52 protein-coding genes are annotated in these 57671 nt (G+C 53.2%); 25 read left to right on the forward strand and 27 right to left on the reverse strand.

The annotated features are described in order from the left end of the window. Window positions 1–65: 65 nt before the first annotated feature. Genes B4N58_RS11785 through B4N58_RS11795 form a run of 3 tightly spaced genes read right to left on the reverse strand, consistent with a single transcriptional unit; the run spans window position 66 to window position 3484 of the window. Entirely contained in the window at window positions 66–1640 is a 1575-nt protein-coding gene (locus B4N58_RS11785) for a flavin-containing monooxygenase (protein WP_291749566.1), read from the reverse strand. Between the two features lie 17 nt (window positions 1641–1657). Next, window positions 1658–2584 (reverse strand): hypothetical protein, encoded by a 927-nt coding sequence (locus tag B4N58_RS11790; protein WP_291749569.1) that lies wholly within the window; start codon window positions 2582–2584, stop codon window positions 1658–1660. A gap of 12 nt (window positions 2585–2596) precedes the next feature. Next, window positions 2597–3484 carry an SDR family NAD(P)-dependent oxidoreductase gene (locus B4N58_RS11795; RefSeq protein WP_291749572.1) on the reverse strand — a complete coding sequence of 296 codons (888 nt, stop codon included), beginning with the start codon at window positions 3482–3484 and terminating at the stop codon, window positions 2597–2599. A gap of 93 nt (window positions 3485–3577) precedes the next feature. Here B4N58_RS11795 and B4N58_RS11800 point away from each other — a divergent pair, with 93 nt between their 5' ends. The 3 genes from B4N58_RS11800 to B4N58_RS11810 all read left to right on the forward strand — a co-directional run bounded on the left by B4N58_RS11800 (window position 3578) and on the right by B4N58_RS11810 (window position 9477). After that, window positions 3578–4183 carry a TetR/AcrR family transcriptional regulator gene (locus tag B4N58_RS11800; RefSeq protein WP_008251441.1) on the forward strand — a complete coding sequence of 202 codons (606 nt, stop codon included), beginning with the start codon at window positions 3578–3580 and terminating at the stop codon, window positions 4181–4183. An 80-nt stretch (window positions 4184–4263) separates the two neighbouring features. Then, the gene (locus B4N58_RS11805; RefSeq protein ID WP_291749576.1) at window positions 4264–8862 is read left to right on the forward strand and encodes an ATP-binding protein; all 4599 of its coding nucleotides are present in this window, start codon (window positions 4264–4266) and stop codon (window positions 8860–8862) included. A 75-nt stretch (window positions 8863–8937) separates the two neighbouring features. Next, the gene (locus B4N58_RS11810; protein ID WP_008251438.1) at window positions 8938–9477 is read left to right on the forward strand and encodes a hypothetical protein; all 540 of its coding nucleotides are present in this window, start codon (window positions 8938–8940) and stop codon (window positions 9475–9477) included. 4 nt (window positions 9478–9481) lie between these two features. Here B4N58_RS11810 and B4N58_RS11815 read toward each other — a convergent pair whose 3' ends face one another. The 6 genes from B4N58_RS11815 to B4N58_RS11840 form a co-directional block, all read right to left on the reverse strand. Next, window positions 9482–10195, reverse strand: coding sequence for a hypothetical protein (locus B4N58_RS11815; RefSeq protein WP_291749581.1), 714 nt, complete (start codon window positions 10193–10195; stop codon window positions 9482–9484). 3 nt (window positions 10196–10198) lie between these two features. Next, entirely contained in the window at window positions 10199–10714 is a 516-nt protein-coding gene (locus B4N58_RS11820; RefSeq protein ID WP_008251435.1) for a hypothetical protein, read from the reverse strand. Then, window positions 10711–11319 (reverse strand): hypothetical protein, encoded by a 609-nt coding sequence (locus B4N58_RS11825; RefSeq protein ID WP_291749584.1) that lies wholly within the window; start codon window positions 11317–11319, stop codon window positions 10711–10713. The genes B4N58_RS11820 and B4N58_RS11825 overlap by 4 nt, the downstream gene beginning before the upstream one ends. A 5-nt stretch (window positions 11320–11324) precedes the next feature. Beyond that, window positions 11325–11975 (reverse strand): MotA/TolQ/ExbB proton channel family protein, encoded by a 651-nt coding sequence (locus B4N58_RS11830; protein ID WP_291749587.1) that lies wholly within the window; start codon window positions 11973–11975, stop codon window positions 11325–11327. Between the two features lie 87 nt (window positions 11976–12062). Then, a complete protein-coding gene (locus B4N58_RS11835) occupies window positions 12063–13079 on the reverse strand; it encodes a hypothetical protein (protein WP_291749591.1) in 1017 nt (338 codons plus the stop codon). 66 nt (window positions 13080–13145) lie between these two features. Next, window positions 13146–15629: a TonB-dependent receptor gene (locus B4N58_RS11840; protein ID WP_291749594.1), complete on the reverse strand. Its 2484-nt coding sequence runs from the start codon at window positions 15627–15629 to the stop codon at window positions 13146–13148. A gap of 187 nt (window positions 15630–15816) precedes the next feature. Between B4N58_RS11840 and B4N58_RS11845 the strand changes: the two genes are divergently transcribed. The 5 genes from B4N58_RS11845 to B4N58_RS11865 all read left to right on the forward strand — a co-directional run bounded on the left by B4N58_RS11845 (window position 15817) and on the right by B4N58_RS11865 (window position 21393). Further along, complete coding sequence (locus B4N58_RS11845; protein ID WP_291749597.1) at window positions 15817–17004, forward strand: sensor histidine kinase; 1188 nt, start codon at window positions 15817–15819, stop codon at window positions 17002–17004. Beyond that, complete coding sequence (locus B4N58_RS11850; RefSeq protein WP_291749600.1) at window positions 16994–17704, forward strand: response regulator transcription factor; 711 nt, start codon at window positions 16994–16996, stop codon at window positions 17702–17704. The genes B4N58_RS11845 and B4N58_RS11850 overlap by 11 nt, the downstream gene beginning before the upstream one ends. Before the next feature lie 139 nt (window positions 17705–17843). Further along, window positions 17844–18800 carry a TAXI family TRAP transporter solute-binding subunit gene (locus tag B4N58_RS11855; RefSeq protein ID WP_008251426.1) on the forward strand — a complete coding sequence of 319 codons (957 nt, stop codon included), beginning with the start codon at window positions 17844–17846 and terminating at the stop codon, window positions 18798–18800. 98 nt (window positions 18801–18898) lie between these two features. Next, window positions 18899–21001, forward strand: coding sequence for a TRAP transporter permease (locus B4N58_RS11860; protein ID WP_291749604.1), 2103 nt, complete (start codon window positions 18899–18901; stop codon window positions 20999–21001). Beyond that, window positions 20998–21393 carry a DUF1850 domain-containing protein gene (locus B4N58_RS11865; protein WP_291749607.1) on the forward strand — a complete coding sequence of 132 codons (396 nt, stop codon included), beginning with the start codon at window positions 20998–21000 and terminating at the stop codon, window positions 21391–21393. Before B4N58_RS11860 ends, B4N58_RS11865 begins: the two co-directional genes overlap by 4 nt. Before the next feature lie 467 nt (window positions 21394–21860). Here the strand turns inward: B4N58_RS11865 and B4N58_RS11870 are convergent, their stop codons facing one another. The 7 genes from B4N58_RS11870 to pedF all read right to left on the reverse strand — a co-directional run bounded on the left by B4N58_RS11870 (window position 21861) and on the right by pedF (window position 27801). Continuing rightward, entirely contained in the window at window positions 21861–22163 is a 303-nt protein-coding gene (locus B4N58_RS11870) for a hypothetical protein (RefSeq protein ID WP_291749609.1), read from the reverse strand. Window positions 22164–22169: 6 nt separating this feature from the next. Continuing rightward, window positions 22170–22421 carry a MoaD/ThiS family protein gene (locus tag B4N58_RS11875; protein ID WP_008251422.1) on the reverse strand — a complete coding sequence of 84 codons (252 nt, stop codon included), beginning with the start codon at window positions 22419–22421 and terminating at the stop codon, window positions 22170–22172. Continuing rightward, entirely contained in the window at window positions 22388–23761 is a 1374-nt protein-coding gene (locus B4N58_RS11880) for an NAD(P)/FAD-dependent oxidoreductase (protein WP_291749614.1), read from the reverse strand. Before B4N58_RS11880 ends, B4N58_RS11875 begins: the two co-directional genes overlap by 34 nt. After that, window positions 23758–25605, reverse strand: a complete 1848-nt coding sequence (locus B4N58_RS11885; protein WP_291749617.1) for an aldehyde ferredoxin oxidoreductase family protein — start codon at window positions 25603–25605, stop codon at window positions 23758–23760. Before B4N58_RS11885 ends, B4N58_RS11880 begins: the two co-directional genes overlap by 4 nt. Window positions 25606–25635: 30 nt before the next feature. Next, complete coding sequence (locus B4N58_RS11890; RefSeq protein WP_008251418.1) at window positions 25636–26109, reverse strand: 4Fe-4S dicluster domain-containing protein; 474 nt, start codon at window positions 26107–26109, stop codon at window positions 25636–25638. Between the two features lie 245 nt (window positions 26110–26354). Then, window positions 26355–27227 (reverse strand): substrate-binding periplasmic protein, encoded by an 873-nt coding sequence (locus B4N58_RS11895; protein ID WP_008251416.1) that lies wholly within the window; start codon window positions 27225–27227, stop codon window positions 26355–26357. Window positions 27228–27345: 118 nt separating this feature from the next. After that, window positions 27346–27801, reverse strand: a complete 456-nt coding sequence (pedF, locus tag B4N58_RS11900; RefSeq protein WP_291749621.1) for a cytochrome c-550 PedF — start codon at window positions 27799–27801, stop codon at window positions 27346–27348. Window positions 27802–28122: 321 nt separating this feature from the next. Between pedF and B4N58_RS11905 the strand changes: the two genes are divergently transcribed. The 10 genes from B4N58_RS11905 (at window position 28123) to B4N58_RS11955 (ending at window position 38738) form a co-directional block, all read left to right on the forward strand. After that, window positions 28123–30546: a sigma-54-dependent Fis family transcriptional regulator gene (locus B4N58_RS11905; protein ID WP_348680741.1), complete on the forward strand. Its 2424-nt coding sequence runs from the start codon at window positions 28123–28125 to the stop codon at window positions 30544–30546. Window positions 30547–30893: 347 nt separating this feature from the next. Next, the gene (locus tag B4N58_RS11915; RefSeq protein ID WP_291749624.1) at window positions 30894–32180 is read left to right on the forward strand and encodes a hypothetical protein; all 1287 of its coding nucleotides are present in this window, start codon (window positions 30894–30896) and stop codon (window positions 32178–32180) included. A 272-nt stretch (window positions 32181–32452) separates the two neighbouring features. Beyond that, window positions 32453–32527 carry a pyrroloquinoline quinone precursor peptide PqqA gene (pqqA, locus tag B4N58_RS11920; RefSeq protein WP_083797182.1) on the forward strand — a complete coding sequence of 25 codons (75 nt, stop codon included), beginning with the start codon at window positions 32453–32455 and terminating at the stop codon, window positions 32525–32527. A gap of 73 nt (window positions 32528–32600) precedes the next feature. After that, window positions 32601–33533: a pyrroloquinoline quinone biosynthesis protein PqqB gene (pqqB, locus tag B4N58_RS11925; RefSeq protein WP_291749626.1), complete on the forward strand. Its 933-nt coding sequence runs from the start codon at window positions 32601–32603 to the stop codon at window positions 33531–33533. Then, complete coding sequence (gene pqqC / locus B4N58_RS11930) at window positions 33530–34237, forward strand: pyrroloquinoline-quinone synthase PqqC (protein ID WP_291749629.1); 708 nt, start codon at window positions 33530–33532, stop codon at window positions 34235–34237. The genes pqqB and pqqC overlap by 4 nt, the downstream gene beginning before the upstream one ends. After that, a complete protein-coding gene (gene pqqD, locus B4N58_RS11935; RefSeq protein ID WP_291749632.1) occupies window positions 34234–34515 on the forward strand; it encodes a pyrroloquinoline quinone biosynthesis peptide chaperone PqqD in 282 nt (93 codons plus the stop codon). The genes pqqC and pqqD overlap by 4 nt, the downstream gene beginning before the upstream one ends. After that, window positions 34512–35708 (forward strand): pyrroloquinoline quinone biosynthesis protein PqqE, encoded by a 1197-nt coding sequence (pqqE, locus tag B4N58_RS11940; RefSeq protein WP_291749634.1) that lies wholly within the window; start codon window positions 34512–34514, stop codon window positions 35706–35708. Before pqqD ends, pqqE begins: the two co-directional genes overlap by 4 nt. After that, complete coding sequence (locus B4N58_RS11945; protein WP_291749637.1) at window positions 35705–36484, forward strand: ABC transporter ATP-binding protein; 780 nt, start codon at window positions 35705–35707, stop codon at window positions 36482–36484. Before pqqE ends, B4N58_RS11945 begins: the two co-directional genes overlap by 4 nt. After that, window positions 36478–37293, forward strand: coding sequence for an ABC transporter permease (locus B4N58_RS11950; RefSeq protein WP_291749639.1), 816 nt, complete (start codon window positions 36478–36480; stop codon window positions 37291–37293). The genes B4N58_RS11945 and B4N58_RS11950 overlap by 7 nt, the downstream gene beginning before the upstream one ends. Before the next feature lie 125 nt (window positions 37294–37418). Further along, window positions 37419–38738, forward strand: coding sequence for an OmpP1/FadL family transporter (locus B4N58_RS11955; RefSeq protein WP_291749642.1), 1320 nt, complete (start codon window positions 37419–37421; stop codon window positions 38736–38738). 44 nt (window positions 38739–38782) lie between these two features. On the opposite strand, the gene B4N58_RS11960 is transcribed toward B4N58_RS11955, so the two are convergent. The 5 genes from B4N58_RS11960 to B4N58_RS11980 all read right to left on the reverse strand — a co-directional run bounded on the left by B4N58_RS11960 (window position 38783) and on the right by B4N58_RS11980 (window position 44223). Then, on the reverse strand, window positions 38783–39160 hold the full coding sequence (locus B4N58_RS11960) for a hypothetical protein (protein ID WP_291749645.1): 378 nt from the start codon (window positions 39158–39160) through the stop codon (window positions 38783–38785). Beyond that, on the reverse strand, window positions 39157–39759 hold the full coding sequence (locus B4N58_RS11965) for a hypothetical protein (protein ID WP_291749649.1): 603 nt from the start codon (window positions 39757–39759) through the stop codon (window positions 39157–39159). Before B4N58_RS11965 ends, B4N58_RS11960 begins: the two co-directional genes overlap by 4 nt. 578 nt (window positions 39760–40337) lie before the next feature. After that, complete coding sequence (locus B4N58_RS11970) at window positions 40338–42089, reverse strand: PQQ-dependent methanol/ethanol family dehydrogenase (RefSeq protein WP_291749652.1); 1752 nt, start codon at window positions 42087–42089, stop codon at window positions 40338–40340. 299 nt (window positions 42090–42388) lie between these two features. Beyond that, a complete protein-coding gene (locus tag B4N58_RS11975; RefSeq protein ID WP_291749655.1) occupies window positions 42389–43375 on the reverse strand; it encodes a quinoprotein relay system zinc metallohydrolase 1 in 987 nt (328 codons plus the stop codon). Further along, window positions 43372–44223 carry a quinoprotein dehydrogenase-associated SoxYZ-like carrier gene (locus B4N58_RS11980; protein WP_291749660.1) on the reverse strand — a complete coding sequence of 284 codons (852 nt, stop codon included), beginning with the start codon at window positions 44221–44223 and terminating at the stop codon, window positions 43372–43374. Before B4N58_RS11980 ends, B4N58_RS11975 begins: the two co-directional genes overlap by 4 nt. A gap of 66 nt (window positions 44224–44289) precedes the next feature. On the opposite strand from B4N58_RS11980, the gene B4N58_RS11985 reads away from it, so the two are divergent. The 3 genes from B4N58_RS11985 to B4N58_RS11995 all read left to right on the forward strand — a co-directional run bounded on the left by B4N58_RS11985 (window position 44290) and on the right by B4N58_RS11995 (window position 47575). Next, window positions 44290–45366 (forward strand): substrate-binding domain-containing protein, encoded by a 1077-nt coding sequence (locus tag B4N58_RS11985; RefSeq protein ID WP_291749664.1) that lies wholly within the window; start codon window positions 44290–44292, stop codon window positions 45364–45366. Between the two features lie 235 nt (window positions 45367–45601). After that, window positions 45602–47122, forward strand: a complete 1521-nt coding sequence (adh, locus tag B4N58_RS11990) for an aldehyde dehydrogenase (protein WP_291749667.1) — start codon at window positions 45602–45604, stop codon at window positions 47120–47122. An 81-nt stretch (window positions 47123–47203) separates the two neighbouring features. After that, on the forward strand, window positions 47204–47575 hold the full coding sequence (locus B4N58_RS11995; RefSeq protein ID WP_291749669.1) for a DUF779 domain-containing protein: 372 nt from the start codon (window positions 47204–47206) through the stop codon (window positions 47573–47575). Between the two features lie 5 nt (window positions 47576–47580). Here the strand turns inward: B4N58_RS11995 and B4N58_RS12000 are convergent, their stop codons facing one another. Further along, window positions 47581–48138, reverse strand: a complete 558-nt coding sequence (locus tag B4N58_RS12000) for a TMEM165/GDT1 family protein (protein WP_291749671.1) — start codon at window positions 48136–48138, stop codon at window positions 47581–47583. 118 nt (window positions 48139–48256) lie between these two features. On the opposite strand from B4N58_RS12000, the gene B4N58_RS12005 reads away from it, so the two are divergent. Together B4N58_RS12005 and B4N58_RS12010 are read left to right on the forward strand one after the other, a co-directional pair. After that, entirely contained in the window at window positions 48257–49201 is a 945-nt protein-coding gene (locus tag B4N58_RS12005; protein WP_008251387.1) for an AEC family transporter, read from the forward strand. 58 nt (window positions 49202–49259) lie between these two features. After that, window positions 49260–50480 carry an MFS transporter gene (locus B4N58_RS12010; protein ID WP_008251385.1) on the forward strand — a complete coding sequence of 407 codons (1221 nt, stop codon included), beginning with the start codon at window positions 49260–49262 and terminating at the stop codon, window positions 50478–50480. A 15-nt stretch (window positions 50481–50495) separates the two neighbouring features. Here the strand turns inward: B4N58_RS12010 and B4N58_RS12015 are convergent, their stop codons facing one another. Continuing rightward, complete coding sequence (locus B4N58_RS12015; protein WP_168426918.1) at window positions 50496–50651, reverse strand: hypothetical protein; 156 nt, start codon at window positions 50649–50651, stop codon at window positions 50496–50498. 158 nt (window positions 50652–50809) lie between these two features. Between B4N58_RS12015 and B4N58_RS12020 the strand changes: the two genes are divergently transcribed. Beyond that, window positions 50810–52582, forward strand: coding sequence for a pyrroloquinoline quinone-dependent dehydrogenase (locus B4N58_RS12020; RefSeq protein WP_291749677.1), 1773 nt, complete (start codon window positions 50810–50812; stop codon window positions 52580–52582). Here B4N58_RS12020 and B4N58_RS12025 read toward each other — a convergent pair. The 4 genes from B4N58_RS12025 to B4N58_RS12040 are packed head-to-tail and all read right to left on the reverse strand — an operon-like array spanning window position 52575 to window position 57310. After that, entirely contained in the window at window positions 52575–53639 is a 1065-nt protein-coding gene (locus B4N58_RS12025; protein WP_291749680.1) for a DUF1513 domain-containing protein, read from the reverse strand. The two genes, B4N58_RS12020 and B4N58_RS12025, sit on opposite strands and share 8 nt — an antisense overlap. Before the next feature lie 4 nt (window positions 53640–53643). Continuing rightward, complete coding sequence (locus B4N58_RS12030) at window positions 53644–54732, reverse strand: imelysin family protein (RefSeq protein ID WP_291749682.1); 1089 nt, start codon at window positions 54730–54732, stop codon at window positions 53644–53646. Further along, complete coding sequence (locus B4N58_RS12035) at window positions 54732–56141, reverse strand: di-heme oxidoredictase family protein (RefSeq protein WP_291749683.1); 1410 nt, start codon at window positions 56139–56141, stop codon at window positions 54732–54734. The genes B4N58_RS12030 and B4N58_RS12035 overlap by 1 nt, the downstream gene beginning before the upstream one ends. Next, window positions 56141–57310 (reverse strand): imelysin family protein, encoded by a 1170-nt coding sequence (locus tag B4N58_RS12040; protein ID WP_291749686.1) that lies wholly within the window; start codon window positions 57308–57310, stop codon window positions 56141–56143. Before B4N58_RS12040 ends, B4N58_RS12035 begins: the two co-directional genes overlap by 1 nt. Before the next feature lie 134 nt (window positions 57311–57444). Here B4N58_RS12040 and hemP point away from each other — a divergent pair, with 134 nt between their 5' ends. Then, window positions 57445–57630: a hemin uptake protein HemP gene (gene hemP, locus B4N58_RS12045; protein ID WP_291749689.1), complete on the forward strand. Its 186-nt coding sequence runs from the start codon at window positions 57445–57447 to the stop codon at window positions 57628–57630. The last annotated feature ends 41 nt before the right edge of the window (window positions 57631–57671 follow it).

Genomic DNA, 57671 nt, shown 5'->3' on the forward strand with positions numbered 1-57671 from the left:
AAAAAGCCCCCAGGACCGTCACGAGTCACCGGGGGCCGTACTACTCCCACTGCCTTAATCAAACTTCACGCCACTACGTCTGCCTTCACCTGGCGATAGGCCTTCACATCAAATGTGCCCATTTGCGCGGCATACTGCGTGGCAAAACCGGGGAACATGGTGGCATTGAAACCGTCTTCAGTCAGGTACCAGCTTTTGCAACCTGAATTCCAGTTGGTTTTCGCCAAACGCTTTTGTATGTTGGCATTGTGTTTGGCCTGCACATCGGGTTTCACATCCAGCATTTTCAGATTCGAATCCAGAATGGTTCGAATGCCTTTCACCGCATAGGCGATTTGCTGTTCCATGTACACCAGTGCCGAGTTGTGACCGGGCCCGCTGTTGGGTCCAAACATGATGTACAGGTTGGGATAGCCGCTCACATTGATGCTTTTGTAGGCTTGTGCGCCGCGCTGCCATTCCTTGGCCAATTCGCGCCCACCCACACCCAATACTGGGTACGGTGTACCGCTTTTCGGTACATCAAACCCGGTGGCAAACACAATGCAGTCCACGCGATGCTCAATGCCTTCCGAGGTGCGAATGCCCTGCTCTACGATGTTGGCGATTGGCCAAGTGATCAGTTCGCAGTTTTCTTTTTGCAAGGCCGGGTAGTAATCGTTGCTCACCAGAATACGCTTGCAACCCAGTTTGTAATCGGGTTTCAATTGCCTGCGCATCCAGGGGTCAGGTACTTGCGATTTCAAAAACGCCTGGCCCAAACGCTCACCAAGTCGCGTCACCGGTGAACTCCAGATCACAGCCAAAGCCATGCTCTCGTGGGTCCAGTACAGCGCTTCGCGAATGGCTTTCTGTGTGAAGGGCAATTTAGCGAACAGCTTTTTGCTCAACTCAGAAGTTGAGAAATCCGGGCGGGGCATAACCCACGCTGGCGTGCGCTGAAACACCTTGAGCTTGTCCACTTTTTTCACCAGCTCGGGAATGATTTGAATGGCGCTGGCGCCCGTGCCAATCACAGCCACCCGCTTGCCAGTGAAGTCGTATTCATGGTCCCACTGCGCGCTGTGAATTTTCTTGCCCTTGAAATTCTCGATGCCACGAATTTTAGGGAAACTGGCGTTGGCCAAAGGACCGCTGGCCATGATCACGGTTTTGCCTTTCCACACACGCCCACTGTCCGTGTGAATCATCCACAGGCCTTGGGCGTCGTCGAGCTCTACGCGCGTTACATTTTGCTGGTACTGAATCAGTTTTTCCAAACCGAAGTCATTCACCAAACTGTGCACATAGCCCAGAATTTCCTTGCTGCCCGAATAACTGCGAGACCAGTTGGGGTTGGGTGCAAAGGAAAAACTGTACAGGTTAGATGGAATGTCACACGCAGCACCAGGGTATTGGTTGTCGCGCCAAGTACCGCCAACTTCCGATGCACGCTCAAGAATGGCCACGTTGTGCACACCAGCTTCACGCAATTTGATGGCAGTGCCCAACCCGGCAAAACCGGCGCCAATAATCAGCGTGTCGTACACATGCTCACCGCTTTTTTCGGCACTGCTTTTGCTTGAACTGCGGCGCACCGTGGTTCGGGACGTTGGCGCAGCTTTCAGAGCTTGCGCGGGCTTTTGAGTTCTATTGTTCATTTCAAATTCCAGTTCAATCAGGCTGTGGTGTGCCAGGTTAGTTTGTTCACCCAGCTTGGCACTTCAGGCAACCAGCTTTTCGGGATGTAATTCGACGCCTTCACTGCTGCATCCACAGGTACATGGTAAAAACGGTTCTTGCGATCAATCACCCACTTGCCGTGCATGCGCATCACCTGGTACCAGGGATTGCGACGACCCTCCGGCGTTTCACCACCATACTTTTCGAATTTGGCCATGGCCTCATACAGTTTTTCTTCTTTCAAACCCATGGTCACAATGTTGTCACGCATGCGGTTCAACAAAGGGAAATACACTGCGACACCCAGCAATAGTTTGGGATTGATGGCCGTGGCAATCGACTCCAATGCCAGACGATACATTGGGCCGTGCCCCATCATTTCCAGCACGTGAAAATCCACGCCCAAATGGCGGGCTTCATCGGCATTAATCTTCTTGAAAACCTCGTGGCACACCGGGTCTTTCACTTCATCAAGCAGGAACTTGCACAATGCGCCGTCCAGCGTCACTTCCAGCATGGGAATGACGCTGCCCAGCACGCTCAAGGGCATGTCATCGCTGTACTTGTCCAGCCAATCAATGGTTAAACGCAGATTGATGTTGGGCTCAGGAATTTCACCGTCTTCCAGCATGCCCCAGCGTTGCATCAAAGCCAGTTCAGCATTCGCATGGCGCTGCTCTTCTGCATGAAACCAGGTGTAGATTTCTTTCAAAGTGTCATTCGGCGCTTTTTTGGCCATGGCGGCAAATCCGCGCGCACCAATGTGTTCAATCCAGGTCAGGTCAGCCATGAAGGCTTTCAATTTGGGCCACTGTTCTTCAGTGATCATCTCGCGGCCGGGGGCATCCCAATCAATGTCGGCCAAGGCCCACTGATTGTCCTTGATGCGGCGCAGTGTTTTTTCCAGATCGAGTTGAGGCATTTTGTGTACTCCTTAAAAAGCTTTTGCGGCCACACGGGCCAATAAACCAGCACCGCGCGTGTAGCTGCGCGGCATCAGGCGCTTCATGCGCCAAATCATGCGGGCATCCAACTGGGGCAGCACGTACAGCTGCCCCTTGTCCAATGCATTCAATGTTTCTTTCACCACACCGTCAGCCGATACACCGGTCCACTCCATCAGCTTGTTGGCAAGTTGATTGGATGCGGCGTCAATTCGGCCGTCTTTCGTAATATTGGTTTTCACAAAGGTGGGGCACAACGCAGTCACATTCACGCCAGTGCCAGCCATCTCGGAAGCAAGTGTTTCGGTCAACGCCAAAGCACCGGCCTTGGTCACGTTGTAAGCGCTCATCAAAGGGGCAGCGGCAAAGCTGGCTGTGGAAGCCACATTGACAATACCGCACTTCGCAGTAGCGCCCTTTTTGCGCAAGCGCGGGGCAAACACATGGCAACCGTGAATCACACCCCACAGGTTCACGCCGATGGTCCACTTCCAGTCCTCAATGGTGGTTTCACCGATCGGCTTGCCTCCAGCGCCCACACCGGCGTTGTTCACCACCAAATCAATGGCGGTGTCATTCTCGGTGCCACCAAAAATTTCCTCGGCTTTCAAGGCCAATGCTTCCACATCCTTGAGTTTGCTGACGTCGCACTTCACAGCCCAGGCCTGCGGCACAAACACCAGGTCAGCGTTCTTCAGCTTGCCCGCCACTTGGTCCATAATCAGATCCACGGTTTCCTGTGCGCGCTCCAAACTAATATCGGCACACACCACGCGACCGCCCCTGCGAACCAACTCAAGCGCGAAAGCCCGCCCTATACCGCTGCCCGCGCCAGTGACCACTGCATTGGCACCCTTGGTAATTTTTTTCCCGAACATGTGTAAATCCTATTGCGCTTGACAGCGCGACCGTGACATTGAACAATGTCATCTTAAAACGAACGTTTGTTCGGATTCAATTCGGATTTATTCATGACCAGAAAACCAAAACAAACCCGCTCCCAGAACACCGTGGAAACCATTGTTCAAGGTGCTTTCATTGCCCTGGCCAAACATGGTGCAGAAGGTGCAACCACGCGACAAATTGCAGAATATGCAGGTGTTGGCGTGGGCTCAATCTACGAGTATTTCGAGAACAAGGAAGCGATTTTCAGTGCCATGGGTGAGCGCTTTTCCAGGGAGCTGGTTGGCGTGATTCAGGGTGCCACACACAAGGTTGTTCGGCTTTCGCTACGCGATGGGGTGTATGAACTGATTGCACAAACCGCCGAATTCCTGAAAAAAGACGATGAGCTGTACCTGCGTTGTGCGCGTGAGTCAGCCTTGATGGAAAAACATGTTCCTTTTGGCCCCATTTACCGCGCACTGGCTGACCTGTTTATCCAGCATGCCATCAAGCACCCGGAAATTTTGCAGCTGAACAACCTGCAAACCATGACTTACATTTTCATCAACAGCGGCATCGCCACGATGATTCGCTATCTGAACCACCCCAACCCCGGCTTTTCGTTCGATGACCTGGCCAAGGGTTTGGCCGACATGGCGGGGCATTATGTGGAAAGGGAACTGCAAAGCTGAGGGGCTCCAAATTGACTATCGTTAAATATCGTTAAATTCGATACCATGCACTAGCTTGGAGAAATAGTGCAGGAGCCACCATGAACCTGTCGGCACGCCTGTATGTGGTTGACGATGAAACGCTACAACGAGAAGCCCTTAGTACCCTTCTGGAGGGAGAAGGGTACGCCGTCACGGGCTTTTCTAACGCCAGGGACGCATTGAACGCGCTGCGCGAGCAACCTTGCGACCTGCTGCTGACCGATTTACGCCTGCCCTGCTTAAGCGGCACCGAGCTGATTCGCGAAGCACTGAAAATTTCACCAGACCTGAGCGCCATTTTAATGACTGGCCACGGCAGCATGGAGACAGCGGTCGAGGCGATGCAAATGGGCGTACTCGACTACATTCTCAAGCCGTTCAAGTTCGCTGAAATTGCCCCGGTCATTCGACGCGCACTGGAAAACCGTCGACTGCGACTACAAAATGCAGCCCTGCTGGACAAGGTGACTGCGGCCAATCAGCGCCTGACTGAATTGAATACCGATCTTGACAGCTTTGCCGCGCGGGTTGCACACGACCTGAACTCGGTCATGCACTTGATCCAGGGGCATGCAACTGGCCTAAGCAGCCGTTCCAGCAACAGCTTTACGCCACAGGAGTGGCTCCACATTCAGCGCATTAAGGAAAGCAGCGACCGAGGTAGCAAACTGGTTTCCGACCTGCTCGCATTTGCACGCCTTGGTGACTCCGAACTGAACTTGAATCCGGTTAACTTGGCCGATTTGGTGTCGCGTGCCCGAATATTGTCGGAACTGGACAGCGATGGACCTCGACCCAACTGGCGGGTTCAACCACTGCCTGTGATTCAAGGCGATGAGGCCCTGCTGGAGCAGGTCTTTCTCAATCTATTTTCGAATGCACTGAAGTTCAGCAGCAAACAAACACATCCGGAAATTCATGTCGACGTTCACGAAACCGACGACAAAGTAACCATCACGGTAAGAGACAACGGCGTGGGGTTCGACCCAGAGCTTGCCGCCAATTTATTCAAACCGTTTCAACGCCTGCACAACCAACACGACTACCAGGGTCACGGGATGGGCCTGGCGAATGTTAAAAAAATCATTGAGCGGCACCACGGGGTTATTGAGGCTCACAGCGATGCGGGCCAAGGCGCTGCATTCGCAATCTGTTTGCCACGCCATGCGAACAGCACTGAAACAAACCTGACCGACACCAATACCGCCACCGCACGGGCACCCGATGAACTGCTGGAGCAACAGCACGCACTCGAGGCCTTGAAGTTCAACATGGCCCTTCAACGCCTGGGTGGGCAAATTGGCAAGCTGGGTGGATGGGCAATCGACATCATCAACAACGATGCGGTGTATTGGTCCGAAGAAACCTTTCAATTGCTTGACCAGGAGGCTGACCAGATACCCACCCTGGAACAGGGCATGAGCCTGTATGTAGGGCGCTATAAAAAAGTGATCGCCGAGGCCATTGAGAATGCCAAACAACAGGGTTTGCCGTTTGACATTGTGGTTCAAATGAACACTTTCAAGAACCGGCGTATCTGGGCGCGCATTGCCGGGGAAGTCATGAAAGACGCTGACGACAAACCCGTCAGAATTCACGGCTGTATTCAGGACATCACAGAGCAGCGAAAGAAAGACGTGATGATGGAAAGGATCAATGGTGCCTTGCTGGCGCAAAATCACATCAATCAACGAATTTCAACTTTTGACAGTGCTCAGGCCATGTACGAGGAAATTTGCGAAGCCGCGCCCCGCCTGGCGAAAATTCCGTTGGTGTGGGTGGTTGACTTCAAGCGGGAAACTCTTGAATTCAAGATCGCTGCGACGGGCGGACGAGACACGGATTTCGTTGCAACCATCATGTCCAAACTGGCGATCAGGCCTGATTCGCCTCTGCTGCAAAAATTACGGACAGGCCAGGTGTATGTGGTGGACGATTTGCGCAACGAACCCATGGCCAAACACTGGCTGGAAGAATCGCTTGCACGTGGCTTTGAATCCATGGCGATTATTCCCCTGCATCTGAACGGCCGTTTACATTCAGGCCTGGTGTACATGGGGGACGAAAGCTATTTCTTCAGCGATGAAATGGTCCACCTGCTCGACACCGTCGCCCGCAATCGCTCCATGGCGCTGGACAATCTGATCAATGGCATTGAAAAAGCAAAGGCCATGGAAAGTCTGCGCCTGTTGCAAACCTGCCTTGAACGCCTCAATGACATGGTGCTGGTCACCGATGCAGAGCCCTTCGAGTCGGGCGGCATGAAAATTCAGTATGTGAACAAGGCGTTTCTGGAACGTACAGGCTACACCCGAGAGGAAATTTACGGACAAACCCCTGCGGTGCTGGAGGGAGTGGACACACAGCCCGATGCAAAGACAAGAATTCGCGAAGCACTGTCCCGCCAGGAAGCTGTGCGCGAGGAACTGATCACCTACACCAAGAACGGCGAAAAAATGTGGGTAGATGTCGAGATTGTTCCCATGATCGACCCACTGGGCAAATGCACCCACTGGATCGGTATTCAACGCGATATCACCGAGCTGAAACTTCGCCAGGACGCCTTGCAAGAAAGCCTGTCCATGTTTCGCTCGCTCACGCGGGTCACCACAGATTGTGTGTGGGACTGGGATCTTGAAACAGACGAGCTTTGGTGGAATGAGGGTATGCAAAGCCTGTTTGGCCACCCCAGTGAATCGCTCGAGAAAAATTCCAAATCTTGGACGCGCCTTATTCACCCGGAAGACCTTGAACGTGTGCTGAGCAGTGTGCAAAAAGCCATCGACAGCGAAGGTGACATTTGGCAGGACGAATACCGCTTTCAGCACGTCGATGGTCGATGGCTGGACGTACTGGACAGGGGCCATGTGATCCGTGATCACACCGGAAAAGGCATTCGAATGGTCGGTGGCATGACGGACATGAGCAGGCTTGTGCAATCCAAGCGCGAGAGCGAAGCACAATTGGCCCGCATGCAATTGCTGAACCAGATTACACGGGCGATTAGCCACCGCCAAAGTCTGGAGTCGATTTACAACGTGGTTGTTAATCATGTGGAGGAACGCCTGCCCTCGGACTTCAGCCTGATGGCAACCTACAACAATGCAAAAAACATATTGACGGTGCGCTCAGTGGGCCAACGCAGCCAAGCCCTGGCCGACAAGCTGGGCCTGTTTGTAGGCGCACAGGTCAAAGGGCATGGTGTTCATCTTGAGGTAGCGTTGAAAGGCAAGCGTGTACACAACGCAAACATGGGTGCCACACGCGGACCAATCGGTGCAGCCATGAATAGCCTGGGTGGCCTGTACAGTCTGATCATCAACCCTTTGATGAAGGGCGACGAGGTGCTTGGAATTCTCGTGATTTCACGCACGGAAATTGATGCATTCTCCAGTGAAGAAATCGAGTTTGTCGACCAGTTGAGCGAACACGTTGCAGTGGCTTTGTCACAGGTAGAATTGTTGAATGAACTTCAGGAAGCTTATCGGGAGTTGCAATCGACACAAAACATGGTGCTGCAACAAGAAAGGCTGCACGCACTGGCGGGCATGGCCAGCGGTATTGCCCACGACATCAACAATGCCATTTCGCCTGCCACGCTTTATCTGGAGTCGCTGCTGGAGAACGAGAAAAACCTCAGCGAGAAAGGCTACAAACAGTTGCGCATTGTTCAAACCGCGATTGACGATGTCAGCAACACCGTGGACCGCATGGGGCGTTTCGCCCGATCGAGAAGTGAACTTGAACCAGCCAATATGTGCGATGCCAACGACATGTGCCTGGAAGCGATTGAACTGACCAGGCCACGCTGGGGCGATATGGCGCTTCGAAACGGCATCACCATCGGCATTACACATGAGTTGAGCAACCCTTTGCCCAAGCTGGCGGTTTCTGAAACTGAATTGCGCGAGATTCTGACCAATCTGATTTTGAATGCGGTCGACGCCCTGCCCCAAGGCGGCCACATTCAACTAAAAACCGAATTCAAAGAAAAAGACACCGAACCACTGGTGGTCATCTGCCTGCAAGACAACGGCATCGGCATGAGCAAAGAACAGCAGGCACGTTGCTTCGAACCATTTTTTACCACCAAAGGTGAACGCGGCACAGGACTGGGATTGTCTATGGTGTATGGCATCGTGCAGCGTGCAGACGGTTTCATGGAAATACACAGCGAGCCAGGGAAAGGCACCACCGTCAGTTTGTATTTCCCCGTACGAACCGCCAGCGAACCCGCTGCATTCCACACCAGCAGCGTAGAGTTCGACCCCAACACTGGGCGACCGCTTAACCTGCTGCTTGTCGATGACGACCCCAATGTGTTGGCTGCCATGTCAGCCATTCTTGAAATGAGCGGACATCAAATTCACACCGCGGGCAGTGGCGCACTGGCCGCGCAATTATTCAATGAAACAGCACGCAAAGGCAAAGCATTCGACGCAGTCATCACCGATTTGGGCATGCCGGAAATGGACGGAAAGGAGTTGGCAGAAATGATCAAGTCCCTGAGCCCGGCCACTCCGGTGTTGATGCTGACAGGCTGGGGCAAGCAAATGTCGCTCAGCCAGGAAGAAGTACCCCAGGTGGACATGATCATGGCCAAACCACCCAAACCGGCTGAACTGGAAATGGCCCTGCGCAAGCTTTGCCGGAGGTAAGCGCTTGGTGTAAGCCAGGTGACAACATTTACCCCCTATACTGCTGACACAACAACACCAAACCGGAGACCACGAATGCGCCTTATGTTGCGCCATCTTCAACAGGCCACCTTACTGGCCTGTGCAGCCCTGCTAGCGGCGTGTAGCCCGCCCCCGCCCGACTCCATGGAAAAAATGGCCAATGGCAATATTGTGGAGGTGCGCGGTTTGAATACGGAGCAGATCACCTTTGTAACGCGCAATCGAATCGTGACCCTGTTTGCAACCGACGCTTACAACATCATGCGTGAAATGAAGCGCCACTATCCCCAAGAGTTCAACAGTCACCCCATGCTGTCGGTGCAGGCCGTCACAGAGCTGCAAAACCAGAAGGGCGAAGTGTTTCAAAACCAGCCGCTGTTCACGGTGCACTGGCGCAGACCCGATTTGAACCAGATGGACCTGGATTCCAAATTCAGCCTGGACACGGAGGAAATTCTGCTTTATGCAGATCGTGTCGAATCACACAGCATTGTGGGCGATCAGGTTTTGATTGAGCATTGCACCGTCACCGGCAATGGAGAAAAACGTGAGCGCTTTTGCGACCAGGTGCTTGAAGGATTGTTCAACAAGTAATCACTCAGTCCAGAAAACTGCTGAGCATCATGGTTACCTTGCCCCCCTTCATGATGCTGGTGTCCAAAGGCTCATCGCGCTCCAGCTTCACCAACCCAACACCGGGTGCATACCATTCGGTGTGATTGATCAGAATTTCCTGATAACCCGCACTGGCATCGGCGTAAAACACCATCTTGCCAGTGGCATCCAACCGAATGCAGTTCTGAAAAATACCGGCAGGTGTCTCTACCGTGTCATCCAGTGACGCCACTTCGTACACCAAATCAAACGGTTTAATGCTGGCATTGGCCTCGACAAATGGTGGCATCCAGTGCATCACATACGGGCTTGTATCCATGGTCCAGGTGTAGCCCACCCGCAGGTTTCGCCCCTTGGGCAGTATCAAGCGTGGCGCCTGATCAGCCTGCGGCTTGGTCTGCACAATCACGCGTTTCCCCACACGGTAAAAACCGTCATCCCGCTCTTGAACAAAATAGTCCGTGCCATCCGACGTTCTACGTACCATGCCCTCAATCTCGCCCTCTTCAGTTTTGAAGCTGGAGTGCCCCACCGTGCGAATCATCAAATCTTTTTTGTTCTTGCCATCGGGCATGACGAAATCGAGTTTGTATTGCCATTGCAAACCTTCATTCAGCGGAAAGTACTCTCCACCGCCCACCTTGGAACAAGAAGCCAGACCAAGCGCCAGAACTGCCACACTCACAATTTTCAACATGGCTTACTTCTCCGGCAACTGAGGGTCAGGCAGATCCGTAAATTCCAGATCAATTTTCTTGTCTGCAATTCGCGTGTTGTCTCGGGTGGCCTGCGGATCGAATAATTCACCCCCCACTTCGCCGATTTGCAAATTGCCGTTGCGCATTTGGCGCTGCGCGGCGTCCAGCTTTACATGCAATTCTTTGTCGTAAGGCAACACATAAGCACGGGGTGTATCGGAAGGCCTGTCATTGGCCAGGTCGCTGGCCCATACGAACAGTCGCCCTTTGATGCCTTCTGTTTTGTCTGGCTCTTCTACCACCACGGCATAGAACAGAAATCGCTTGGGCAAATCAGCCTGACTGGGCCAACCCTGTGCGTTTTGCCAGTTGACATAGCTGAGCCAATAAAACCCCACCGACACCACAATCAGAACCAGCTTGACCGTCCAGTTCATGCGGCCATACACCAAGGCCAATAGCAACAGCGCTGCTAAAAAAATATAGGCGATGCCCAAACCCACCAACACTTCGTTCATTTTCCGTCTGCCTTCACCAAAGATTTTTCAAGTTGATTGATATTGCTCACCGTGCCGTTTGCATCAATCGTGAAACGAACGGCAGTGGCTTCATCACCTTCTTGCTGCAGGTTCACCGTGGAGTAATGCAACACTTTCAATTTCGGGTTCACCTCGGCCACATAAATATTCACAGGCACCGGGGCCTTGTTTTCAGTTTTGTAGTAGTGCAGGTTCACAATGTATTCACCGGGAGGCCGACCACGAATGGTCAACACCTCCTGGTTCAACGGATTTACAAACACCTGTCCTTCAATTTCCTGAGTGTCATTGGCCAAGCCACGGTCGTCACGGTCCAGGTGCAGCAGACCATCTTGAGGCCGCATGAACCACACCTGCGCACCTGCGGGCCCTGCAGCCCACACGTCAATGTCGTTGGGGTCGTTGTCGGGCCAGCTGACAGTCACCAAAAATTCGGCCTTAGGGTCGATAATTCCGCTTTTGGCGGGTGGATTCAACAACAACAAGGCCATCAAAAACAGAAAAGTGAAAATCAACAAGGCGTTGAAAATCAAATCGGTGAACGGGTCCAGCTCAAAGTCTGGCTTGTGATTGAAAAGCGGCATGCTACTTAGCTCGCTTTCACGTTTCGGTGTGCATAGTCCACAGTGGCTGCAATCAGCTTGTCGGCATGGCGATCCAGCATCAAAAACTGCAAGCCCAACAAAATGCTGCCGATCAAACCCACCAGGGTGGTGTTCATGGCCACGCCCATGCCCTGCGTCATTTGTTGCATCAGGGTTTTGATATCCGAGATATCAAGCTGCTCCAAACCTTCAAGGCTACTGAGCATCATGATGAAACCCACCACCGTGCCCAACAAACCCAGCTTGATCATCAGCCCGGTCACAAACCACCCCACCTGATGCGTACCGCGAGCGCGCTCTGCCATCACCTCGGCCATCAATTGACCTTCACTGGGGTGCGCCAAAGGGTGAGTCAGGTAATCGTGACAAATGGATTGCCCAAGTTTGAAACCGGTGAACCCGTTTCGAATTTGGTCAAAGTAACGTGACTGCCTGCTTAGATAAACACTTCGCCAGCCTGCAAGGCCACTGCCCACCATGAAAGCGAAAACAATGACCACGCAAATGCGCGTGTTGTCAGTCAGGATAATCCATTGAAAAAGGCCTTTGTGCCAGGTCATGTACAAGCCAAAACCCGTCAGGCTGATCAGCAACACCCACAGCAAAAACAGGGTGTGTGTTTTGTTGGTAGTCAATGCAAGTAGTCCCTTGGTTGTTATTCGCCCTGTCCCAGTTTGCAACAGTTCAAGAGACTACTAGCAAGCTACATTCCAGCAGGCGCTCTAAAAGGCAAACGGCTCTGTTTGACGGAAGATGCGCTGTATATTCAATTGGTGTGTTTCAAGCGCCTTGGCATTTACCTTGGGGTCGGTCTGTACGTACACCGCGTTTTTAAACTCGCCAATTTGCGCGCTGATCTGTTCGATCAATTCAACCTCGCTGACACCCTCTTCCAGCCCGTACAACACGGCCTGTTGAACACGCACAAAGTAGTTCAGGTTGCGCTCTATCCAGTCACGTCCTAACACGCCAAAGGAAGTCAGAACGGTGTCATCTGAACCCATTCTTGTCTTCAAGCGACCCAGAAAGTTAATACGCTCCACCACATTGCCGTCATACAAATCGGGGATATCCCTGTTCTGCACCGCCGAGCCAACCCACCACAATTTCAACTCCTGATTGCGCAAAACCAGCGCCTCTTCGGTTTCAAGATCGTTGTAAAAGCGAAATTTCCAGGGTACCCAATCGTTGTGCAGCAAACCCAGATGACCTGTCTTGGTTCGCAAAATACGGCCGGGAACCAGAGACTCTGTGCCTTTTACAGAATCACTTCCCATTCGTTCGGAAAAATTTTCAATGCAGGTGGGGCAGCGCTCGCGCATCAAATCAGCGGTGCGTTTGCCAGCCACAACACGGCTTGAAAAATTCTCGCCCGGGGCAAGTGTGCTTGCAAAGGCAGCCCGAAAACCGACATTGCCCAGCACGTGCTCAGGCTTGGGTTGCGTATTTAAAACCCACACAGGCTTGGTACCGAATTTGGAACGAATGGCTGCGGCTGCGCTTTCGCCCACAGCGGCAGTTGCGCCGGAATCAATCACCATCAAGGCTTTGGGCGAATCAACCACCACAATCGACAGTGCAAAATCCTGCCCCTCTGCGGGCAGGCTTTGGCCAGCACAAGTCCATTCATACACCGTGGCACGGTGTTGCTGCCAGCAATCACCCGCCTGGGCATGAACAAACGGTGCAAGCAACAACAAGACAGTTGCAAGGGTAAAATTTCGGACGATCAACGACATGAGAAAACAAAGCCTGAATCAACACAATCCCGAAAGAATAGCCGATTCAGGCCTTGCTTCAAAATGCTAGAACCTCAGACTGACTCCCACCCACGCATTTCGGGGGGTACCTGGCGCGAGAAATGATTCATAGGTGATGTCATCTTCATCGTCCACCAACGAACCATTGCGGTCGAAAATATTTCCTCCCAACAAAGCGCCATTGAAGTATTCACGATCAAACACATTGTTCAAACGCGCGATCAGGGTGACACTTTTGCTCAAGGCATGGTTCACACCCAGATTGAATACCGCAAAACCGGGAATACGACCATTGTCCTTGAACTCCACGGGCCCTTCGCCAGGAATATTCACAATGCCAGCCTGGTGCTGGTTGTTCTCGTTGCCTCGGGCGTATTGCTCGCTTTGCGCCTGCATGTCCACAAACACGGTGGTGGAGTTGCTGGCCTTGTATCCCAGTGACAACTTCACATTGTGTTCGGCCAAACCCGGAATTTTGTTGCCCGGTTGCACTTGAATGAAACCACCTTCCACTGCCGGGTCACCGTTCAAATCCACAGCGCTGCTGTTGCCCTCGCTGGCCAAACGTGCCGGGCTTTGAAACGATGCATCCAAGTATTGGTAGCTGGCACCGAAATTCCACACGGGTGTTTCCCAGTCAAAATCAAGTTCAACCCCCTGCCGACGGGTTTTTCCGTAGTTCTGGAAGAACCCGCCCGAACCTGCGCCATCCGTCACGAACAGAATGTCGTTTTTGTTATTGGCCCGGAACACGTTGAATGAAAAACCATACTGATTGCCACCACTGGTCCAGCGGGTGCGATAGCCACCCTCGACCGTGGTGGTGATCACTTGCTCAAGAAACGGGTCGGCAGCCATTGCATTCGGTAACAAGCATGGAAATTCCGGGTCAGAACAAGCCAGTTCAACCGGTGTGGGCACCCGGTTGCTGGTGCCCGCACTGGCATACCAGGTGCTGCGCGCAGCCGTTTGATAGGCAATCCCCACAGACGGATTAAAACGTTGGTAGGTGTAATCGTTGTTCAAGCCCGGGCTGGCCTCGCCTTCCTCATTGATCAACACCGGGCTTAAGCGGTCTGTGGTTTTCACCAAGGCGTGGTTGTAGCGGCCGCCCAGCAGCACAGTGGTTTTGTCATTCAAAGTCCAGACATCCTGTGCATACACCCCCAATTGCCGGTTATTCGCCTCCACATTGACCTGCTCAATCGGTGCGTACAATTCGCGCACTGTGCGATCGTTGTTGAACACGCCCAGGGCGTAGCTGCGCCTGAAATCCGACTGCCCGAACTCGAGCTGAGTTCCCAACAATACTTTGTGCGCGCCTATTGGTGCCAAGGCAAACTGCAAACCCACTCCCACCACATCCTGATTCAACACACCTCGGTTGTTGGCGCCGGGGCAATCGGCGCTGTCAGGTTCTATGGCAGCGGGGTCGTTTTCATCAAAAGTCACTGTACCTGGCGCGTAAGCGGTAGAGGCCGGTGCACTGCAAGTCACGTTGTAAGTGCCCGGGCCCAGGTCGCCTTCCACTTCTGCACGGTCAGGTTCGAACTCAGCCACGCCAAAGCGGTAGTCTTCATTTTCGTTACCATCGCCATTGAATGTGACCGACCTTGAACTTCGGTAATAGGCGTTTGCTGTCAGCTCGGCCCCGCTTTGCAAGTAGCGCGTGAAGTCCACCGCAAACTGCCCACCCGTGTTTTGAGTGTTGTCAAAATAGGTGTACGACTGGGCACGATTCTGTTCGTAAAAACTGCGAGGCACCACGCCATTGCCGTTCAAGTCAGACTCATACAACGCCAGGCTGAAATTGGTCTGAGTGTCACCGGAAACAATGCCCATTTTGCCGAACAACTGAATGACAGAACTCGGTGACAGCACTCGCCAACCATCTTCGTTAAATGAATTAAAGTTCACATAAAAATCGCGTTGAGTGGGTTCATCGACCCAACCTTTCTGAATGCCGAAACGGGTTCGCCCGAAATCGCCCAGTTCAGCATCCACTTGTGTGCCCTGAAAATCGCGACCACTTTTGGTTTGCATCACAATGGCTCCGCCCAGCGAATTCAAACCGAATTGGGGCATGGTGCCCGGTAGCACGGCCACTTCTTTCAAAGCCGACTGAGGTATGGCATCAAACCGCACCACATCGCCAAAGGTTTCATTCTGGCGCACGCCGTCCACATACACCGACAAGCCGGGCGGTGTCCCCAACAGGGGTGTTACCGAAAAACCGCGATAGGTCACGTCAGACTGATACGGATTGCCCTGGTTGTCGGTCACCTGAACACCGCTGATGCCGCGAAACAGACTGCGGCTGATCGACTCCCTGCTCGAATTTTGCTCCAGAGAGTCTATTTTTTTAACGCTGAAAGGTGCTTGATCAACAGATATCACAGCACCAGGCAGGGGCGTCGTAGAAATCACTTCGATTTCTTCCAGCTGCTGGGCGTACACCGGGACGAGGAATGATGAAACAGAAAGTGCAACAACACGGGTGCACCAATGCGAATACTGACGCGCAAACATACACAGTCCTTTGATTTGGATTTGTAATTGTGAAGTCCCGCGATTGGCCTGCTCTGCGCGCCATGGAGATTGGCCAGGCAACCGCGCGACTTGTCTTGTCTATATTTCATAATATTGCCAGATTTCGACAGGGAAGTTTTCCCGAAAAGGATTTCACCTCTTCTATGCAAGCCGTTTCTGGTGCACATTGTGGCTATTCAAACAAACAATTCAACCCATGCGTTTAAGCGAGTTGCTGGTTAGACGATTGCTCACCTGGCTTGGTCTTTGGGCTGCATGCTGCGTGTTGGTCGTGTTCACCATGGGCCGGCTGGACGTGCAAACCGAGTATGCGGCCGCCTCTGAGTTGGTGGATGACTTGCACCGCGGGCTTTCGAATGCCGAACCCCTGGGCAATCTGGAACTACAACGCCTGCGCCAACAGCTTGCCGAACGAAAAGCCGAGCAGGAACGCCGGGAAACCCGACGAGAACTTTATTTGATCAGCGCCATGTTGCTGCTGATGGCCGCGGGAAGTGGTGTGGTGGTTTGGTATTCCCTGAAACCCGCCTTGAACAAGCCCTTGCAACAACTGGTTCAGTGGCTGCGTGATTATGAAGAGTCCGAGCGTGACCCCACACGGCCAACACCCACGCTGGAGACCACCGGGGAATTCAAAATCGAGGAGTTCAAACGAATCCATGACAGCGTGTCCCAGTTGATCAAAACCCTGAACACAGAGCAAAAGAAGAGCAGAGAATTACTGAACCGGGTGGTTGACCTGCAAGAGCGGGAACGTCAGGCAATTGCGCAGGACTTACACGACTACTTCGGACAATCGTTGACCTCCATTTCCGTGAACTCTGCTTTTCTGGTGAAAAGCACCCAGGCCAACACCCAAGAAGCCGCCAAAGCAGTACACGACCAGGCGCAGGAAATGATGGGGTGGCTTCGCAGTTCACTGCGAGAACTGAAACCACACCTGCTGCTCGAGGTGTCACTTCGCGATGCTGCGCTGGACCTTCTGGACAACTGGGCAAAGCGCCACGGCTGGTACGTTGACTTTGCCTGGGCACCGAATACCCCGCCCCTGTCCAAAGAAGCACCGATCGCGTTGTACCGTACTTTACAAGAGGCGCTAACCAATGCGGCCCGCCATGCCAACACCAAAAAATTGAAAGTACTCGCAGGATTTGACGAGCAAGCCCGCGAATTCATCTTGATTGTTGAAAATGATGGTATTGCTTCATCTGGGCCCATCAACCCTTCTCTGGGGCTGACCGGTATTCGGGAACGAATGGCCAGCCTGCAAGGCAGTGTGGTCTGGACCATCGAGGAAGACAGATTCGTGCTGCGTTGCCATGTTCCGGTGATTGAGGTGAACCATGCCACTTGAGTCCAGAATCATTCTGGTTGACGACCATGCAGCGGTTCGTGCGGGCTACAAACGCTTCATTGACTCCGAAAGCGATCTGATCGTGGTGGGTGAGGCTGGCAATGCAGACCAGGCCTTTGCCTTGCTGAAAACCCAAGCCTGTGATGCTTTGGTACTGGACATCAGCATGCCGGGGCAAAGCGGGCTCGAACTGATTAAACGGGTGCGCATGAAATGGCCCAAACTGGCCTTGGTGGTGCTTTCCATGCACGACAGCCCAGTGGTGGCCACCAAAGCCCTGGAACAAGGCGCTCGGGCCTATGTCACCAAATCAAGTGAACCTGAGGAATTGATTCAGGGCATCCGGATGGCACTGGGCGAGCAAACCTTCGTGTCCAGCGATGTACAAAGCCAAGGCATGCTGACAGGTTCCTTGCAACAACAGGGTCAAGAAAATTTGCAACTACCTGCCTGTGAAACGCAAGATTCGGCAGCAACCACAGCGTGCGGATTGACACCAAGGGAAGTGGATGTGGTGCGTTTGCTGGTCGAAGGACACACCATAGAGCAAGTCGCAGTCAGCTTGGGGATCAGCGGCAAGACCGTGAGCAACAACCTGTCACAAATTCGTCAAAAGCTGGGTGTACAAACAGACTTTGAACTGGCCTTTTGGGCCTGGAGTCAAGGCTTTGGAAGAAAACCCCCCGGTTTTGGCGCTTAAAGATACTCACGTTTTCCTCATTCGTATTTTCCCGTATTTTGGCCAAAAACAGCCCGGTCCGCCTTGCAACCTGTTGCGTTCTCAGGGATATTCAACCCACAACCAAAATACGACAACACTTTCTCAGGAGGAATTACGCATGATGCTACGCAAAGCAAAAACAGCCATTCTGGCCGCGGCCATTACAGGCTTGGCACTCGCCGCTACACCCGCCAAAGCTGAATTCATCAACATTCTGACCGGCGGTACATCCGGTATCTATTACCCGATTGGCGTTGCATTGTCGAAAGTGTATGGCGACAACATCAAAGGTGCGCGCACTCAGGTGCAAGCCACCAAAGCATCCGTTGAAAACCTGAACCTGCTGCAACAAGGCCGCGGTGAATTGGGTATCTCGCTGGGTGATTCCGTGAAACTGGCTTGGGAAGGCGATGCAGATGCGGGCTTCAAGGCCCCGCTGAACAAGCTGCGTGGTATTGCCGCAATTTATCCCAACTATGTACAAATCGTCGCATCCAAATCTTCCGGCATTACCTCTCTGGATCAACTCAAGGGCAAAGGCCTGTCAGTGGGTGCCGCCAAATCGGGCACTGAATTGAATGCCCGCGCCATTTTGGGCGCAGCTGGCATGACTTATAAAGACCTGGGCAAAACCGAGTACCTGCCTTACGCGGAATCGGTTGAGTTGATGAAAAACCGACAACTGGACGCCACCCTGCAGTCGGCTGGCCTGGGTGTTGCCTCGCTGAAAGACCTGTCTGCCTCCATGGAAGTGAACATGGTTGCAGTGCCTCCTGAAGTGGTCAAAAAATTAGGTGCGCCTTACGTGCCTGGCACCATTCCGGCAGGCACCTATCAGGGTCAAACCAAAGATGTTCCCACTGCTGCAATCGTGAACTTCTTGATCACACACTCTGAAGTGTCGGACGAAACGGCCTATCAAATGACCAAGCTGTTGTGGGAAAACCTGGCCGCGCTGCGCTCAGCACACAAGGCAGCGGAAGCCATCAAATTTGAAAATGCCTTGCAAGGCATGCCGGTTCCATTGCACCCCGGTGCAGAAAAGTTTTACCGCGAAAAAGGTTTGATCAAGTAAATCTTCAAACCAAATAAGCAAGTAGCACCTGTCACACCCCGCCGGGGTGTGACTTTCAACCTCAGTTATCTTGTGGGCCCGTTCAGGGCTTTTCGTCCATGTCCAATACTCCCGATTCAGCTGTAACCACCGAAGCCAACTCTGGTTTTCACGATCCAACTTCTGCCGGGTTCACGCGTTCATTTGAAGGTCGCCTGCTCTTCTGGATTGCTGTTTTATTCTCGACATTCCAAATTGCAACGGCTGCACACTTATTCGACTTGCCCAGCCAAGTTCAACGGGCTTGCCACGTGGGCTTTCTGCTGCTGCTCACATTCCCCTTGATTGCCATGAAAAAGCATGTCGCATTGAAGGCAATTGCATGGGTGCTTGCACTGGCGGCGCTGGGCGTAGCGGGCTATCAGTGGGTCGAATACGAACCCCTGTTGATTCGTGCTGGCGACCCCACAGAACTGGATATTTACCTGGGTGTGATCGCAATTGCCACGGTGTTTGTAGCCACCTGGCTTTTGATGGGCCCGGCCCTGCCGATTATTTGCGGTACGTTTTTCGCCTATTGCCTGTTCGGCCAATATCTGCCCGCACCATTTGACCACCGCGGATACGACTTCCACCAGGTCATCGAACACATGGCCTATGGCACCGAAGGTATTTACGGCATCCCGACCTATGTGTCGGCATCGTATATTTTCCTGTTCATTTTGTTCGGTGCTTTTCTTGAAAAAGCGGGCATGATCAAATTGTTCACCGACTTCGCGCTGGGCCTGGTGGGTCATGCACAAGGCGGGGCCGCCAAAGTTGCAGTGGTATCCTCAGCACTCATGGGTACCATTTCAGGCTCAGGTGTGGCCAACGTGGTCACGACTGGTCAATTCACAATCCCGTTGATGAAGAAATTCGGCTATCGCGCGGCGTTTGCAGGCGGGGTTGAATCCACAGCTTCCATGGGTGGGCAGTTGATGCCACCCGTGATGGGTGCAGTGGCGTTTATCATGGCCGAAACACTGGGTGTGGCTTACTCCGAAATTGTGAAAGCCGCCATTATCCCGGCCATTCTATATTTCTTCGGTGCTTTCTGGATGGTGCACCTGGAAGCAGGCAAGCATGGCTTGAAAGGACTGGACAAAAAAGACCTGCCCAACCCCTGGAAAGCTGTGAAAGAACAATGGTACTTGGTGATCCCGCTGATCGCCCTGGTCTGGTTACTGGTGGGCGGGTACACGCCGCTTTTCGCCGGAACAGTGGGGCTGGCATTCACTGTAGTACTTATCCTTGGCGCATCCATCGCAATTGGTTTGCCCAATATGGTTATCCGTGTGCTGTTCTGGATCGGCTTGGGCGTGGTGTGTGCTGCCTTTCTGCAGTTTGGTATCTGGGTCATTGCAGGCGCGATCATTGCATTGATCGCTGTGAACGCTCTGAAAAAAGGTGGCCGCGAGACCCTGGCTGCTTGCCGCGACTCTCTGGCTGACGGTGCCAAATCCGCCTTGCCTGTTGGCGTGGCCTGCGCCATGGTGGGTATTATCATCGGCACCATGACACTGACCGGTGCAGCCAATACTTTCGGTCAGTTTGTGGTCAGCGTGGGCGAGAACAGTTTGTTCTTGTCGCTGGTATTGACCATGATCACCTGCATTGTGTTGGGCATGGGTATTCCGACCATTCCCAACTACATCATCACCTCCAGCATTGCCGGCCCCGCACTGGAACAACTGGGCGTGCCACTGATCGTCAGCCACATGTTCGTGTTCTATTTCGGTATTCTCGCCGACCTCACGCCGCCCGTGGCACTGGCCTGTTTTGCGGCAGCACCGATCGCCAAAGAACGCGGGCTGACCATATCCATGGAGGCTGTAAAAATTGCCGCGGCCGGTTTCGTGATTCCGTTCATGGCGGTTTACACCCCTTCTTTGATGTTGCAAGACGGTGGACCACTGGCTGAATCAATTGGCTACATTCCCGCAGTCATCTACATCGTGGTGAAAACTGTACTGGCCATCAGCCTGTGGGGTGCCGCAGTGATTGGCTACCTGGGTGCGAAGTTGCCGGTGTGGTTGCGAGTACTGGGCATGATCGGATCGTTCACGCTTATTGCAGCCTTGCCGATTACGGATGAAATCGGCTTTGCGATTGCCGTGGTGTTTGGCTACCTGGCCTGGCGCAATATGCGCACAGTGAAAGGCAAGCTGCAGCCTGCATGAGCCTGTGTGTATTCATCGCCGGGAAATCAGCGGCCTGCCTGGCAGGTTTGCTGTTTTCCCTGAGCTGGACTCACTCGGTGGAAAAAACCGAGTGGGTTGAACACTGGCAGCTGAAAGATGAACAACTGGTATTGAAAGAAACATTTGTCAAAGGCAGCGGTGCTGGAATTGACCCCGCACCCAATGCTGTTCTCGAGAACGGCTGGTATCGCTGGGCTCCAGAATCGCTGGTACATGTTCCTGCCATTTCACTGGCCAATTCAGAATTAACGCCCGACAACTGGATGCTTTGTGCGTTGGATTCAGTGACTCATGAAACAGGCGAGTGCATTGATTTTGCGAAGTTCGAAGATCGAGGCGTGGAGTCGTTTACCATCCAGGCGAGCAGATAGCCGATTGTTTGGCGTGCTCAGGTGCATACCCTCTATCGCCAGAAAACCTGAAGACCCCCTTGTTATTGATTAACCGCCCTAAGCGCACCCGCTAAACAGCGGGCGGGCTGCGCTTTCGGCCTTGCCGAACGGACGGTCAATTCAACACCAAGGGCAGGTTTTCATGATCGGCGCTGCGAGGGTATTGCCACCTGAGCGCGCGGGCAATGGCGCCGGAGACCTGCGGAGTGCGATGTACGGTACTGGTGAGGCTTGGGTGCAGACCCGGCTGGCCGGCTTTGCGAGGCTTCCCGGCGGCTTCGCAGCGCGGGGCGACCTGAAAGGTCGATGCGAAGACGCTTTGGCGTTTCGCATGCCCCAAGCCAGAAGCATCAAGCCGGAATCAGAAGCCTTGCTTAGGCCAGTCGGGTCTGCACCCAAGCCTCACCAAGTACCAAGTACCAAGCACCAAGCACCAGCCTCTCCCGTCAGCCTCCACCCCGCAGTGTATGCATCTGAAATTGTTTCGAAAAATGCGCCCTCGCATCCGAAGGCACACCTTCAGAAAAGGCCAGTGTCACTTCCATGCGTTTTAAACGCACCAAAGCAATCACGCGATCTGGCATTTCCTTCCAGGCAATTCGCGCTGTACCACCTTGCACTTCAAAATCCGCATGGTCAGCCTGTTCCGAAATCATCGGAAACAAAGCAGCAATCATGTGCACCCACCGGAGCAACTCGCGCTCGGTGCACGACATGTCCAGTGCTTTGTCGGTGTTGAAAATCGCCATGCGAAACTAACCGCCCGCGATGGGTGGCCAAATGGCCAACACATCATCGGGGGTCAATATTTTGGAGGCACGGTCGGCTGGGTCCACGTACACGCCATTGACCAACACCAGGTGGGTCAACTTTTCGGGCAGGTGAAACTGATCGATCACTTGCTGCACAGTGCTGCCGTCATTCACCTGCAAGCGAACCGCGTTGTCCGCACGGTTCGCCGGCAAATAGTCGGTCAGTGTTGCAAAGAGCTTGAAGGTAATTTCCATGTGCTTTGTGACTGAGCGCAAGCCAGATAGGCTTCCATTAATCGGGTCGGATCTTCGAGCAAATGGTCTTTCCATTCACCCAAATGGATTTTGCCCTGAATCAGACCTCGCATGACGCCAACATGGTTCGTTAGCCCCAAACTGGTTGCACCAATCAGCACATCGCCAAGAAACTCCAAACGCATATAGGAAAACTCATCCTTGTTTTGCAACTCAACGCTTTGCCCGCCTTCAGCACCCCACCACTGCCCAAACGAGGCTGCAATCAAACCCAGTGTGTCCAGCACATTCATCGCCAAACTACCCTGTGTTTGTGTGCCCTGCCCCATCATGTTTTGGGCGGCAATTCGGGCGTCATCGGCCGCGGCGGGTTGAATCATGTTCACGGTTTTCTCGCCAGTCGAGAAATCGCGAACCTGGGCCACATCGCCAGCAGCGTAAACGTCTTTGATGTTGGTCTGCATGTGATCATCCACCAGCAATCCCTGATCCACCTGCAAGCCACTGCCTTCCAGAAAATCAAGGTTGGGTTTTACGCCTGTGGCGGAAATGACCAAGTCTACTTCCAGCACTTCGCCGTTCGAAAGTTTTGCACGCAAGGGTGCACCATCTTTCGCGGCCACTGCGGTACCAAAACCAATGGCTGAACCGATCTTGCTGATCAGGCTTTGCTGCTCGGCCTGGCTTCCCAGTTCAATGGCCTCAACTTTCGTTGAACAGTGCACGTTCACGCCTTTTTTTATGCACCAGTCGCGAATCATGGAACCCGCACCTTCGGTCATCATGCGCGGCACCATGCGGTTGCCCATTTCGACCACAGTCAGCTTGACGCCACGCAAGGCCAGCGCTTCCATAATGATGCAACCAATGAAGCCCGCACCCATTTGCAACACGCGTGAACCTGGCTTGGCCAACTCAATAATTTGCCGTGCGTTTTCCAGTGTCCAGCACGGGTGTACGCCCGGCAAATTCACCCCGGGAATGGGTGGCGAAATTGGGCGTGCGCCAGTGGCAATCAACAGCTTGTCGTATTCAAGTACATCGCCGTTGTCCAACATCACTTTTTTAGCGGCAGTGTCCAGTCTGGTGGCGCGTGCGCGAATTTCCTGAATATTCTGCTTCTTGAAATGATCGGGGTCTTTGCGAAGGTAAGTACCCTGCTCGCCCACCTTGCCAATCAGCAGGTAAGGAATCGCCATGCGGGAGTATGGGGGTTCCGGTTCGGCACCCACCATCACGATTGAATCGCGTGGTCGCTGCTTGCGAATTTGCTCGGCAGCGACCACCCCCGCAGGCCCGTTACCCAGGATAACGTGCCGTGTTGGAGTGTTTCCAGTCATAGCCCCAAACGCTCCAGTGTTGCCGAGGTTGGGCGCCCTTCGGTGTCCCAGCCACGCAACTCAAAGTACTCAGGCAGCATTTTGTCGATGCCATTGACCAAACCTTTGGCGGGACCCACCTTCGCGGCGTCTTTCTTCAAACGTGCGGGCAGATCATCGTCGGCTTTGGTGAAACCGGCTTCCAGGTTGAACTGACGCTCCATGTTCCAGATGCGTTCACCCATGGTTTCCAGATTGGCCATGTCGAATTCATCGCCACAGGCTGCAGCCACCTGGGGCTGCACATCGGCCAGTGTCCAGGCAAAGCTGGTGAACACGCAAATGCCTGCGGAGTCGAACACAGCCGTTGCATCCTGGAATGCTTTCACCAAGGCGGGCTTTCCATCGGTCACCAGTGGATCGGTTTTCACCGGAATGCCCAGCACTTCAGAAGCAACCGTGTAACCACGCAAGTGGCAGGCACCACGGTTGGACGTCGCATAGGCCAGACCCATGCCCTGAATACCGCGAGAATCGTAAGCCGGGAATTCCTGGCCCTTCACGCTCATCGACAATTCAGGGTGGCCGTACTTGGCAGTCAAGCGCTTGGAGCCCTGACCAATTTCAATGCCAAAACCCTCGCCGTTGCAAGTGTCTTCGCTTAGCTTGACCAAGGCGGGTGCTGAACCAAACGGCGCTTTGCAACCCAATTGTTCTTCAGTCAACACGCCCATTTCATACAGTTCCATCACTGCGGAAATGGTGGCACCCAATGAAATCGGGTCAATGCCGTGTTCGTTGCACAGGAAGTTCACATAGGTCAGCGCTTCCAGATCGTTTACGCCGTTCGATGAACCCAAGGCCCAAGCGGCTTCGTATTCCAGACCACCGGAAGCACCGTGGTATTGGGGCTTGTTTTCCACGGTAAAGTGGGTTTCATCAATTTTTGAAATGCGACCGCAGGCAATCGTGCAGCCAAAGCAGGCCTGGTTGGTCACTAGGTTGGCCTTGCCATCGGTTTTGCGGGGTTCGTGCATTTTTTCGCCAGAGATGTCCTTTGCGCCATCAAAAATCACGTCACGGTGATTGTTGGTGGGCATGGCACCCATCTCGTTGATCACGTTCATCAAGACCTGCGTGCCATAGGTGGGCAAGCCTGTGCCAGTTACGGCGTTCTCAGCGAGAATTTTTTTCTTCTCGTAAGTCACCTTCATGAATTCCTTGGGGTTGGAAATGTTGCCAACGCCCTTGGTGCCACGCACCGCAATGGCTTTCACATTCTTGGAACCCATGACAGCGCCCACGCCTGAACGGCCGGCAGCACGGTGCAAATCGTTCACGATGGCGGCGTACAACACCTGGTTTTCACCGGCCTTGCCGATGGAACACACACGCATCAGCGGGTCCTGGTGCTTGGTCTTGATGGCAGGTTCTGTGTCCCACACGCTTTTGCCCCACAGGTCAGAGGCGTCCATCAACTTTGCACTTTCATTTTCAATCAACAGGTACACAGGCTTGGGCGATTTGCCTTCCATGATCACCATGTCCCAACCAGCACTCTTCAACTCATTGCCAAAGTAACCACCTGAATTTGAGCAGGCAATTGCGCCGGTCAGCGGGCCCTTGGTGATCACTGAGTAACGGCCACCTGTAGAAGCCATGGTGCCTGTCAGCGGGCCAGTTGCATAAATAATCTTGTTGTCGGGCGAAAGCGGATCCACTTTCGCACTCACTTCTTCCACAAAGTACTTGGTGGCCAAACCACGCTGGCCAAGGTAGCTTTTCGCCCAATCCATTCTCAAGTCTTCGCTGGTGCAGGTGCCTGCTGTCAGGTTCACGCGCAGTACTTTACCGGTCCATGCCATTTGTATTACTCCCTTCTCTGTTCTTCTGAATTACGCGTGAGCCTGGTTGCTCAGTTTCTCGGCCCACTGCTTCATCTTGTCCAAGCCTGTCCAGTTGGAATCCACGAAAGTGATTGCGCCGGTTGGGCAAGCTGTTGCACAAGCGGGGTCGCCACCACACAGGTCGCACTTTTGCACCTTGCCGGTTTCCTGAACGTAATTCACTGTGCCGAACGGGCAAGCAATCGTGCACACCTTGCAACCCACGCAGGTGTCTTCCGACACCACTTTCACCCCATTGGTTTTGTCCATGGTGATCGCTTCAACCGGGCAGGCGTGTAAACACCACGCCTCATCGCACTGAGTACAGGTGTAGGGCACTTTTTTGCCCGTGTGGTGGAAGTCGAACACCTTGATTCGAGACAATGAGGTGTTGAACACCTGATAGTTTTCATAGCTACACGCCATTTCACACTGAAGGCAGCCCGTGCATTTGTCAGGCGTGATATGAAGAGATTTTTGCATCCCGTTGTTCCTCGCTTCTTTGGTTATTTGTTTTGGGCACTACATACATGCGGTCTTATGCAATAAGCCTGCCAACTTGAAAAGAAATTTTCGATGGGTCCCGGCAACACTTTTCCGAGTTTTGACGCTTGGGGTTTTCCCGATGCAACACAACTGTTCCAAAGTGAAACAGTTGTTCCAACAAAAAGCCCCGCATGTTGTTGCGAGGCTTCCCATGGAAATGATCTGAAATGAGTTCAGCCGGATCAGGGCCTCATGTACTTCACGCCGTAGCTGGCAAAAATCTTCTCGATTTCGCCACTTGCCTTCAGTTCATTCATGGCCACAGTCAGTTTTTCCGCCAACTCTTTGTTGCTTTTCTTGGTAGCCATACCCACCGCCCAACCCTTGGGCGGCAGCGAATTGTGCGGAACCTTGGATACGTAATAATCAGCTTTTTTGTCCGGGTGCTGGTGCAAAGCCCATTCAAGCTCGGCCCGAGTAGCCATGACCGCCACCAACTCACCGTTCACCATCGCGTCGACCGCTTCTTTGGGAGTCTTGAAATTCACCAGATTGTCGGCATACGCTGCGCCATCGGCGCCCGCCAACATGATGCTGGGCAAAGCAGCCGCTTCGGCACCAATTTTATTGCCCGCCTCCGAGAACGGCTTCAGGCTGTCCAGCGTGGGCAACTTCTTCACATTACGCGCCACGAAAATATCGTCACGGGTGTAAGGAGAAAAGAACAACGCCTGGTCCTCTTTCTGCATGATGTACGCATCCACTGGCGCATGCATCAAAATATCCGCAGGCGCTCCAGCCAGGTAGTGGCCACGCGTCACCATGTTTCGAATGTCGTCAGAAAACTCCTCGTCTTCCGTAAACGCGCGCACCCGCAAACCCAAGCCCAATTTCGCTGCAAGGGCTTTGGCAATGTCCACATCAATGCCTTTGCCCTCGTGCGAGTAAGGCGCCAGATAATTGTAAACAGCCACGGTCAAAACGCCCGAGGCTTGCACCTTGGCCCAGTCCGACAGTTCTTGCGCCAAGGCACTGGCCTGAAAAGAAAAGGCCAGAAGGGTTGCGCCAATTGCTTTGATGATTGGAAATCGACACGCTTGAACAAACGCAGTCATATATTGTCTCCTGCTTGGGATATGTGCCTTGGATGCACTTTTATTGTTTGAAGAAGCTGGAACCGGCAAGCGCAATTACTTTACTTGCCGGGCTCCACATTGAATAACAACCCGGCCATTACTCGGCTGGACGAGTCTCAACATAAGCCTTGATGGCCCAAATGGCCTCCTGACTCAAAATACCGGCAAATGCAGGCATGTAGACCCGATCACCGCGCACCTTTCCGCCCAACACCGAATTGCGGAAATACACATCCATTTCAGCCTTGCACTCTTGCTTGGCTTTCTTGTTGGCGAACGATTCACACTCCGAATTCATCTTGCGCAAGTCGGGAGAAATACCGCCGCTGATGACTTCAAGGCCGTGACAACGCGCGCAGTTTTGGTTGTAGGCCGAGCTGCCCACGCGAATGGCTTCCTTGTCGCCAGTATATGGATTGCTTTCCAGCATCTCGTCGCCCAAAGGCTTCAGTGTGGACACATCAACGGCCTGCGGGGTCACGTCACCGTGAGCCAAAGCAACTGACGCCGCAAGGGAAAAAATGGTTGCCACCAGGGCTTTACGAACTAACATCACAACTCCTGTATTTCTAAGAATGATTCAACACCTTCGATACGTTGCAATCCCCATGCCAACCTATCCCCTTGAATTTGTGAATTAGTTTTACCAATTGTGACAAATCGCCAACTCAGTGGTCTTACCGAGTTTTCTGTGCTAATTTCAATCAAAGAGTGTTTCAATTTGAAACACACTGAATTGAGTTGGCACAGTGTTTGCATCTGGCAACGTAGCAGCCGGAACGCGATCAATGTTGAAACTGTTCAGCGCAACAACAAAAGCTGCACCCAAAACGATACCTATAAAACGCAGCACCACAAGAAGCAGGAGACATGAATGACATTCTTATCCGAGCGGGATGGCGGCAGCCTTGCGTCCAACGCACAAGTGATTGAACTGATCGACCCAGGCACGGAAGGACACCTCGAATTCATTCGTCGTGCCCATCAACGCTCCACCGCCGCAGGCCTGGACACCACATCGAAAGTAGACATCGCCCCCCCACCCACGAGCGCCCTGAAAGATCTGATCGAGAAAAACAACCGGCTAAAGTCGTGCGCCCTGCCCTTCATGGAAACCCTGTATGAACAGGTGGTGAACACGCACAGCATGGTGCTGCTGACCGATGCGAGCGGAACAATCATTGAATCGCTGGGTGATGACGATTTTCTGGTGAAGGCTCAAAAGGTTGCGCTGGCACCCGGCGTGACCTGGAGCGAAGAACACAAAGGCACCAATGCGATTGGCACGGCCCTGATTGAAGAGTTGCCCACCGTAGTACATGGGCAGGACCACTTTCTGGACGTGAACCGATTCCTGACCTGTTCAGCCGCCCCGATTTTTGATCCAAACGGCGTGGCCATTGGCGTGCTCGATGTAACGGGCGACTACCGCAGCTATCACCGCCACACCATGGGTTTGGTGCGCATGTCTGCGCAGATGATTGAAAACCATTTGTTCAACAGTTCGTTTCAAGACGCCATCATTGTGCAGTTTCACCAGCGCGGCGAGTTTTTGGGTTCGGTGGTTGAAGGCGCAGCAGCGTTCTCGCCATCCGGCAAATTCCTTGCGGCCAACCGGGCTGCAATGGTTCAGTTTGGCATGTCCGCCAATGCATTGAAAAGCCACACATTCAGTTCACTGTTTGGCATGCCCCTGTCGGCGCTGGTTGACCATTATCGCACTTGCAACCCGATTCCCTTGATACTCTGTTTGCACAATGGAAACCAGGTAACAGCCAAAGCCAGTCTGGGTAGTGTGGGACGTGGGCGAATTTTTGACTCGGTTGGCCTGGTAAAAAACAACGCCGATGCTGCTGTGGTTCAACACAGCACATCGCCCGCGCAAAAGACCAACACCACTTGCCAGAAAAATCACCACCTTTCCAGCCTGAAGTACCTGAACACGGGCGACCCGCAGGTTGCGAAAATCATCGACAAAGTCGGCAAGGTCATCGACAAAGACATCCCCATTCTGATTCTGGGCGAGACCGGCACCGGCAAGGAAATTCTTGCACAAGCCATACACAACGATTCACCGCGACACAACAAACCTTTTGTGGCAGTCAATTGCGCATCCATTCCAGAAACGCTGATTGAATCTGAATTGTTCGGTTATGAAGATGGCGCATTCACTGGCGCCAAGAAGAAGGGATCGCAAGGCCGCATTCTGCAAGCCAATGGCGGCACCCTGTTCCTCGACGAGATTGGTGACATGCCCATTTCACTGCAAGCAAGGTTGCTGCGCGTGTTGCAGGAACGCGTGGTTACACCATTGGGCAGCCAGAAAAGCATTCCGGTCAACTTGCAGGTTATTTGCGCCACGCACCGCAACCTGCGCGATCAAATCTCAGCGGGGCAATTCCGCGAGGACTTGTACTACAGACTTCATGGCCTGGTGGTGCGCATTCCTGCATTGCGCGAGCGTACCGACCTGCAAAAAATCATTCAGCGCATACTGGAAAATGAATCTCAGAACCCGCGCATTCGTGTGTCGCCCGAGGTGATGAAGGCTTTCACCACCCACGCTTGGCCCGGCAATATCCGGCAACTGACGAACATCTTGCGGACAGCCAGCGTGATGACCGATGACGCAGAAACCATTGAATGGGACCACCTGCCCGATGACTTTCTGGACGAATGGCATGCGTTGCGGCTTGACCAGAAACAGAGTCAGGCGATGCCTGTCGAAACGCTGCCAACCCGGCGTGCGCCCGAGCGTGAAGAACCACGTCAACTCGCATCCGAAGTGGCAACACCCAGCCGCCCACAATTCAATGTGAGAAGCAACTTTTCCATTCAAGCCAAGGGTGCCGGATTCGGTACACGCCCAAACCCGGCCCCTATTGGTGCGAGCAGCATGGTGAAGAACAAAACCAGTTTGTTTGATGTGCAGGTGCATCGAGGCGGCGGCAGCACCAAAGCAGGCGGACTGGACCAGACCTTCAGTAAATTCCGGGAAGGCCGGTTCGACACCTGGCCGCAATCTGCCAAACCGGCGGCCCGCGACGATGTGCAGGTCAATCGTTTCAAAGACGACGGTTTTGACACCCGGGCTTACGATGCGCGTGCACAAGGTTATCTGGGTGCACGACAGGCGGCCTCGATTCGAGCGTCTGTTGAAAACCCGATCAATCTGGATGACCTTGAATCTCGGGCCATCCAGGAAGCACTGGAGACCTGCCGGGGCAATGTCAGTGCGGCAGCCAGAATGTTGGGCATCTCCAGAAACACCATTTACAGGCGATTGAACGCAAAATAAGTCAAACTCAGGTTCCACCGATTGAAGTTCAAAAAATCACCCGCAATGCCGGGTGATTTTTTTTGGCACAAAAGTTTTGAACACCTGTCACAAAACTGTCATTCACCTGTTTCAGGCAACAACAAAGCTGCTCCAAACCGGCTCGCCTGACGCGCACTGTACTTGGCGCAACTGCATGTCGTCAAAACGCCTACATTTTAATTTATCTGTTTAAAAACAATAACTTGCGCACTGGCATGCCTTTTGCCCTAGTCCCCTTCAAGCCAGCATGACTCTGCGGTTCGCTGGCGAGCTTTAGAAGACAAACAAGCAACACCTTTAAAAACTAGAACTGGAGGGTTGATCTTATGATCAGCAAAAAATTAGTAGCAGCTTCCATCTTGGCGGCAATGGGGACTTCGGCACACGCGATCGGTTTCAAAGCCGGCGAGTGGGAAATGGACATTTCTGGTTCAATCAACGCTTATTACACATCGAGCTCATGCGATTCTTTTGGATCGGGAGGCGCTGGCTTAGTAACAGCCAACGGCACCGCACTAAACGTGTGCGGAACTACTGGAGCCGCTGGTCAGGACAGTAACAACATCCAGAATGGTCTGCTACCTGGCTTCATCGTGTTTACGGCGAAAACCAAGCAAGCTGGTTACGACATCAGCGGCACGATCTCTATTGATCCAGGTACATCGGTGGACGACGGTACTTTTTCTGGTGGACGAGGTCAGGCGGTGGGTGATAACCGCCGTGTATTCCTGACATTCGGCAATGAATCCATGGGTACATTCAAGTTCGGTCGAGACATCGGCCTGTTCGGTCAGAACGCAATCCTGAATGACATGTCACTGTTGGCAGTGGGCGGCGGCGCTGCCGTCAATGGAGCTATCAACACGACACTCGGCGGGATTGGTCAAGGCTACATTTACACCCAGTTTCAGCCGCAAATGACCTACACAGCACCAGCGATGGGTAACTTGAGCTTGAGCGCGGGTGTTTTTCAACCAATTCAAGGAACCGTGGCAAGCGGGTCAAACGGCTCACGTGACACAGGCTTTCAAGGCTTGGCTACCTACAGTCTCGGTGAAACTGGCAAGATCTGGGGCGCATTGATCAACCAGTCACGTGACACAGTCGCAGCCACTGCTGGAACACCGGCAACTGCCGATTTGACAACAGGAGTTGTTACACCTGGCACAGCCGCCACTGGCTCACAAAGCGATATCGCTGGCTACGAAATCGGTACCGCTTTGAACTTCGGTGCGCTTGGTTTGGTAGGTAACTATTTTTCGGGCGAAGGTCTGGGTACAGCTTTGATCGGTTTGGGTGGCGCAGATGCGCTGGGCCAAGAGCGTGACTCACAGGGCTACATGTTACAAGCCACCTACAAAGTGGGTAACACGAAGTTTGGCGTCAACTACGGTGTATCTTCGCTAGATGCAACATCAAATGATGCCAACTCAGCCAACGGTATTCTGGATGAAAACGAACAGCTTGTTCTGGGTGTGTATCACAGCCTGACACCGAGCCTGACAATCGCTGGTGAATACATCACCAACACGATGAAATTCCAGCGTACAACCGCTACACCAGTCGATGCCGAATCCGACACAATCGCAGTAGGCGCTATCCTGTTCTTTTAATCGTTAACTACCCTCCGTTAACGGTTGTCCTAAGGCGCGAACTCACAAGGTTCGCGCCTTTTTGCATTCTGTTTCAAACTGCAACAGTTTGAACACTCACAGACACTTCAAAACACCTGAAATTCCACATCGTAAAATCAGCTTTAAATTACACGCCAAGGCACAGGAATTGCTATTTAATCCCCTGAGGACGAACAAAACGGCGCGAGCCAAGTTCTTCACCCTAGCCATGAGCCAAGGTGCATTTCAATAAAGCAAAAGGAGGATTTTTCATGCAGTGGACTACACCATCATTCGTTGACATGCGTTTCGGTTTCGAAATCACCATGTACATCGCCAACCGTTAATTTGACGGTTCGCACAGCCCCGGATAGCCTTTTGGGCTAGCGGGGCTTTTTTTACCCCTGAAAAAAAGCAACTATGAAAATCAAAGTTCTGGGTTCCGCAGCAGGCGGAGGGTTTCCACAGTGGAACTGTAACTGCAACAACTGCCAGGCTGTTCGGGTCAAAGCGCCCGGATACACTGCGCGTACTCAGTCGTCGATTGCCATATCCGACGGGTCTGCGAACTGGATTTTGGTGAATGCATCGCCCGACATTCTCACGCAAATCAAAAGCACCCCCGAACTACAACCCAATCGCGGCCCGCGCGACACGGGTATTTCTGCTGTCATTTTGATGGACGCGCAAATTGACCACACCACCGGCTTGTTGATGATGCGCGAGGGCAAAACCCCCATGCGCCTGTTCACCACGCCGGCTGTGTGGGAAGATCTGACCAATGGTCTTCCACTCGTGCCCACCCTGGGGTTTTACTGCGGCGTGAAGTGGACCCCCTTGTGCACCGAGTGCGATGAGCCATTCTCAATCAGCCCGCTGGACAGCATCAAAATCAAGTCAATCCCGCTGATCAGCAAGGCACCCCCTTATTCCCCAAGCCGCTATGCACAGCGCCGTGGCGACAACATTGGCTTGTTGATTGAAGACACGAACACCGGCAAAAAGGTTTTTTACGCACCCGGGCTCGGGGAAATTACGCCTGACATCCTGCCTTTCATGCAGGCGGCCGATGTGTTGATGGTCGACGGCACCTTCTGGACCGAAGATGAAATGGTCACGCAAGGGTTTTCCCAGAAAATGGCAGCCGACATGGGGCACCTGCCGCAAACTGACAAGCCGGGCAAGCGCGGCTCGGGCATGATCAGCCAACTGCGCCAGTTTGAAACCCAACGCAAGATCCTGATTCACATCAACAACACCAACCCGATTTTGTACGAGCATGGCGACGAGCGCGCCATTCTGGCCGACAATGGAATTGAAGTGTCCTTTGACGGCATGGAGATTCTTGCATGAGCAGCAACAAAGCCTGGAGCAAGAAGGAGTTCGAAGAACGCTTGCGCGCCAAAGGCGACAAATACCACATTCACCACCCGTTCAATGTGGCGATGCGCGAGGGCAAACTAAGCCGCGAACAACTGCGTGGCTGGGTGGCCAACCGCTTTTATTATCAGGTGTGCATTCCACAGAAAGATGCAGCCGTGATGGCGAACTGCGACGACCGGGAAACCCGCCGCCGCTGGGTACAACGCATACTCGACCACGATGGCTGGGAAGGCAATGCGGGCGGGATTGAAGCCTGGAGCCGTTTGGGCGAAGCAGTCGGGATTGACAAAGACGTGCTCTGGAGCAAGCAGCTGGTGCTGCCAGGCGTACGCTTTGCGGTGGATGCGTATGTAAACTTTGCACGCCGTGCGCCCTGGCAAGAAGCGGTGTGCTCATCGTTGACTGAAATGTTTGCCCCGGAAATTCACAAACAACGCTTGAGCAATTGGCCCACAGACTACAAGTGGGTTGCACCCGAAGGTTTGAATTATTTCCGTTCGCGAATCAGCCTTGCACAACGTGATGTGGAGCACGGTCTGGAAGTAACCTTGAATTATTTCAAGACCCGTGCACAGCAGGAACGCGCACTGGAAATTCTTCAATTCAAACTGGATGTGCTGTGGAGCATGTCAGACGCGATTGCGCTGGCCTATCCCGACAAGAGAAAAAAATGAATGCTGAAACAAACCCGACATTGCCGGAACATCCCAAGCTGAACCGCCTGTTTCGCCTGCAATACGAAGAGGCCCAGAAAACCCATGTGCTGCTGTACCCTGAAGGCATGGTGAAACTGAACCAGTCTGCCAGTGAAATCCTGTTGCTGTGTGATGGCACCCGCACCGTAGAGGGCATTGTGTCGGCACTGGAAGCGAAGTTCAACGCGAGCGGCCTGGAAGCCGATGTGCGCAGCATGCTGCAAGAGGCCACACGCCGCAACTGGCTGGACGCATGACAGGCATTGCCGAAAACAACACCCGCCCCGCTGGCCCGCTTTGGTTGTTGGCCGAGCTGACCTACCGTTGCCCGCTGCATTGCGTGTTTTGCTATAACCCGGTGGATTACAAAACCAACACGAATGAACTGAGCACTGCAGAATGGAAAGACACCATGAAGCAGGCCCGCGCGCTCGGTGCGGTGCAGTTGGGCTTTTCCGGTGGTGAGCCGCTGCTGCGTGACGATCTGGAAGAACTGGTGGCATACGGCCATGAACTGGGTTATTACACCAACCTGATCACCTCGGGCATCGGCTTGAAACCTTCACGGCTGGATGCACTGAAGGCCGCTGGCCTTGACCACATTCAAGTGAGTTTTCAGGATGCTACACAGGCTGCAAACGACGCCCTGAGCGACACCAAAACTTTTCAGAAAAAACTCGACATTGCCACCGCCGTGAAAGCAGCTGGCTGGCCCATGGTGTTGAACGTGGTGCTGCACAGGCTGAACCTGGATCACATTGATTCAATCATCGAGCTGGCTGTGAAACTGGGCGTGGAATATCTTGAATTGGCCAACACGCAGTATTACGGCTGGGCTTTCAAAAACAAGGCTGCATTGATCCCGACGCATGAACAATTGAAACATGCAGAAGAACGTGTGGCGGCATGGCGCGAAAAACTGGGCAACAGCATGAAGCTGCTGTTCGTGGTGCCCGACTATTTCGAGAAAACGCCCAAGCCCTGCATGAGCGGCTGGGGCAATGTGTTCCTCAGCATCAGCCCCGATGGCACCGCCCTGCCCTGTCAGGCCGCGCGCATGTTGCCTGGTTTTGAATTTCCGAATGTGAAAACCAGCACGGTTGAGCACATTTGGACTGAAAGCGATGGCTTTACGCGCTACCGTGGCGACGCCTGGATGAAGGACCCCTGCCGCACCTGCCCCGACAAGGCCAAAGACTACGGCGGTTGCCGGTGCCAGGCCTACCTGATCACTGGCGATGCAACAAATGCCGACCCGGTGTGCCACAAGTCACCTGATCACGCCAAGGTGGTGGCCTTCGTGGATGCTGCGCAACGGCGCGATAATCCCAACGACTACCTGAAAGTTCAAAAGCAGGAACAACAAATCCTGGCCGATTCTGTAGAAGTGCCCGTGGTATGGTATCGCAGCGATCACAACAGCTTGCATCTGAGCAAAAACGGCACTTGAACTCCAACACCACTACACGGCTTCACGCACGGAATCTCCAGTTTTCCTGGGGCGATCACCTGGCCTTGAACAAGGTCAGTCTTGATCTGGAAGCAGGCGAAATGTTTGGTTTGCTGGGCCCCAACGGTGCAGGCAAAACGACCTTGATCAGCCTCATCGCCGGGTTGATTACGCCGGATGAAGGCGAGCTTTCCGTACTGGGCTACAGCACCCGCAGGGCCGCCGACCTGGCCCGAAAAAATCTTGGTTTTGTGTTTCAATCGGTGTCGCTGGACCGCTTCATGACCGTTGAAGAAAACCTGATGTTTGCCGCCGGCCTTCAAGGCTTGAACAAGGCCCAGGCCAAAGCCAATCTGGCGCACCTGTACACCATTTTCCCGATTCAAGGCTGGCTTTCAAGAACCGTGGGCAGCTTGTCGGGCGGGCAAAAAAGGCTCGTAGACATCGCGCGCGCAATGGTTCATCAGCCCGGTGTACTGATTCTTGATGAACCCACCACCGCGCTCGATGTGCCCTCAAAAAACACGGTGTGGGAAACCCTGAAAACACTTCAGGCCGTGGATGGATTGACGATTTTTGTGGCCACCCATTTGATGGACGAGGCCACCAGTTGCGACCGCGTCGGCTTTCTGAACAAAGGTGAATTGAACTGGCTGGGCACACCCGCGCAAGCGCTGGATGAACTGCCCGACCAAAGCGTGACCACTGTGCGCACGGCCACTTTGGCCGACTGGTTTGTGTGGAAGATGAACGGCGGAATGAATAAATCATGTTGAGACAATTCTATTGGGCCGTGATTCGCCGCGAAAGCCAAAAGCTGTTGAAGCAGCGCGACCGCCTGGCTGCAGCCATGGTGCGCCCGGTGCTGTGGCTGTGGATTATTGGTGGGGGCATGCAGGCACTGGCTGGTGGCGACTACACAGCTCGTTTATTGCCAGGCATTGTGGGGATGACCCTGCTGTTTGGTGGCATGGTGGGGGGCTTAAGCATTGCATTGGACAAAGACGCTGGCACCATGCGCCTGCTGGTGACCGCACCTGTTAAAACACACCACCTGTTGATTGCAAAAACACTTGGGGCGGCCATTGGTGCGCTGGTGCAAATGGGGCTTCTGGTGCTGCTGCTTCTGGCGCTTGAAGGCCTGTACACCTTGCTGTTTCCCATGGGCTTCGATTTGCAGGACGTACTGCCCTGGGTAGGCAGAACCCTGTGGCCGCAACTGCATGTGCTACTGCCGGGCGCTGCGCTGGCTGCACTTAGCTGCGCTGCACTGGGTGTGTTGTGCGGCACCTTTGCCAAGTCGATTGACGGCTTTGCGGTCATGATGAACTTTGTGATTTTTCCGGTGTTCTTCTTCAGCGGTGCGCTTTACCCCATCGACCCGATGCCCGCATTGGCCCGTTGGGTGTCCATGGTCAACCCGTTTTCATACTGTGTGGATTTACTTCGCCACGCGTTCAGCAGCCACGCTGAATTCAGCCTGCTGTTCAGTGCATCGGTATTGGCAACCGCCACAATCGCCATGCTGGCGGTGGCAACGTGGAAGTTTTCTCAAAGCGGTGCGGCCGTGCCCTTGAACCAGTAAAATACAAACCATATATAGTTTTTATAGGGATTTCCTCTATTTTTTATAAGCACGGTCGTTCGTATTTTTACTTACAATAGCTCTCATAAACATCCATTCTTACAAACGGACTAACCGAGGACGACATGACACACACCCCTTTTCAATTTCGAATCATCAGCTGTGCAATCGCGACGCTTGGGCTTGGCCTGGGCAACGCAGCCCACTCCGCCGGTTTTGCACTGCTTGAACAAAACGCCAGCGGTGCTGGTGTAGCCTACGCAGGCAAGGCAGCCATTGGCGAAGACGCCAGCGCCGCCTGGTTCAACCCCGCCAGCATGAGCCGCCTGAAAGAACGCCAGGTGGTGTTGGGCGGGCATTACATTGACCTGAATGGTGAAGTCAACAACGAAGGCAGCACCGCAGCACCGGGCCGACCCTTGGGCAGCAGCACTGGTGACTTTGGTGACGAAGGTTACATTCCCAACTTTCACCTTGTAGTGCCCTTCAATGACCGAATCAATCTGGGCTTGTCCGTGGCCACGCCATTTGGCTTGAGAACCGACTTTCAGCCCGACTGGTATGGCCGTTTTCAGGGTGTTACGTCCGATATCAAATCAGTGAACATCAACCCCTCAGCTTCCTTCAAGGTCAATGAGCAATGGTCGGTAGGCGCTGGTGTATCAGCTCAAAAGCTCGATGCGAAACTCAGCTCACAAATCAACTACGCGCCCTTTGGCGGCACCGAAGGATTAACCACCATTGCTGGTGACGGTTGGGGCTACGGGTTCAACCTTGGCGTGATGGGTCAGATCACGCCTGCGACACGCGTGGGTGTTGCATATCGCTCTGCGATTGAGCAAGACCTGGAAGGCAATGTGACCTTCGACAACAGACCCACAATTGGCCTAGGCGCCCCTGTGGCTGCTGCATTATTTGCAAATAGCGAACTCACCTCTAAAATCCGCCTGCCTGCATCACTGTCGATTTCGTCAGTCACAGAATTGAATCCGAAGTGGCAACTGCTGACCGACGCCACCTGGACTGAATGGAGCACGATTCAAAAGCTGGACTTTCAACGACAAAACGCGCCTGCTGGTGCAGCCCCATTAACCGTTCAGGATTACGAATGGAAAAACAGCTGGCGCTTTGCCGTGGGTGGCATTTACAAGTACAGCGACACCATCAATTTGAAAGCTGGTGTGGCATACGACATCACACCGGTACCAGACGAGCGCCGCAAGGTTCGCCTGCCTGATGAAAACCGAATCACGCTGGCTGTCGGTTCACAGTACAAATTCGACAAAGCCACCACATTCGATGTGGCGTTTCAGTACGTCATTCCTGATGAGGGCAAAATTGACAGCACCGAGGGCAACCCCGCAGCAGGTCAACAAACCCGCGTAGTGGGCACAGCCGAAGGCGATGCGTTCATTCTGTCAGGACAGGTGTCATACAAGTTCTAATTCAGCCTCGCTGATATAAAAAGCCCGGTAAATACCGGGCTTTTTTATAAATAACCTGACGGCCCGCCATATGGGCTAACGGCCGCCAAACGACCGCTTAGGCAATATGCTACCCACCAGAGAAACAGATTGACCACAACAACACCTAGAATCCAGGTGATTGGTCCGTTCAGCCAGAAATGAAAAAAACTAATCGGGAATAAAAGTAGAACTGCTTTCTGCGGCCAAGTTCTGCCATAGGTGTAGCACTGCCTAGCGCTGAGTACGGAATACAAACCACACATGAGCATGCCACCCATAAACCACTCATAAGGTAGATGACCAATTAATGCTTTTATTGCAGTGAAATTTAGTGTGACGGCTAGCATCGTGCTAACGATATAAAACGACCAAACATATGGAACAGGGAGCTGAAATTTCATGATGCCAACTCAACAATGTAGATGCTTATTTCTTTTATATTCCCATCAAGCGTGCTGGACAGAAACGAAAGTCCAGCTGCAATTGAATCTTTCAAGCTTTTAAGCGCACCAAGTGAAATCTCTTGCCTCGAATAGCGTTTGGGTTCTTTACCGCTTCGAATGAGTTTTTTCAATTCGCCGTTGGATACATTGGGCCTGCGGAGTTTGATCATTTCTTTGGTCAATAAAGCTGCCTGCTGCCTGTTGATATGGCCTGTCAAAGCCGCTGGAATGTTCACTCCAGCATTGCTTAATACTTTGATAGCGCGTCGAGCTGCGAATGCTGATGCACCCACACCCAAAAGCGACACACCATCAAGAACTTGCAAAGTGGTTTTGTAGGAGGGCATATTATCGAGTACTTGATTCTCCCCAGGAAAAAACAGGGCATTAATCGTCCTGACGGATGAGTTACCGCAGCTTAAAGCAGTAGCCAACGTCGCCGCACCAGCCACAGTCGACACGGCCAGACTTGCGCCACCTGAAAATGGAGCACCTGCGCCTCCCCCTAACGTCACAATTCCCGCAACCACCGCTGCAGTACAGTTAATTGCGGTCATGGCACCCTCGGCCAACACTTCCCTACCGGAAACTTCAGGCTTACCGGTTTTTACATCCACCACAATGTACTGATTTTGAACTGACGCTGTGTGTGGCTCTCGCAGTACCTCTGCACTGCCATCAATGGCAAGCACAACACCCAGCGGTCGAAGCTCGACAACAGAATTGGTGGACTGAAGAATTTTTTGGCGAATTTGGGGTGTGATTTCGGAATGCATGGTCGGGGGTAAATGAAGAAAATCCGACGATTATCAATGTGCGATTGGGAAATTTACAAAAACAGGATTTTTCATTCACCCGGAATGATGATGCTAGAAAAAATGCCCGGCACATGGCCGGGCAGAAAAGACGCATTCGTTTAGGAGACTCACAAACCGCCACAACTTTTTCCGACTCCCAATCAATGCCGGAAAAAGGTCCCAAGGAGCAATTTGTTTCAACCGTCTGCGTCATAAGTTCGCTGCGGAGCAGGCAGTAAACTTGGGGGTGAAATGACAACACTACAAACTACGCTCTACTACTTCACTACGCATCAAACCACCCCACACGGGGCAGCTTGATGTACTTCACAAACTGATCACTTACCGTCGAACAGTTTGAATACCCACACGGAACCACCTTGTTCAAGGTAGTTGACCTTGCTGGCCACGTCACCGCCCCACAGGGGAACAGCGCCGCCCCAACCAGACACAACAGCCACGTATTGGGCGCCGTCCTTGCCTTTCCAGGTTACGGGAGGAGCAACCACACCGGAACCAGTCTGGAACTTCCACGCTTCCTTGCCTGTTTTGGCATCAGCTGCCTTCAGGTAACCTTCTGGAGTACCCCAGAACACCAGGTTACCGCCAGTGGTCAACACACCGCCCCACAAAGGCGCATTGTTGGTGATTTCCCACTCGATCTTGCCGGTCTTGGGGTTCATCGCGCGCAGTGCGCCGATGTAGTCAAAGCCGGGCAATGTCTTGATGGTGAAACCAGCGCCCAGGTAAGCAGCACCTTTCTTGTAGGTGATTGGCTCGTTCCAGATTTCCATGCCCCATTCATTGGCGGGAACATAGAACAGACCCGTGTCAGGGCTGTAAGCCATTGGCTGCTGGTTCTTGCCACCCAGGAAAGAAGGTGCGGAGAACACAGTTTCGCCTTTCTTGCCGTCCATCTTGGTGGGATCACCAGGGCGGTTGGCGGGGTCGAAAATCGGACGACCTGTCTTCAGGTCAATGCCCTTGGCCCAGGTGATTTTCTTCACGAACGGGAATGCATTTTCCAGCTTGCCGGTTTTTGCATCATTCACATAGAAGAAGCCGTTTCGATCGGCTTTGCCGCCCATGCGCTTGCCATTCATGTCGAATGTCACGAACTCGTTGGCACCATCGTAATCCCATGCGTCATTGGGCGTATTCTGGTAGTGCCACTTGATCTGGCCAGTCTTCACGTCGAGCGCAACAGTGGATGTTGAATACAGGTTATCGCCAGGACGCAGGTGGCTGTTCCAGGGTGCCGGGTTACCAGTACCGAAATAGGCCAGACCTGTTTTGCTGTCATAGGTGCCGCCCAGCCAAGTGGCTGCGCCGCCGGTTTTCCACATGTCGCCTTTCCAGGTGGCATTGGTGGTACCGGAAATACCCGCTTCTTTCTTGTTGCCGTCTTTGTCGAAGGTGTAACCCATGTGCCCTTCAACAGTCGGACGCATCCACACCAGCTCACCGGTCTTGGCGTTGCGTGCTTCCACACGACCCACTACACCAAATTCACCGCCAGACACACCGGTCAAAACCAGGCCTTCTGCAATGATCGGAGCGGCCGTGTTGGAGTAACCCGCTGCGTAGTCGTCAATCTTGTCTTTCCAGACCACCTTGCCGGTGTCCTGATCCAGAGCGATCAGTTGGGCGTCCAGTGTCGCGAAAATTACCAGGTTGTCATACAGGGCGGCGCCACGGTTCACCACATCACAGCAAGGCATGATGCCTTCAGGCAAACGGTGCTCGTACTTCCACAGCTTTGCGCCTGTGGCCGCGTCCAGTGCATAAATGCGTGAATAGGAACCGGTCACGAACATTTTTCCGTTGTGAATGACAGGCTGACTTTCCTGACCGCGCTGCTTTTCACCACCAAACGAAAAAGACCAGGCTGGAACCAGCTTGCCCACGTTCGATACGTTGATGTCTTTCAATGGGCTGTAACGCTGACCCTCTGTACCCATACCCCAGGAAAGAATGTCGCCTGTTGTTTTGGCATCGTTTTGAATCATCGCGTCTGTCACAGCGGCAGAAGCCACTGCTGGAATCGCCAGTGCGGTTGCTACCATCGCGCTAAGCAGAGTTTTGCGCATTATTTGTTTCTCCTCTCTTCATCCGTTACTTTGAGGTTCTCGCCCCTCGTTTGCAGAGTCGGGGCTACCCGTAGAAACCTAGCGCAAGCTTCATGCCAAGTAGAATATTTCATCTAAATAAATTTTTTATTCAATAAAATCAGTGTGTTACAAAAACACCCTCATTAGAGTGATTTCATTGATCGCGATAAGCAAAAAAAGAGACAGTTTTGTGACATTGCAACAGCACATCTGTTCAGCAACACACAAACTGTCCCGTTTTGACACACTTGGTAAAGCGCTAACCCTGATTGCTACGCTCAGAATCCGCCCAAAGCCTGCTTTTCATACAAAGGATACAAATTGGTCACATTGCGATAAAACTCAGCTGGGTAAGCAGCAAAATTCTGGAATCGCTCGGGCGCACCTTTCTTCATGACGTCATTCATTTCCTCGCCCATATTGGCTGCGTCGGTTAGCCGTTTGTCCAGCCAGCTAAGGTAATCCAGCGTTTGGTCGATTGCCTCGCTACCCCAACTCACCGGGCCGTGGCTGGGCACCACCACCTTGGGCTTCAGCGCTTGAAGCTTTTTCAGGCTTTCAATCCAGGGCTTTAACTTCGCATGCGGCGTGGTCACTATGCGCTGGTAAAACACCAAGCCGCCTGCCCACATCACTTTGCTTTCCGGATCAAACACCACCAAATCCGAATCGGTGTGGCCTTTCAGTTCGAGTGTTTCAATGGGCTTATCACCCAAAGCTTTCAACTTGCCCGGCACGATCGTTTGCGCAGGAAACACACTTTCTGTGCCCTTCATCCAGTCGCCGCACAAACGGTACAGATTGGTTTCATACAACGCCGCTTCGGCTTTGATGCCTTGGATGGTCAACTTCGTGGCGGCAAGCGCCTCTTTCGGGTAAGCCTGATTGCCCAGAAAATAATCCGGGTGAAGGTTCAGTGCCACCACCTGCTTGACCGGTTTGCTCTTGCTGACTGAATCAATCAAGGCACGTTGCTGCTCGCCATAAATACGCGAGGTTCCGGTGTTGATGACGTACACCCCGGCCTCATCCACATAAAAGCCGGTGTTGATGATGTTGCAGCCATTGGCCTGAGAAAAGTCATCGTTCACACCTGCAATCACATACCAGCCACCCGCCAGTCTGGTGGCTTTCAAACCGTAATCAAGGGTCGATTTGTTGGGTGTTGGTTTGGCAACATTGGGCAGTTCGGCCAATACGGGGCCAGCAAGAACAGTGAACATGGACACGGCAACTATTGCGCACACCGCTTTGCACAAATTCATTGGGTCACCTTTGCATCAATCCGGTTGCCGTTGTTGTCGCGCCCTACCAGGCTGATGGGGCCCACTGGTTTCTTGTCAAAATCAAACGAGAACAAGGGGTTCTCTGACACGGGCTCAAAGGGGTAAAGCCTGGCCAGCACTTGTTTGTTCTTGTCTTGCAAAATCATTTCTTCAATGTAAAAGGCGGGCACACCAGCCACCAAACCGGTGTCCATGGGGTGCGACACTTGCACACGCAAGCGCGCATCGTCTCGCAACTGATTGGCATCAAACATTTTGCCGGCCACCTTGTTCAAAGTTTGTGGCCAACTGCCATCAGCCCGCGTTGCGCCGGGCACAGTGCAACCACCGCCAGCCGCTTCAATGAAGGCATAACCCACATGCCACACGCCATCCTCAGTCAATGCAGCGACTCGAATGGGACTGGCTTGCTCCAGCTTGAAACGAAAATTCAAAGCAGGCTTGGCCTTCTCGGGAATAAATTCCAACACCTTGCGAATCGGGTTTCTGTCCACGAGCACCACGATTTTCTTCACCTTGCCCAAAGCTGAGGCATCGAATGACACTGGTACATTCATGGCGTCTTCAGCAAACAAGGGCACTGTGACCTTGATTCTGGAGTCGAACACGGTTTTCGCATCCGCCTCAAAAAATTGCCCTTTCATGTCAGGCCACTGCATGGAACCCAGCGGGTCGCCACCCGTCAAATCGCCTTTCACTGCACCCAGTTCTATCGGTGCAGCAAAAACCGGGCTGGCGAAAAAATTGCTCACCACCACGACACCACTTACCAGAATCCCCACAGGGATTATTTGAAGAATCGATTGTTTTGTACTGCTGAACATCATGATTACCTGTCTCCTGCTTTTTGTAATCTGTCAGAATGCAAGCAATCGACATGCCTGTATTCGCAAATGCTCAATCTAAAAATATCCGCACGTTGGAAAAAAGACGACGGTCAGTTTGTTGAACTGGACCAACGCATGTTGAACACCTTGAAAACCATCGATACGGCTGGCTCCATTTCACTGGCCTGTAAAGCGCTGGGCGTTTCTTACCGTACCTTATGGTCACAAATTCAGCAATACAACCAACTGCTGGGCGAAGAACTGGTGGCCACTCACGGGCGTGCCGGCGCTTGCCTCACGCGGTTTGGGCACAAATTGATCTGGATGGTGGAACAAGGCAATGTGCGCGTGGCGCCCGACCTGGGTACCGTGGGTGAACAACTGAATGCCGAGTGGCTGGACATTGATCAAAACAAGCCCTGGATCAGCCTGGCACTGAGCGATGACCTGGTATTGCAAAACCTGTTTCAGAACACTGCACTGTATAAAAAGCTGCAACTGTCATTGCGCTGGTCGGGCAGCATTGCCGCACTGTCTGCATTGCATCGCGGTGAAGTGCGCGTGGCTGGCTGCCACTTGCCAGTGGGGCTTGAAGAACATTCTCATGTTCACCAAATTATGCGCCGCTGGTTGCGTGGCTCGAACCTCAGCGTCATTGAACTGTTCGAGCGCGATATCGGCTGGATGAGCCGCCCAGCGGCCACACCACCCACGCTTGAGGATGTGTCGCTGCGGCGCGCACTGTTGGTGAACAGGAACTCGGCGTCGTCTACCCACCATCAACTCAATGCGCTGATTACCAAAGCCTGCCTGAACCCCGAAAACCTGCCCGGCTTTTACCATGAAGAAAATTCACACCTGGCCGTGGCTTGCACGATCGCGGCGGGTCATGGCGATTTGGGCCTGGGCATCCGGGCAGCGGCTGATCACTATGGCTTGCAATTCAGACCCGTGTCCAGGGAACGCTATTTTCTGGTCACCCACAACAGCGATCTGCAGTACCCGGCGATGGACATTCTTTTGCCTTGGTTGCGCAGCCCCGAAGTACTGGAACAGGTGGAAAATGCTGCGGGTTACAACGCCATGAATTTGGGTCGCACACAGGCTCTGGAATTGTTTCTCAACGAGATTCAAGCGAATTAACACCCCTACAGGTGTGTCAAATGTGTGCAACGCAACAAAATTATGCAACCTTTTGCATAATTCAAACTTGAGCAATGTGCGCTGTCTTCTCAAAGTTCTGCACCAAACTTCCAGATAAAAATTCGATTGTTTGATTGATGCGGAAACAGGGTTCCGGAAATCGTCATTAAACAGCACTGGCATGCCCGTTGCGCAAAGCTCCTTACCTACATCAACAGAACAAGGAGTTAGGGACATGAACATGGTTGACGAATTAAAACTGGGCGTGGCGTTCCCCTTCAAAGCCAAATATGACAACTTCATCGGCGGCAAATGGGTCGCTCCAAAAGGCGGGCAGTACTTCGACAACGTAACACCAGTCACAGGCCAGGTGCTTTGCAAGATTGCTCGCTCTCAAGCTGAAGACATTGAACTGGCGCTGGATGCTGCGCATGCAGCGAAAGACGCTTGGGGCAAACGCTCACCCACCGAACGTTCCATGATTCTTAATCGCATTGCAGACCGCATGGAAGAAAACCTGCGCCTGATCGCGGTTGCTGAAACGCTGGACAACGGCAAACCGTTGCGCGAAACCATGGCTGCCGACATTCCGCTGGCCATCGATCATTTCCGTTACTTTGCCGCCTGTATTCGCAGCGAGGAAGGCAGTATTTGTGAAATTGATCACCAAACCTACGCCTACCATTTCAACGAGCCGCTGGGCGTGGTTGGGCAAATCATTCCCTGGAATTTTCCGATACTGATGGCTGCCTGGAAGCTGGCCCCAGCATTGGCAGCGGGCAATTGCGTGGTGTTAAAGCCTGCCGAGCAAACGCCTGCTTCATTGCTGGTGGTGATGGATTTGATTGCAGACCTGTTGCCGCCCGGCGTACTGAATATTGTGAACGGCTTCGGACTGGAAGCGGGCAAACCACTGGCCAGCAATCCGCGCATTGCAAAAATTGCCTTCACGGGTGAAACATCCACAGGTCGATTGATCATGCAGTACGCTGCGCAAAACCTGATCCCGGTCACGCTTGAATTGGGTGGCAAGTCACCGAATATTTTCTTCTCCGACATCATGGAGGCAGACGATGCCTTCTTCGACAAAACCCTGGAAGGCTTCGCCATGTTTGCCTTAAACCAAGGCGAAGTGTGCACATGCCCTTCCCGCGCACTGATTCAGGAGGACATCTACGACGCTTTCATTGAACGTGCCATTGAACGGGTAGGCAAAATCAAGCAGGGCAATCCGCTGGATGAAAGCACCATGATCGGCGCGCAAGCCTCTTCAGAACAGCTGGAAAAAATCCTGAGTTACATCGATCTGGGTAAACAGGAAGGCGCGAAGTGCCTGATCGGTGGCGAGCAAAACAAACAAGGTGGCGACCTGGCCGGTGGCTACTATGTGAAGCCCACTGTTTTTCAAGGGCACAACAAAATGCGTATTTTTCAGGAAGAAATTTTCGGCCCGGTGCTGTCAGTGACTACCTTTAAAGACGAAGCCGAAGCCTTGCAAATTGCCAATGACACCCTGTACGGTTTGGGCGCAGGTGTGTGGAGTCGTGACGGCGCACGCGCCTTCCGCATGGGTCGGGCCATTCAGGCTGGCCGCGTGTGGACCAACTGCTACCACCTGTACCCGGCACATGCTGCATTTGGCGGCTACAAGCAATCGGGTATTGGTCGCGAAAACCACAAAATGATGTTGCACCATTACCAGCAAACCAAAAACCTGCTGGTGAGTTACAACCCCAACGCACTGGGTTTTTTCTAAGTTCGTAAAGCGACGTAAGTAGTACGAACCGCTCGGCCCGACACGGGTTGGGCGGTGTTCTTGTTGAACCGGAGAAAATCAATGTCGAACCGAGTCAGTGCAACACCCGAGGCCTTGGAGTTGATTACTGCTTTAAAAAACCAGCATGGCGATGTCATTTTTCATCAAAGCGGCGGCTGTTGCGACGGCAGCGCACCCATGCTGTTTCCGCGCAGCGAGTTTCCCTTGGGTGGATCAGATGTCAAGCTGGGCGACATTGGTGGCGTGCCCTTTTACATGAGCAAATCCCAGTTTGCCTATTGGGAACACACGCATTTGACAATTGATGTCGTGAAAGGAAATGGCGGAATGTTCAGCCTGGAACGCCCCAGTGGCATGCGATTTCTGACCCGGTCGCGTTTGTACTCCGATGAAGAATTTGCGGCGCTTCCACCGGTGCAATCAGCGGACTAGGCGCATCAAGAAAAAAGCGCGATCCAGGCCCCGAACAGCAAAAACAAACCACTGGCCATCGCACGCAGCACTTTCAGTGGCAACACCCGCGTCAGCTTTTCACCCAGAAAAACCACGGGTGCATTGGCGATCATCATGCCCAAGGTTGTACCAATCACGACCGGCAGGAAATCACTGTATTGGGCCGCTATGGCCACTGTGGCCAACTGGGTTTTGTCGCCCATTTCGGCCAGAAAAAATACGACAATCGTGGTCAGTAACACACCCCATTTCCCGGTCTCTGGCGTGGTGTCGTCTTCCTTGTCGGGAAACAGGGTCCAGATACCCATGCCCACAAAACTGGCCACCAGAATCCACTTCAGGGTTTCAGCGCTGATCAATGTAGTGACCCAAGTGCCCACAGCACCTGCCAAAGCATGATTCAACAAAGTAGCAATCAGAATGCCCCACACAATCGGCCATGGCTTTTTGAATCGGGTCGCCAGAATAATGGCCAACAGTTGGGTTTTGTCGCCCATTTCGGCCAAGGCCACCAGGCCGGTTGCAGTCAGAAACGCTTCCATCACATCATCACTTTCAAAGTTGGCGCAAGTTTACCACCGCCCCAACAAGGGTCATCCACAATTGACCCAAAGTTCAGTAATGAAATAATGAGCGTCACTTCAAACGTCACCTGTCAACATGGCCCAAGTCAATGTGCTCTCGGAAATTCTGGGGGTCACCGCCCCAGTATTCGCGATGGTCTTCATGGGCTTGCTGTTGCGCAAGGTCAATCTCATCAACGACTCCTTCATTCAAACCGCCTCCACCCTCACCTACAAGGCGACCATGCCTACGCTGTTCTTCCTGTCCATTTGGCAGGCCGATCTGCAAAGCGCATTCAACGCCAAGTTGGTCCTTTTTCTGTGTGCTGCCACGGTGCTGGGTTTTCTGGCCAGTTGGTGGTGGGCCACTCGAGCCATTCCTTATGGTCAACGCGGGGTGTTTGTTCAGGGGGCGTTCAGGGGCAATTGTGGCGTGGTCAGTTTTGCCTTGGTGGCCAGTTACTACGGCGACTACGGGCTATCCGTGGGTGGTGTTTTAGTCGGCTTTACCATTTTGCTGTTCAACGTACTGTCCGTGTTGATTCTCTCCATTTACAGTCCCACCCTGAAATTCAGCCCAACTGCAGTGGGCAAGGAACTGATTAAAAACCCCCTGATTATTGCGGTAGTACTGGGCATGTTGGCCAGCGCAATCCAGCTTTACATACCGCAGTGGTTGCTAAAGTCGGGCGAATACTTTGCCGGGCTTACCTTGCCCCTTGCCCTTATTTGTGTGGGTGGCACACTGTCCTTGGCGGGCGTGAAGGCCTCGGGCTTGTCAGCCATGCAATCAAGCGCCATTAAAATTGCAATATTGCCTGTGTTGGCCTGCGCTGCGGCATGGGCCATTGGAATTGAAGGACGAGACCTCATCATTCTCTGGATGTTCTTCTCAAGTCCCACTGCAGCTGCCAGCTTTGCCATGGCTGTAGCCGCCGGGGGCGATGGCAAACTAGCCGCCAACATCATCGCACTCACCACGCTGGTGTCCATACTGTCCATGACAATCGGCATTTATGCACTCACCGCGCTGGGGCACTAAAGTGGCGCGTTAAACTCAAGGTCAAACTCCAAAAAAACCAATCCACAGGTAGCAGTACATGAACAGCCCAGCCGCATGCCAAGTGAACATGACTCCCCAGCGCGAGTGGGCCTTGCTTCTTATTCTTGCGGGCATACAGTTCACCCACATTCTCGACTTCATGATCATGATGCCGCTGGGCCCGCAGCTTACGCTGGCATTTGCGATTTCGGATGCCCAGTTTGGCTTGCTGGTGTCGGCTTACACCTTTGCCGCGGGTGCCTCCGGGTTGTTGGCGTCGCTGTACATTGACCGGTTCGAGCGTCGCCGGCTGTTGTTGATTCTGTATTGTCTTTTTGCAGTGGCCACGCTGGCCTGTGGCCTCGCACCCACCTATGAAACACTCATGGGAGCGCGCATTGCAGCGGGGCTTTTTGGCGGTATTTTGTCAGCCATGATCCAAACCATCGTGGCCGATGTGGTGCCCTTTGCGCGCCGGGGCAAGGCCATGGGCGTCATCATGACCTCCTTCTCTGTTTCGACCGTCATGGGCGTGCCTTTGGGTCTTTACGTGGCGGCCAATTCAAATTGGCATACCCCGTTTTTCGGCATTGCAGGCATCAGCTTTGTGCTGGTTGTTGCGGGTTGGTATGTCATACCCACGTTGCAGGGTCACTTGCATGCCCGCGGCGAAACTGGCCCACTGCATGGCATTGCCCAAGTACTTCGCGATTCGAACCACTTGCGGGCATTCTGCTTTTCGTTCTGCATGATTTTCGCGGGCTTTTCGATCATCCCGTACATCACGATCTACATGCAGATCAATGCCGGGCTGACCCCCTCCGACATTCCGCTGATTTACCTTGCTGGCGGCGCAGCCACGCTGTTTAGCGCGCAAATCATCGGCAAACTCAGCGATCGCATCGGCAAACTAAAGATGCTTCAGATCATTGCCAGTGTTGCTGTGGTGCCCATGGCCCTGATCACCCTGACTGAAGGCATGAGCATGGCAGTCATTCTGGTGATCACCACATTCTTCTTTGTGTTTGTCAGCGGACGAATGATTCCTGGGATGGCATTGGTCAGTGCGGCGGGCAACCCCAGAAACAGGGGTACTTTCATGACATTGAATTCATCCATGCAGTCGGCCGCAATGGGAGTGGCCGCACTGGTGGGCGGCATGGTGATTTCACGCAGCGCCGAAGGCTTGATTGAAAACTTCTGGATTTGCAGTGTGATCGCGATCGCATTCAACCTGACCGCATTGTGGATTGCAAAAGGGGTGCGAGTGTATCAGTAGGCGTTCGACAATTAATTAGCTGGCCATGCGGCGAATGATTGACGACACCACCAAACGCAGACCCTTGATCTCTTTGACTTCCAGCGGGCGCTTTTCTTTCAGGTCTTTGTCTTTGCTCAATTCTTCAAGCTTGTGCTCAATCTCTTTCAACAGCTCAAGTTGTTGTTTCATGATCATTTACCAATGAATTCGGGTACGCGAAATATACACGCAAGCGGCTGCGCATTGGATGACGTTTTTGTGACAAATCATCTGCGTCACATTGCAACAGTTGCTGTGGATTGATCCTTGCTTGCCTCTTCAGGCAATTCCAATCCAAAACGACAACCATGACGCTGCATCAAGCCTACGCCGCCGCTTTTTCCCTACTTGTTTGCACCGCCACGTTTGCCAGCTCAGACACAGAATGGCCGGTATTCGGCGGCAACTGGGACCATCAGCGGCACACGCTGTCCACGCAAATTACGCCTCGCAATGTCGGGCAGCTTGACTTGGCCTGGGAATTCGACACGGGTGTGTCATCCAGCTTTCAAGCCACACCCATCGTGGTCAACGGCGTCATGTTTGTATCGCTGCCTTTTAACCATGTGGTGGCCTTGAAAGCCGACACTGGAAAATTGGTGTGGCGTTACACACACGACAGGATCAAAAATCGCCCCATGTGCTGCGGCCCCGCCAACCGGGGCGTTGCTGTAAGTGATGGCAAGGTGTTCATGGGCACAGTCGATTCACGCCTGCTGGCACTGGATGCACGCACCGGCCAAAAGCTTTGGGACATTGATGTCACCAAAGGCGAACAAGGTGTGCAGGAGGATGCCGCCACACTGGGGTCGCAACTCGACACGCAGGGCGGAAAACTGGAAGTGTCGGGTGCATCGGGTGCAGGCATCAACATGGCGCCCATGGTGTTCGATGGCAAGGTCATTGTGGGCATTACCGGTGTGGGCTATGGCTTGCACCTGGACTCGCCCGATCCCGATGCGCCACTCGGTGCAGTGGTGGGTATTGCGGGTAACTACGGACGCCGTGGTTTCATGGCTGCTTATGACGCCAACACCGGCACCCTGGCGTGGAAATTCGACACAGTACCCGAGCAAGGCTGGGAGGGAGAATTCAGGCAAACAACTCCCGACGGCGTGACACTGCCCCGAAACATTGAACAGGAAAAAGCAGCCGCAGCCCAATACCCGGATGCCTGGAAATACGGCGGCGGATCAGCCTGGAGTACCCCCGCCATTGATCGCAAAAATGGCATTCTGTATTTCGGCACGGGCAACCCTTCACCACAAATGGAAGGCTCGTCACGCCCTGGCGACAACTTGTACACCGCCTCCCTGGTGGCGCTGGATGTGCGCACCGGCAAGCTGAAATGGCACTACCAGCAAGTGCCGCATGACATGTGGGGATACGACGTTGCAAGCCCACCCGTGTTGTTCACCAGTCAACACCAAGGCCAAGCGATTGAAGCCGTTGGGCAAGCCGGTAAAACTGGTTGGTTTTATGTGCACAATCGAATCACGGGTGAATTGTTGTTCAAGAGCGAGGCCTTTGTACCGCAGCACAATATGTTTACCCTGCCCACTGAACAGGGCAATGTGATTTACCCCGGTGTAATTGGCGGCTCCAACTGGTCCCCGGTGTCGGTCGACGAACAACGCCGCATGGTTTTTATCGCTGGCATTCACTGGCCGGTGAAATATCAATTGCACGCGCTGAAAGCGAAAGGCAACAAACCTGCGCTGAAATACTCTTCAATGTCACCCATTGAAGACGGAGAAAAATACGGTTTGTTGTCAGCCATTCATTTGGACACTGGCAAACTTGTATGGCAACACAAAGTGAATGCACCCTTGATTGGCGGTGTACTCAGTACACAAACAGGTTTGGTTTTTTCAGGTGAAGGCAGTGGTGAGTTTTTTGCACTTGATTCAAACACGGGCAAACGTGTGTGGCAACACAACAATTCAGCGGGCGTGAATGCACCACCCGTTGCCTACGAAGTAAGTGGAAAACAGTTTTTGGCAGTGGCTGTGGGTGGCAACAAACTGTTTGGTTTCAAGCAGGGACAAACCATCAAGGCTTGGGCACTGCGGGCTAAATAAGCAGCCAGTGATTGTCCAGCTCCAATGGCTTGCTGAACTCAACAGCTGAGCTACCCAGCCACACCTGCTCGCCTTCGGCAGCCAGGGCACATGCGGCGTTTGCAGCCTGTGAATACAACAAGTTGCCTTGCACATCAAATTGCCCGGCAGAATTATTCTTGGTACAACTGATCACAAAGCCCTGGGGGGTGGCCACAATGTCGCCGGCATAACCCTTCACACCCGCCGATTCATTCACCGTGCGCAGTCCGTTTTCATCAAGCAACGCCAGTACCGGCGCAGCATCCCGAAGTGCAGCGGTGCTGTGGTGTGTCTGCATGGCAACGCCCACCACACCACTGGCGTGTACCGCCATGTGTCGCAAACTGAGTCGGGAATCGCTCAAGGTCCATTGATTGAGCACCCTGCCTGTTCTGGGGCTCATGGCCACGATGGAAGAATCCATGGGCAGTTGATTCAGCGGGGTTCTGCCCATGTCCGCATGCGTAGGTATTCCGCCGTTGGCCACCAACAAAAAAGGTTCATCAATGCCCAACCCACCCCTGGGCAGGACCAGCATTTCATGGGGATCTTTGCCCAGTGTGGACCACACATCCTGCAACTCCAAGGTATGGCGGTCTCGAACCGCCAAGGCACCCGTACCGTTGAGCACATCCGTTTCTGTGGTGTAAAGCCAATCGCCATACACGGCGCTGTGGCCGTTCAAATGCCGGTCTTCGTCTTGCCAAACTCGCGAGGTTTCGCCGCTGCGAATATTCAAGCGCAACAACCAGTCGCCAGGGCGGCGAGCAATGAGCAAATACTCATCACCGTGCAGGTGCATTAAACCGTGCGGACGTGTGGGCAAATCGAATGCCATGGTTACATCATAAGAAAGCGCTGCACCTTGCCCGGCTGCGTTGAGCACACCCACCTGATAGAGCCCATTGGGAAGTTGCCAGGCCGCCAATAAACGGGCCTGACGAGTGTGGGTTGCAAGTTCAGCAGGCAAGGGCAAAGCCATGCTCAAGGCCAACGCGCTGCTTTGAACCAAAAATTGCCGACGCGAATTGAACACTGAATCAATCACCATCGGAAGATGAAAACTGAATGGACACCTTCAAACCCTTGGCCACCTCGCTTTCCAAAAACCCCTTGAGCACCTTGAGTGCTTTAACGGACTGCTCAACACTGGCTGGCTTTGTGATGTCGTTGGACCGCATGGCCACAGCCACAGCACTGCTGTACGTAACCAAGGTGTCGGCCAGTTCAATTTTCCCCAAGCCGCGCAAATAAGCCTCCAGCGGGATCACTTGCGTATTGGCCTGCGGAACAGTTTGGCTGTTGACCAGCAGCAAGTGTTCTATGCCTTGCCACTGCGCAGCCCATGCTTTCTGGGTAATTTGCAGTTCCATGAATGGCCAATGGGCAACACCTGCCTCGTCTTTGTTTTTCAAAAGCGGCTTTTCCATTCGCTCCCACGCCAGGGTGTGCGTCGCCCCAATCAACTGGTTGAAATACAACTGCATATTTGCGCCCAAGGCTTGTGCCTCGTCCCATTTCAAATCAGCCACAGTGCGGGCAATGTCAAGCACTACTTCATGTGCGTAGTTGCACTGCGGTGTTACCGCTTTAAAATCATCCTGAGTCAATAAATACTCAAACGCCGGAAAACCCTTTGCCGGACTTCCGATCAGGGCCATGGCTTGCGCGCCTTGTGGCTGTTTTTTAATTGCACGTTCCAACAAATTAAGGCGCAGAGGGCGAAAGTCGATTTGGCGCACCGTGTTGCCGTCCAGCATGGGGCCCATCACCACGGCCGACAGTTCCAGCCAAGCGAGGTAGGCTTTGGCGTATTGCGCCTGAAGCTGCTGCTTGTCGATGGACTTCGCCTTTGTATCAATCTTGCAATAGTGTGCTGTGGCTGCACTCAACTGTTCAAGTTGAATGCGCAACTGAGCAGTGTCACTGGCATAGTGGTGCGTTGCTACGCTGCTCAGCACATCGGATACTTCATAGTACGGAAACAGCATAGTGCTTCGGTCCACAGGTTTCGCAGCAACAGCTGAATTGGCCAGGTTCAGCACCAACAGCAACACCAAGGCGAGCGCTATCCAAACCAGTCCACGTAACAGGCCAGTTTTCAATTCATGCTGGTGTTGAGGATTCATCACAAGGACTCCACAAAACGAATCAGTGCTGCACGGTCTTGCGCAGAAAAATTCATGAACCGGTTTTTACTTGGCTCGGCCTCGCCACCGTGCCAAAGAATGGCCTCCTCAACACCATCGGCGCGACCATCGTGCAACAAACGCATGTGGTTGTTGACATCAGGAATCAAACCGATTCCCCACAAGGGCGGTGTCTTCCACTGTCGGCCATTGGCTTTGAAATCGGGGCGGTTGTCAGCAAGACCTTCGCCCATGTCATGCAACAACAAATCGGTGTAGGGCCAAATTTCCTGTCCTTCCAACGCTTTGCTGCTCAAGGCCGGAAAAGGCACTTTCCCAGTAGTGTAGGAAGGGCGATGGCACACCGCGCATTGCGCTTGCTCAAACAACTTTTGACCTTTCAGCACTTGTGCATCATTCACATTGCGGCGGGCAGGCGGTGCCAACACGGCTTGATAAAACACAATTTCATTGAACAATTTATCGCCAAGTTCAGGCGCACCGTTCTCTGATCCGTTGGGTGCCTGCAAACAGTCTTTCTGGGCCGATGTGCAATTCTCGGAGGGAAACACACTGCTGGTAATGCCGATATCGCCAAGAAATGCACCACCGGTTTGATGCGCCAGCGTGGCGACATTGGCCTTCCAGCCGAATCGACCCAACATTTCCTTTTGTGCATAGGCATCCCAAACCCGATTGGGCACACCCTTGATGGGACCGGGCAGTGCCGCTTGCTGTGCCGAATTGTTCAAAATTTCCTTGTCCTCAATGGCTTCAAGCAAACCCAGGCCCACCACCTGCGGAGCGATTCGCGGACTGACCATCACCTCGGGGTGCAGTGGGCCATAACCCAAATCGGAAAAAGAATAAGCAGGCTTTTTCAATACATAAGGCGTGCCATCCGGGTACTTGCCCTGTACTTCGGTAATCTGGATATGTACCTTGCCTTCAGGCTTCACGCCAGCAACGGCCGCATTGTTGAACTGATCACCATACACAGGGTCGGGCACCACACCATGCCGGGAATCAGTGCCTGGAATGGACAAACGGAACAAGAGATCAACTGGTTGTTCAGTGCTTAAGCGATCCAGAATTTCGGGCGGCTGTCCTCGGCCGTCCTGCACATGGCAACCACCGCAGGAACGTGCAATGAAATGCGGGCCCAGTCCGTCACGCGCAGTGGTCGATGCCGGGGCCTGCACCCAGTTGCGCTTGAAAAACGAATTGCCAATTGCAAACCGGGTTCGTTCTTCATCGGGCAAATTGGCAGCAGGAAATGAAAACGCGTTTCGACCATCGGCGAACACGGTGACATCGCCTGCAGTGCGAGGCGTCATTCCTTCCACTGCGGCCCAGGCCGCCCCGGCAAGTAACAGGGTTCCCCCTGCCAAACAAACAGCAACTTTCATCAGGGCAAGGTCAGGGTAAGTTGGGTAATGCCAATTGCATTGGCCGATTCAACCAGCAAGGTGCTTTGCTCAACCAGGCTATCCACCGTGGCTTTAACACGTTGAGGGCCAGGTGCATTTGCACCGCCAATAATTTCACGGTCAAATGGTGCTTGAATTGCACTTGCAGCCTTCACCGAGTTCTGGATTTGCTGCGTGGTTTTCTTCGCAACTTCCGGTGCACGCGCACCCACCAACTCGGCCAGTGAGGGCACTTTCAACACGGCACCATCGGCCTGTTTGTAAGTACCGGTCCACACATTCAAAATGCCTTGGGCATTGGTCACCGCGTCGCGGTGCGTGTTGTCTGAAAAACAGGAATGCTCATCTTCCTGATCCTGGCTGAACAGGGCCACTTCAAGGCGCTCGCCAGCCAACTCACCACGCGAGAGGGAACCCAAACCCACCAGGATTTTGCGAATGGATTCCTTGCCGCCCTTCTCAAAACTCGCGCGGAAATTGTCAGTTCTCTTGGGGGCCCAGGCCGATTGCACTGTTTCAAGATCATGGATCAACAAGGCGGTTATTTCGCGCAAATAAGCAGCGCGACGTTCTGCATTCTGGCCTTTGCCTTTCACGTAATCGGTGTAAGGCCGATTGCCGGGGCCATTCTCATTCAAATCCTGCCCCCACAGCAAAAACTCAATGGCGTGCCAACCGGTGGCAATGTTTTCTTCACCGCCCCGCTCATTTTCTTCGATCAAGGCATCGCGGGTAATCTTGAATTTTGGATTGTTGATAAAGCCGCTGCGTGCGTTGCCTTGCACATAGTCCACATACGATTCATCCATGGGCCAGGCATTGATTTGCCCTTCAGGCCCGTTTTCATCATCAATCGGGCCACCGTAAAAACGGAAAGCTTCTGTTTGCCCGTAAAACTCGCGCGCATTGAGCCATGCTTTTTTCGCAGCTTCCAGGCCAGCCTCGGAAGGTGCTTTCAAAAATGCATCAATGGACGACTGCAGTTTTTGGGCTGCAATTACGGAGTCGGTGTAATTGGCATACACCAATTGCCCATAACCCTTTACCACATCTTGATCGGTAGGCGCCGCCACGGCCGCATTGCAAAGTGCCAAAGCTAAACCGACAACCATCGCCTTGTGTTTGGCGTTGAACCACGAGTACGTCATAAGGACCTGAAACCTTTGAATCAATCGAAAACAGCGTATATGTTAATCTTAATGAGAATGATTTGCAATTAATAAGAACATCCATTACACTTCGCCTCATTCGATGCAGGCAATCCACTTTATTCCGGGCCACCATGAATTCCCAATCTACGCTGAAAACCGGCACTGCCCCTGAAAGCCACACTGAACCAGCGGCAGCAGCGCCTTTGAATACAAAAACCCTGTTTCCTCAAGGCAGCCGCGAACGAACCATTGTTCATGACAACACAGAGTATCGATTGCGAATTACCGCCCAAGGCAAACTGATTTTGACCAAATAAATTTCTCTCACCCTCAAACCGCAAGCCAGCAAAACCGAGTA

This window comes from Limnobacter sp. UBA3528, assembly GCF_002377005.1.
Taxonomy (GTDB): domain Bacteria; phylum Pseudomonadota; class Gammaproteobacteria; order Burkholderiales; family Burkholderiaceae_B; genus Limnobacter.

Excerpts from the sequence above, each read along its gene's own strand:
- B4N58_RS11860 (WP_291749604.1), top strand. The coding sequence starts at position 18,899 with ATGTCCAATACTCCCGATTCAGCTGTAACCACCGAAGCCAACTCTGGT.
- pqqC (WP_291749629.1), top strand. The coding sequence starts at position 33,530 with ATGAGCAGCAACAAAGCCTGGAGCAAGAAGGAGTTCGAAGAACGCTTG.
- B4N58_RS11815 (WP_291749581.1), bottom strand. The coding sequence starts at position 10,195 with ATGTTGAAAATTGTGAGTGTGGCAGTTCTGGCGCTTGGTCTGGCTTCT.
- B4N58_RS11955 (WP_291749642.1), top strand. The coding sequence starts at position 37,419 with ATGACACACACCCCTTTTCAATTTCGAATCATCAGCTGTGCAATCGCG.
- B4N58_RS11870 (WP_291749609.1), bottom strand. The coding sequence starts at position 22,163 with ATGGCGATTTTCAACACCGACAAAGCACTGGACATGTCGTGCACCGAG.
- B4N58_RS11985 (WP_291749664.1), top strand. The coding sequence starts at position 44,290 with ATGCTCAATCTAAAAATATCCGCACGTTGGAAAAAAGACGACGGTCAG.
- B4N58_RS11800 (WP_008251441.1), top strand. The coding sequence starts at position 3,578 with ATGACCAGAAAACCAAAACAAACCCGCTCCCAGAACACCGTGGAAACC.
- B4N58_RS11950 (WP_291749639.1), top strand. The coding sequence starts at position 36,478 with ATGTTGAGACAATTCTATTGGGCCGTGATTCGCCGCGAAAGCCAAAAG.
- B4N58_RS11820 (WP_008251435.1), bottom strand. The coding sequence starts at position 10,714 with ATGAACGAAGTGTTGGTGGGTTTGGGCATCGCCTATATTTTTTTAGCA.
- B4N58_RS11905 (WP_348680741.1), top strand. The coding sequence starts at position 28,123 with ATGACATTCTTATCCGAGCGGGATGGCGGCAGCCTTGCGTCCAACGCA.
- B4N58_RS11850 (WP_291749600.1), top strand. The coding sequence starts at position 16,994 with ATGCCACTTGAGTCCAGAATCATTCTGGTTGACGACCATGCAGCGGTT.
- B4N58_RS11885 (WP_291749617.1), bottom strand. The coding sequence starts at position 25,605 with ATGGCATGGACCGGTAAAGTACTGCGCGTGAACCTGACAGCAGGCACC.
- B4N58_RS11865 (WP_291749607.1), top strand. The coding sequence starts at position 20,998 with ATGAGCCTGTGTGTATTCATCGCCGGGAAATCAGCGGCCTGCCTGGCA.
- B4N58_RS11790 (WP_291749569.1), bottom strand. The coding sequence starts at position 2,584 with ATGCCTCAACTCGATCTGGAAAAAACACTGCGCCGCATCAAGGACAAT.
- B4N58_RS12000 (WP_291749671.1), bottom strand. The coding sequence starts at position 48,138 with ATGGAAGCGTTTCTGACTGCAACCGGCCTGGTGGCCTTGGCCGAAATG.
- B4N58_RS11855 (WP_008251426.1), top strand. The coding sequence starts at position 17,844 with ATGATGCTACGCAAAGCAAAAACAGCCATTCTGGCCGCGGCCATTACA.
- B4N58_RS11795 (WP_291749572.1), bottom strand. The coding sequence starts at position 3,484 with ATGTTCGGGAAAAAAATTACCAAGGGTGCCAATGCAGTGGTCACTGGC.
- B4N58_RS12015 (WP_168426918.1), bottom strand. The coding sequence starts at position 50,651 with ATGAAACAACAACTTGAGCTGTTGAAAGAGATTGAGCACAAGCTTGAA.
- B4N58_RS11825 (WP_291749584.1), bottom strand. The coding sequence starts at position 11,319 with ATGCCGCTTTTCAATCACAAGCCAGACTTTGAGCTGGACCCGTTCACC.
- B4N58_RS11810 (WP_008251438.1), top strand. The coding sequence starts at position 8,938 with ATGCGCCTTATGTTGCGCCATCTTCAACAGGCCACCTTACTGGCCTGT.
- B4N58_RS11840 (WP_291749594.1), bottom strand. The coding sequence starts at position 15,629 with ATGTTTGCGCGTCAGTATTCGCATTGGTGCACCCGTGTTGTTGCACTT.
- B4N58_RS11975 (WP_291749655.1), bottom strand. The coding sequence starts at position 43,375 with ATGAATTTGTGCAAAGCGGTGTGCGCAATAGTTGCCGTGTCCATGTTC.
- B4N58_RS12040 (WP_291749686.1), bottom strand. The coding sequence starts at position 57,310 with ATGACGTACTCGTGGTTCAACGCCAAACACAAGGCGATGGTTGTCGGT.
- pedF (WP_291749621.1), bottom strand. The coding sequence starts at position 27,801 with ATGTTAGTTCGTAAAGCCCTGGTGGCAACCATTTTTTCCCTTGCGGCG.
- B4N58_RS11980 (WP_291749660.1), bottom strand. The coding sequence starts at position 44,223 with ATGATGTTCAGCAGTACAAAACAATCGATTCTTCAAATAATCCCTGTG.
- B4N58_RS12005 (WP_008251387.1), top strand. The coding sequence starts at position 48,257 with ATGGCCCAAGTCAATGTGCTCTCGGAAATTCTGGGGGTCACCGCCCCA.
- hemP (WP_291749689.1), top strand. The coding sequence starts at position 57,445 with ATGAATTCCCAATCTACGCTGAAAACCGGCACTGCCCCTGAAAGCCAC.
- pqqD (WP_291749632.1), top strand. The coding sequence starts at position 34,234 with ATGAATGCTGAAACAAACCCGACATTGCCGGAACATCCCAAGCTGAAC.
- B4N58_RS11970 (WP_291749652.1), bottom strand. The coding sequence starts at position 42,089 with ATGCGCAAAACTCTGCTTAGCGCGATGGTAGCAACCGCACTGGCGATT.
- B4N58_RS12035 (WP_291749683.1), bottom strand. The coding sequence starts at position 56,141 with ATGAAAGTTGCTGTTTGTTTGGCAGGGGGAACCCTGTTACTTGCCGGG.
- B4N58_RS11880 (WP_291749614.1), bottom strand. The coding sequence starts at position 23,761 with ATGACTGGAAACACTCCAACACGGCACGTTATCCTGGGTAACGGGCCT.
- B4N58_RS11965 (WP_291749649.1), bottom strand. The coding sequence starts at position 39,759 with ATGACCGCAATTAACTGTACTGCAGCGGTGGTTGCGGGAATTGTGACG.
- B4N58_RS11785 (WP_291749566.1), bottom strand. The coding sequence starts at position 1,640 with ATGAACAATAGAACTCAAAAGCCCGCGCAAGCTCTGAAAGCTGCGCCA.
- adh (WP_291749667.1), top strand. The coding sequence starts at position 45,602 with ATGAACATGGTTGACGAATTAAAACTGGGCGTGGCGTTCCCCTTCAAA.
- B4N58_RS11960 (WP_291749645.1), bottom strand. The coding sequence starts at position 39,160 with ATGAAATTTCAGCTCCCTGTTCCATATGTTTGGTCGTTTTATATCGTT.
- B4N58_RS11995 (WP_291749669.1), top strand. The coding sequence starts at position 47,204 with ATGTCGAACCGAGTCAGTGCAACACCCGAGGCCTTGGAGTTGATTACT.
- B4N58_RS11895 (WP_008251416.1), bottom strand. The coding sequence starts at position 27,227 with ATGACTGCGTTTGTTCAAGCGTGTCGATTTCCAATCATCAAAGCAATT.
- B4N58_RS12010 (WP_008251385.1), top strand. The coding sequence starts at position 49,260 with ATGAACAGCCCAGCCGCATGCCAAGTGAACATGACTCCCCAGCGCGAG.
- B4N58_RS12030 (WP_291749682.1), bottom strand. The coding sequence starts at position 54,732 with ATGAATCCTCAACACCAGCATGAATTGAAAACTGGCCTGTTACGTGGA.
- B4N58_RS11875 (WP_008251422.1), bottom strand. The coding sequence starts at position 22,421 with ATGGAAATTACCTTCAAGCTCTTTGCAACACTGACCGACTATTTGCCG.
- B4N58_RS11890 (WP_008251418.1), bottom strand. The coding sequence starts at position 26,109 with ATGCAAAAATCTCTTCATATCACGCCTGACAAATGCACGGGCTGCCTT.
- B4N58_RS11915 (WP_291749624.1), top strand. The coding sequence starts at position 30,894 with ATGATCAGCAAAAAATTAGTAGCAGCTTCCATCTTGGCGGCAATGGGG.
- B4N58_RS12020 (WP_291749677.1), top strand. The coding sequence starts at position 50,810 with ATGACGCTGCATCAAGCCTACGCCGCCGCTTTTTCCCTACTTGTTTGC.
- pqqE (WP_291749634.1), top strand. The coding sequence starts at position 34,512 with ATGACAGGCATTGCCGAAAACAACACCCGCCCCGCTGGCCCGCTTTGG.
- B4N58_RS11805 (WP_291749576.1), top strand. The coding sequence starts at position 4,264 with ATGAACCTGTCGGCACGCCTGTATGTGGTTGACGATGAAACGCTACAA.
- pqqB (WP_291749626.1), top strand. The coding sequence starts at position 32,601 with ATGAAAATCAAAGTTCTGGGTTCCGCAGCAGGCGGAGGGTTTCCACAG.
- B4N58_RS11835 (WP_291749591.1), bottom strand. The coding sequence starts at position 13,079 with ATGTCGTTGATCGTCCGAAATTTTACCCTTGCAACTGTCTTGTTGTTG.